Annotated in this window: 43 protein-coding genes and 4 tRNA genes; 25 read left to right on the top strand and 22 right to left on the bottom strand. The window is 45.9% G+C overall.

The features are described from left to right. Positions 1–256: 256 nt before the first annotated feature. The 3 genes from AAEY83_RS08555 to AAEY83_RS08545 all read right to left on the bottom strand — a co-directional run bounded on the left by AAEY83_RS08555 (position 257) and on the right by AAEY83_RS08545 (position 2789). Entirely contained in the window at positions 257–379 is a 123-nt protein-coding gene (locus AAEY83_RS08555) for a hypothetical protein (RefSeq protein ID WP_264673187.1), read from the bottom strand. A 176-nt stretch (positions 380–555) separates the two neighbouring features. Continuing rightward, positions 556–1656, bottom strand: a complete 1101-nt coding sequence (locus AAEY83_RS08550) for a lipase secretion chaperone (RefSeq protein WP_025646682.1) — start codon at positions 1654–1656, stop codon at positions 556–558. Between the two features lie 59 nt (positions 1657–1715). After that, on the bottom strand, positions 1716–2789 hold the full coding sequence (locus AAEY83_RS08545) for an esterase/lipase family protein (RefSeq protein ID WP_025646681.1): 1074 nt from the start codon (positions 2787–2789) through the stop codon (positions 1716–1718). 343 nt (positions 2790–3132) lie between these two features. Here AAEY83_RS08545 and map point away from each other — a divergent pair, with 343 nt between their 5' ends. Both map and glnD read left to right on the top strand, forming a co-directional pair. After that, entirely contained in the window at positions 3133–3924 is a 792-nt protein-coding gene (gene map / locus AAEY83_RS08540; RefSeq protein WP_025646680.1) for a type I methionyl aminopeptidase, read from the top strand. A 150-nt stretch (positions 3925–4074) separates the two neighbouring features. After that, a complete protein-coding gene (gene glnD, locus AAEY83_RS08535; protein ID WP_025646679.1) occupies positions 4075–6825 on the top strand; it encodes a [protein-PII] uridylyltransferase in 2751 nt (916 codons plus the stop codon). 135 nt (positions 6826–6960) lie between these two features. Here the strand turns inward: glnD and AAEY83_RS08530 are convergent, their stop codons facing one another. Next, complete coding sequence (locus tag AAEY83_RS08530; protein ID WP_025646678.1) at positions 6961–8037, bottom strand: RNA-guided endonuclease InsQ/TnpB family protein; 1077 nt, start codon at positions 8035–8037, stop codon at positions 6961–6963. 99 nt (positions 8038–8136) lie between these two features. Beyond that, positions 8137–8838 (bottom strand): hypothetical protein, encoded by a 702-nt coding sequence (locus AAEY83_RS08525; protein WP_025646677.1) that lies wholly within the window; start codon positions 8836–8838, stop codon positions 8137–8139. A gap of 263 nt (positions 8839–9101) precedes the next feature. On the opposite strand from AAEY83_RS08525, the gene dapC reads away from it, so the two are divergent. The 6 genes from dapC to AAEY83_RS08495 all read left to right on the top strand — a co-directional run bounded on the left by dapC (position 9102) and on the right by AAEY83_RS08495 (position 16586). Next, complete coding sequence (gene dapC, locus AAEY83_RS08520) at positions 9102–10352, top strand: succinyldiaminopimelate transaminase (protein WP_025646676.1); 1251 nt, start codon at positions 9102–9104, stop codon at positions 10350–10352. Positions 10353–10533: 181 nt separating this feature from the next. Next, entirely contained in the window at positions 10534–12459 is a 1926-nt protein-coding gene (locus AAEY83_RS08515; RefSeq protein WP_025646675.1) for a DUF294 nucleotidyltransferase-like domain-containing protein, read from the top strand. A 68-nt stretch (positions 12460–12527) separates the two neighbouring features. Continuing rightward, positions 12528–13133: a 3'-5' exonuclease gene (locus AAEY83_RS08510; protein ID WP_025646674.1), complete on the top strand. Its 606-nt coding sequence runs from the start codon at positions 12528–12530 to the stop codon at positions 13131–13133. A gap of 95 nt (positions 13134–13228) precedes the next feature. Continuing rightward, complete coding sequence (locus tag AAEY83_RS08505) at positions 13229–15265, top strand: D-alanyl-D-alanine carboxypeptidase/D-alanyl-D-alanine-endopeptidase (RefSeq protein WP_025646673.1); 2037 nt, start codon at positions 13229–13231, stop codon at positions 15263–15265. Positions 15266–15312: 47 nt separating this feature from the next. Continuing rightward, entirely contained in the window at positions 15313–15777 is a 465-nt protein-coding gene (locus AAEY83_RS08500; RefSeq protein WP_025646672.1) for an ABZJ_00895 family protein, read from the top strand. 263 nt (positions 15778–16040) lie between these two features. Then, a complete protein-coding gene (locus tag AAEY83_RS08495; RefSeq protein WP_025646671.1) occupies positions 16041–16586 on the top strand; it encodes a DUF421 domain-containing protein in 546 nt (181 codons plus the stop codon). A gap of 115 nt (positions 16587–16701) precedes the next feature. Here the strand turns inward: AAEY83_RS08495 and AAEY83_RS08490 are convergent, their stop codons facing one another. After that, on the bottom strand, positions 16702–17148 hold the full coding sequence (locus tag AAEY83_RS08490) for a DUF2147 domain-containing protein (RefSeq protein WP_025646670.1): 447 nt from the start codon (positions 17146–17148) through the stop codon (positions 16702–16704). Positions 17149–17346: 198 nt separating this feature from the next. Between AAEY83_RS08490 and rlmH the strand changes: the two genes are divergently transcribed. Then, positions 17347–17835, top strand: a complete 489-nt coding sequence (gene rlmH, locus AAEY83_RS08485) for a 23S rRNA (pseudouridine(1915)-N(3))-methyltransferase RlmH (RefSeq protein ID WP_025646669.1) — start codon at positions 17347–17349, stop codon at positions 17833–17835. A 65-nt stretch (positions 17836–17900) separates the two neighbouring features. Then, the gene (locus tag AAEY83_RS08480) at positions 17901–18791 is read left to right on the top strand and encodes a DODA-type extradiol aromatic ring-opening family dioxygenase (protein ID WP_084212654.1); all 891 of its coding nucleotides are present in this window, start codon (positions 17901–17903) and stop codon (positions 18789–18791) included. A gap of 15 nt (positions 18792–18806) precedes the next feature. On the opposite strand, the gene AAEY83_RS08475 is transcribed toward AAEY83_RS08480, so the two are convergent. Both AAEY83_RS08475 and AAEY83_RS08470 read right to left on the bottom strand, forming a co-directional pair. Continuing rightward, complete coding sequence (locus tag AAEY83_RS08475) at positions 18807–20300, bottom strand: amidase (RefSeq protein WP_025646667.1); 1494 nt, start codon at positions 20298–20300, stop codon at positions 18807–18809. Positions 20301–20442: 142 nt separating this feature from the next. Beyond that, positions 20443–23883 (bottom strand): DNA translocase FtsK, encoded by a 3441-nt coding sequence (locus tag AAEY83_RS08470; protein ID WP_037059604.1) that lies wholly within the window; start codon positions 23881–23883, stop codon positions 20443–20445. Between the two features lie 463 nt (positions 23884–24346). Between AAEY83_RS08470 and trxB the strand changes: the two genes are divergently transcribed. The 3 genes from trxB (at position 24347) to AAEY83_RS08455 (ending at position 26719) form a co-directional block, all read left to right on the top strand. Next, positions 24347–25360: a thioredoxin-disulfide reductase gene (trxB, locus tag AAEY83_RS08465; RefSeq protein ID WP_025646665.1), complete on the top strand. Its 1014-nt coding sequence runs from the start codon at positions 24347–24349 to the stop codon at positions 25358–25360. Between the two features lie 41 nt (positions 25361–25401). Further along, positions 25402–26208, top strand: a complete 807-nt coding sequence (aat, locus tag AAEY83_RS08460) for a leucyl/phenylalanyl-tRNA--protein transferase (RefSeq protein ID WP_025646664.1) — start codon at positions 25402–25404, stop codon at positions 26206–26208. A 67-nt stretch (positions 26209–26275) separates the two neighbouring features. Then, positions 26276–26719 (top strand): MerR family transcriptional regulator, encoded by a 444-nt coding sequence (locus AAEY83_RS08455; RefSeq protein ID WP_025646663.1) that lies wholly within the window; start codon positions 26276–26278, stop codon positions 26717–26719. A gap of 2 nt (positions 26720–26721) precedes the next feature. On the opposite strand, the gene rimI is transcribed toward AAEY83_RS08455, so the two are convergent. The 11 genes from rimI to AAEY83_RS08400 all read right to left on the bottom strand — a co-directional run bounded on the left by rimI (position 26722) and on the right by AAEY83_RS08400 (position 36557). Continuing rightward, a complete protein-coding gene (gene rimI, locus AAEY83_RS08450) occupies positions 26722–27216 on the bottom strand; it encodes a ribosomal protein S18-alanine N-acetyltransferase (protein ID WP_351058878.1) in 495 nt (164 codons plus the stop codon). A gap of 182 nt (positions 27217–27398) precedes the next feature. Next, entirely contained in the window at positions 27399–28589 is a 1191-nt protein-coding gene (gene tuf / locus AAEY83_RS08445) for an elongation factor Tu (protein WP_351058876.1), read from the bottom strand. Between the two features lie 472 nt (positions 28590–29061). After that, positions 29062–29136, bottom strand: a tRNA-Thr gene (locus tag AAEY83_RS08440). Positions 29137–29271: 135 nt separating this feature from the next. Continuing rightward, positions 29272–29345, bottom strand: a tRNA-Gly gene (locus tag AAEY83_RS08435). Positions 29346–29408: 63 nt separating this feature from the next. Continuing rightward, positions 29409–29492, bottom strand: a tRNA-Tyr gene (locus AAEY83_RS08430). 79 nt (positions 29493–29571) lie between these two features. Then, a tRNA-Thr gene (locus tag AAEY83_RS08425) sits at positions 29572–29647 on the bottom strand. A gap of 179 nt (positions 29648–29826) precedes the next feature. Beyond that, positions 29827–31323 (bottom strand): anthranilate synthase component I family protein, encoded by a 1497-nt coding sequence (locus AAEY83_RS08420; protein WP_025644529.1) that lies wholly within the window; start codon positions 31321–31323, stop codon positions 29827–29829. A 213-nt stretch (positions 31324–31536) separates the two neighbouring features. Then, entirely contained in the window at positions 31537–32694 is a 1158-nt protein-coding gene (locus AAEY83_RS08415; protein WP_025644528.1) for an FHA domain-containing protein, read from the bottom strand. Between the two features lie 77 nt (positions 32695–32771). Next, positions 32772–33617: a DUF3298 and DUF4163 domain-containing protein gene (locus AAEY83_RS08410; protein ID WP_025644527.1), complete on the bottom strand. Its 846-nt coding sequence runs from the start codon at positions 33615–33617 to the stop codon at positions 32772–32774. Positions 33618–33821: 204 nt separating this feature from the next. Beyond that, positions 33822–35417, bottom strand: a complete 1596-nt coding sequence (locus AAEY83_RS08405) for a peptide chain release factor 3 (RefSeq protein WP_025644526.1) — start codon at positions 35415–35417, stop codon at positions 33822–33824. A gap of 219 nt (positions 35418–35636) precedes the next feature. Next, entirely contained in the window at positions 35637–36557 is a 921-nt protein-coding gene (locus AAEY83_RS08400; RefSeq protein WP_156923941.1) for a hypothetical protein, read from the bottom strand. A 292-nt stretch (positions 36558–36849) separates the two neighbouring features. Between AAEY83_RS08400 and AAEY83_RS08395 the strand changes: the two genes are divergently transcribed. The 5 genes from AAEY83_RS08395 to AAEY83_RS08375 all read left to right on the top strand — a co-directional run bounded on the left by AAEY83_RS08395 (position 36850) and on the right by AAEY83_RS08375 (position 42837). After that, complete coding sequence (locus tag AAEY83_RS08395) at positions 36850–37263, top strand: Ohr family peroxiredoxin (protein ID WP_025644523.1); 414 nt, start codon at positions 36850–36852, stop codon at positions 37261–37263. A 319-nt stretch (positions 37264–37582) separates the two neighbouring features. Continuing rightward, positions 37583–40495 carry a DNA polymerase I gene (polA, locus tag AAEY83_RS08390; protein ID WP_413771569.1) on the top strand — a complete coding sequence of 971 codons (2913 nt, stop codon included), beginning with the start codon at positions 37583–37585 and terminating at the stop codon, positions 40493–40495. 316 nt (positions 40496–40811) lie between these two features. Next, positions 40812–41264 carry a hypothetical protein gene (locus tag AAEY83_RS08385; RefSeq protein ID WP_227501943.1) on the top strand — a complete coding sequence of 151 codons (453 nt, stop codon included), beginning with the start codon at positions 40812–40814 and terminating at the stop codon, positions 41262–41264. Between the two features lie 162 nt (positions 41265–41426). Then, positions 41427–42215, top strand: a complete 789-nt coding sequence (locus AAEY83_RS08380) for an SDR family oxidoreductase (RefSeq protein WP_025644517.1) — start codon at positions 41427–41429, stop codon at positions 42213–42215. Between the two features lie 283 nt (positions 42216–42498). Further along, positions 42499–42837, top strand: coding sequence for a hypothetical protein (locus AAEY83_RS08375; protein ID WP_025644515.1), 339 nt, complete (start codon positions 42499–42501; stop codon positions 42835–42837). Positions 42838–42939: 102 nt separating this feature from the next. Here the strand turns inward: AAEY83_RS08375 and hemH are convergent, their stop codons facing one another. Next, the gene (gene hemH, locus AAEY83_RS08370) at positions 42940–43959 is read right to left on the bottom strand and encodes a ferrochelatase (protein ID WP_025644513.1); all 1020 of its coding nucleotides are present in this window, start codon (positions 43957–43959) and stop codon (positions 42940–42942) included. A gap of 296 nt (positions 43960–44255) precedes the next feature. Between hemH and metX the strand changes: the two genes are divergently transcribed. The 5 genes from metX to trhO all read left to right on the top strand — a co-directional run bounded on the left by metX (position 44256) and on the right by trhO (position 49431). Next, positions 44256–45668 carry a homoserine O-acetyltransferase MetX gene (gene metX / locus AAEY83_RS08365; protein ID WP_025644511.1) on the top strand — a complete coding sequence of 471 codons (1413 nt, stop codon included), beginning with the start codon at positions 44256–44258 and terminating at the stop codon, positions 45666–45668. Then, on the top strand, positions 45665–46273 hold the full coding sequence (gene metW / locus AAEY83_RS08360) for a methionine biosynthesis protein MetW (RefSeq protein WP_025644509.1): 609 nt from the start codon (positions 45665–45667) through the stop codon (positions 46271–46273). The genes metX and metW overlap by 4 nt, the downstream gene beginning before the upstream one ends. A gap of 407 nt (positions 46274–46680) precedes the next feature. Continuing rightward, a complete protein-coding gene (locus AAEY83_RS08355) occupies positions 46681–47262 on the top strand; it encodes a tetratricopeptide repeat protein (protein WP_025644507.1) in 582 nt (193 codons plus the stop codon). Positions 47263–47491: 229 nt separating this feature from the next. Next, positions 47492–48025, top strand: a complete 534-nt coding sequence (locus tag AAEY83_RS08350) for a DUF2058 domain-containing protein (protein ID WP_025644505.1) — start codon at positions 47492–47494, stop codon at positions 48023–48025. A gap of 365 nt (positions 48026–48390) precedes the next feature. Continuing rightward, positions 48391–49431: an oxygen-dependent tRNA uridine(34) hydroxylase TrhO gene (gene trhO / locus AAEY83_RS08345; protein ID WP_025644503.1), complete on the top strand. Its 1041-nt coding sequence runs from the start codon at positions 48391–48393 to the stop codon at positions 49429–49431. Positions 49432–49548: 117 nt separating this feature from the next. On the opposite strand, the gene serA is transcribed toward trhO, so the two are convergent. After that, entirely contained in the window at positions 49549–50775 is a 1227-nt protein-coding gene (gene serA / locus AAEY83_RS08340) for a phosphoglycerate dehydrogenase (RefSeq protein ID WP_025644501.1), read from the bottom strand. A 507-nt stretch (positions 50776–51282) separates the two neighbouring features. On the opposite strand from serA, the gene AAEY83_RS08335 reads away from it, so the two are divergent. Next, positions 51283–52785, top strand: a complete 1503-nt coding sequence (locus tag AAEY83_RS08335; RefSeq protein ID WP_227501944.1) for a D-2-hydroxyglutarate dehydrogenase — start codon at positions 51283–51285, stop codon at positions 52783–52785. A 143-nt stretch (positions 52786–52928) separates the two neighbouring features. On the opposite strand, the gene AAEY83_RS08330 is transcribed toward AAEY83_RS08335, so the two are convergent. After that, complete coding sequence (locus AAEY83_RS08330) at positions 52929–53564, bottom strand: BLUF domain-containing protein (protein ID WP_025644497.1); 636 nt, start codon at positions 53562–53564, stop codon at positions 52929–52931. A gap of 403 nt (positions 53565–53967) precedes the next feature. Between AAEY83_RS08330 and AAEY83_RS08325 the strand changes: the two genes are divergently transcribed. Next, the gene (locus tag AAEY83_RS08325; RefSeq protein ID WP_025644495.1) at positions 53968–55605 is read left to right on the top strand and encodes a carbon-nitrogen hydrolase family protein; all 1638 of its coding nucleotides are present in this window, start codon (positions 53968–53970) and stop codon (positions 55603–55605) included. Positions 55606–55758 lie beyond the last annotated feature (153 nt).

The raw sequence follows: 55758 nt of genomic DNA, 5'->3' as shown, positions 1-55758 counted from the left end.
ATGTTTGGCATGGTTCTTAGACAACGATGAATGTTCTTCTTATTTTAATTCCCTCTGCTACTTTTGCAAGAGGTCTATTTGCTTGTTGATGTCTGAGCTGCTAACCACCTAACTGCTAACTTGTTACCATCTGATAGCTCGTAACAAGTTGCTCTAAGATAAATTTGACTCTAGAACTAGCCAAAAAAACCTCGCTAATTAGCAAGGTCTTAAAGGTTGAAAGAATAAAGTAGCTTCTACGCGCTGTAACCTCAGTTTAGATCACATCGGTACCAGTGATATTTGGCTCAGCGGTTGGCTGCGTGGCTAATGACTGGCAACCTGCTAAGACGCTAACTAAAGCTATGCTGGTCATTACTAATTTAATTGTGTTTTTCATGTGAACTCCTAAGTTAGTATTTAATAAATTTATTACTATAGTTCTCAAATAAGAGAAATATAACGATAAGAACGCTCTAGCTAATAAACTTAGCTCAATGAGCTACTATTAACTACTGTTTTTACCATTGCTGTAAGTTACTTAGTGTTAACAGCTAGATTTTAATGTAACAGGGACTATTCAAGCTCACTCTTTTGCAAGGCGGCATAACCGGTCAAACGCTTACGCTCCGCATTATTGAACAACTGTTTTTCTAACTGAGTGATTTGAGTTTGTGCTTTCGCCTTGTCAGTAGTTTGCGCCAGAATTTGCTGCTTTTGGCTTTGTAGCTGTTGAAAACGCTGATCGAAGTCGGCATCTTCTTGATCGACTTGCGCCAGTCTCTCGGCCGCTGGTACACCCACTAACTCTCGGCGCATGTTGTATAGCGCTTCAGGACTGGCACCTGCCGCTTTCATCCGCTCAGTACGGATCATAAGCTCATTAAGATTGGCTTGCTGCAGGATATTGGTTTTGATCGCACCATCTGGTAGACGGCTCACATAATCTTGTCTGGCAGCCTGTTTTTGTGCCTCGCTCATTTGCTCGTTTTGGTTGATTCTGACCATCTCTATACTATAGTCATCGTAGTTATCTTCTGCACCAAAGAAGGCTTCGATGGTGGTTTTGTCAAAATACTGCTGACGTAAACTCGCTACCTCTTGCTTTTGCTGAGCAATGGCATTCAAATCCAGCTCACCATTTTTGGTCGCTTGCAGTTGCAGATTGCCATAGCGTTTTTCTATATCAGGCAGTGCTTTGAGATACGCCACATAGTTGCCAAAGATAGCGACCGCTTGGCTGGCCGCAGGCTCTGGGGTATGGTGACGGATATAACTCTCGACACGCGCAAATATAACCGCTTCCTCCTCCTCTCCTATTGCGGACAAAAAATAATCGAACAACCGCCGTAAGCCTTCCGTAACGACCAATTGCTTGTGCTCATCAATGATAATCTCACCATCCACTTGCGTGCCTTTCAATGAGCGCGGCAAACGCTCCAATCCAGTGACAAATAAAGCATCGCTTTGAGCAAATGGTGCCTCAGCTTGAGTATTGCTTTGCGCCGTGGACAGTGTACTCTCAGACTTATCAGTGGGTGAAGCAGATAGCGACTGCTGAGTCGCCATCGGTTTATTATCTGGTTTAAACCACACAATCACCGCCGCCGCGATGACTATGATGACCACAGCGATTATAACAATCGGTAGATAAGCGGGGCGGCGATGTTTTGACATAGATACGAGTTCTTAGGCAATCATTAAATAGATCGTCATTAAATAGATGGTCATTGGGGTTAGAGATTGGCGTTTTTTAGGCGATTGACCTGAGTACGATAAATGGACTTGGGCTTAGACTCGCCCCATGCGGTCAAACCTAATACCTGATCGGCTGAATCCAAATGGTTCATGAGGTAGTTGTCACGAATCACATACCCAAGTCGGCTTGAGCAGGCAGAGACCAGACCATCATTGGCATCAAATAAAAACGGTACGCTTGTTGCTGCAAGCAGATAATCACTAGGGTCAAGGGCTCTCACGACTTGTCCGACACCACTAAATGAGTAATATTTGATACCGTTTGCAGAGGTACTGGTTGGCTGACCACAGTAACTTGTTGGCATTGCTGCGGGGAATTTGGCATTGAATTTGGCCGCACCATCGGTTGATAGCGCCATGAGTGATTGCCAGCCATCTTGCGCTTGTATCTCTTTAATACTGATGCCTGATCCCACATCTGTAAAGCCGCCAATCAAATTAAACACCCCTGATACCAGCTGTGTCGTGACGTTTGATGGCTCACCTGTGTCATTGTTTGGTTCAAGGACGTTTTTGACAAAATCGGCTGTTTTTGAGCCTTGCTCTGGGCTTGATACGGCGGTGACCGAGGCGACGTATTTTGGTGCAACGCCAGCGACATAGCGGATGTCTATACCGCCTTGACTGTGCCCAAACAAATTGACTTTTGGATCGCCTGAAATGGCAGTGATGGTTTTGACTTGCTGTAATAGCTGCTCGCCGCGGACTTCACTATTATTCACCGCTGATGTTTTGGTGGTGTACACCTCTGATCCACCTTTCATCAGCTCACTAGGAATCCCGTTGAAATAGTCTAAGACCCCAAACAGCTTGGTAAAACCGCCAAGCCCATGAGCCATGACCACTGGATACTGAGTCTTGGTATAACTGGAGGTAAAGTATTTGCTATCGACTAGCGTGCAGCCATTGGCGTTGGCACAATTATAGTACTGCCCTGCCGCTTGCGCTGAGGTCGCTGGCATAGTCATTAATAGCGCACTAGTACCTAAAGCACTGAGCACAGGCAGCAGTTTGTTTTTTGAGGTCGTGAGGAGAGTTGTATTAAATGTCATGAGCACTTCCTTGTCTTTACTGAGGTTAATTGGTCTTTTTATAAGCTCAATAACACAAACTACTTAATACAGCATATTTGATTGCAGTCAGTAGCAGCTCGCAAAAAACCTATGCCAATCCATTTGGCATTTCAATTACACTACTCATATAATTTGCAATAATCAATTGACAATTGGTTTTTTTAAAAACTGACAGGTCAATAGCCAACTTTTGATTGTTAAATAGATATTGTGATTTACGCACATTATCTCCATATAATGAACTATAACCTCTTCGATCCTCTAATAAAGCATTTATGCTATAATTAGAGCACTTCAAATCTATAACTGTAAGTATAAGAATATGATAAAGAAATCCCTCATTCAGTCTCCTGAAGCCATAGATAAAATGCGTGTAGCGGGCAAGCTCGCCAGCGACGTCCTAGTCATGTTAGATGAGCATGTCAAAGTTGGCGTCAGTACCGAAGCGCTAAATCAAATCGCTCATGATTATATCGTCAATGAGCAAGGCGCTATCCCAGCACCGCTGAACTATAACGGCTTCCCAAAATCTATCTGCACCTCTGTTAATCATGTGGTTTGTCACGGTATTCCTACCGAAAGCAAGCTGCTTAAAGACGGCGATATTATCAATATCGATGTAACGGTCATCAAAGATGGCTACTACGGTGATACCTCAAAGATGTGGATCGTTGGCGAAGGTTCTATCATGGCTAAGCGCATTTGTGATGTCGCGCAAAAGGCACTGTATGCGGGTATGAGCGTAGTCAAAGACGGCGCGCGTCTCGGTGATATTGGTGCGGCGATTCAAGAGGTGGTCGAGCCTGAGCGTTTTAGTATCGTACGTGAGTTCTGTGGTCATGGCATCAGTAACGAGTTTCACCACGAGCCGCAAGTGATGCATTATGGCAAAAAAGGTACAGGCTTTGAGCTTAAAACAGGCATGACTTTTACTATTGAGCCGATGATCAACCAAGGCACATGGCAGACCAAGATTTTGCCTGATGAATGGACGGCGATCACCAAAGATCGTAAGCTCTCAGCACAGTGGGAGCATACGATGGTGGTGACGGATAATGGCTGCGAGGTCTTTACCACGCGCCCTGAAGAAGATTTGAGTTTTTTGACCCAATAGTTACCTAAAAAAGATCGCTTACGCGGTCTTTTTTTTGCGGTTGATTTATACTTTATAGTATTAAAAAAAACATAGTATGACAACCTTCAGTATAGCTTTATAGCTCTCGGTTTTCTGCTTTCTAAGTATTTGATTTATGGAATAACAATCATGTTTACTTGCGATGTTGCCTCTGTTTATATCACGCCTCTACCTGCATTAGCTGCTCCTGATGAGTCAGCAGGCACGCCTTTATTGGTCGTCAATGACCCTAGCAAAAAGTCCTTGCTAGGCATTCCTGAGTGGCTAGCTCAGATCAATGAAGATATCAGCCGAGCGCTTGAGCGCGGGGTCAATATCAGACAATTAGTTGCGGCGCGCGCCTGCGCTATCGATGAGCTGTTAAGCAGTCTGTTTTTATGGTTTGAATTGGAGCAGACTGATCTGGCACTATTTGCTATCGGCGGCTATGGTCGCGGTGAGCTGTCTTTGTATTCAGACATCGATATTTTATTACTCTCTCCTGAAGATATCGGCACAGAAGTCAGCACAAAAATAGATCGCTTAGTTGCTATGCTTTGGGACGTTGGCTTGGAGCCTGCGCTTGCGGTACGTAGCGTTGACGAGTGCTTAGAGGCCGCTCATGATCATACCGTTGCCAGCTCCTTACTCGAAGCAAGACTACTCATCGGTAATAACGATCTAAAAGATACACCTATCGCCGTCGTTAATAAGCTGTGGTCGCAGCTCGATTTCTACGAGATCAAAATAGAGGAAGCCAAAAACCGGTACCTACACCACAATGCCACTGAATACAATCTTGAGCCGAATATAAAAACAGCCCCTGGCGGTCTACGTGATATCCATATTATTGGCTGGGTGACTAAGCGCTATTTTCGAGTTGGTAAGCTCTATGATTTAGTTCAGCAGAGCTTTTTGACCGAAAAAGAGTTCGATGAGCTCAGCTTTGCTGAGAGTTATATCTGGCAGATACGTCATCATTTGCATGAGCTGACTGGCCGCAATGAAAATAGGCTGTTGTTCGATTATCAGCGTGATATCGCGCAGCTCATGGGTTACGAGACTCAGCCTGATGACGAGCCCAACGCCGCAGTCGAGCGTTTTATGCGCGATTACTACCGCTGCGCTATGCAGATATCGACGTTATCTGAGATGCTGATCAATCATTATTTTGAAACTATCATAGAGCCGCACTTGCCTGAAGAGCAGCGCCCAAAAAAACGCCCTTTGAATGCGCGTTTCAATCAAATCGGCGATCAAATCGCTATCGCCCATCATCGTGTGTTTGCTCAGCATCCAGAAGCGATACTAGAGATGTTCTTACTGATGGGGCAGCAAGGCATAAAAAAAGTGCGCACCCATACGCTACGCGCGCTCAAAGTCGCAGCCCGCGGTATTGATCAGAACTACCGTGACACACCTGAGCATCAAGCGCTGTTTTTAGCCAATCTTAAAGAGCAAAACTATTTGTTCCACCGTCTGCGAACGATGAACCGTTATGGCGTCTTAGGTAATTACATCCCCTCTTTTGCACAAGTAACAGGACTCATGCAGTATGACTTGTTCCATCGCTATACGGTCGATGCGCATACGCTGTTTTTGATTCGTATTTTGCATCGCTTTACTGACGACAGGTTTCAGCAAGACTTTCCGCTGGTTAGCGCTATCTTTCAGCGTATCGAGCGAAAAGAGATCTTAGTGCTCGCGGCGATGTTTCATGATATCGCCAAAGGTCGCGGCGGTAATCATAGCGAGCTTGGGCAGACTGAGTCCATTGAGTTTTGTCTCAAGCATGGTATGAGTCTCGCAGATGCTAATCTGGTAGGCTGGCTGACGCGCTATCATTTACTAATGTCGATGACCGCGCAGAAAAAGGACATCTCAGATCCTGATGTGGTGACTGTATTTGCAGACCTTATCGGCAATGTCACCCATCTCAATCATCTATATGTACTGACTGTGGCGGATATGAATGCCACCAACCCGCAGCTTTGGAACAGCTGGCGCGCCAGTCTTATGAAGCAGCTATATTCGCAGACGCGGCGGATATTACGCGCAGATATTGACGCGCCGACTAATCGTCAAGATATGATCCGTGCCACGCGTCAGCAGGCTACGCAAATGCTGGATTCAGCAGATAATCAGCACATGGACCGTGAAGAGGTGCTAAGCCTGTGGGATGACTTAGGCGATGAATACTTTTTGCGGGAGATCGCTGAGGACATTCTTTGGCATACCGCAGCGATTTTGGCGCATCCGCCGATTGGCCGTGCTTCAAATGCTGATAGTGCACCTTTGGTCGTCTTGCGTGAGCATCGGGAGCTGGCGCTAGATGCGGTACAAGTATTTGTTTACACCCAAAATCAGGACAATCTATTTGCAGTAACGATGGCGGTCTTTGATCACATGAACTTGGATGTATTAGATGCTCGTATTATCACCGCCACACGCGATTTTGCTCTGGACTCTTATGTGTTACTTGACCGTAGCGGTACTTTATTGACGGAAACTGACGAGCAAGAAGAGTTAAAACAGCGCTTAATCAATGCGTTCAAAGATCCTAGCGCTCCTAAATTAACCAGCAAACGCATGCCTCGACAACTACTGTATTTCGATGTCCCAACGACGATTAGCTTTGAGTTCAATGAAGCGTCTAATCAGCATATTATGAGCTTACAGACGCTCGATCAGCCTGGGCTACTAGCACGTGTAGGTCAAGTGTTTTTGCAGCAAAGTATAGAAGTGCACGCCGCTCGTATTACGACTCTAGGCGAGCGCGCTGAAGATATGTTTTATATTAGCGATCAAAATGACGCGCCCTTATCTGACAGTAAGCTTGAAACCCTAAAAGAGGCCTTGATAGCCAGTCTAAGCGTTCGCCCTGATAATAGTCATAGCTAGTGGAAAACTGACTGAGTTACTTTAAAAGCATTCAGACTTAGTACTAAATAGCAGTCAATAGCTATAATTACAAATCACGGCGAGCAACAGTGCTTCTTTGACTTCCTCCCCGACCTAAAGGAACGGGGATTCCTACTAAAGACGGCCAAGCCCGACCGCGAGAATGTTTTTTGCTCCATTAACATCTCTGTTATGGGTCATTTTACAAGAACGACAAAACCACTCTCTTATACCAAGACCTGATCTACCTTTCGGACTGTCTTGGCGAGAGCCGCAACACGAGCAGGTTTGGGTGCTGTACGCTTCATTGACTTCGATATAGTGGCAACCTGCGTTCGCGCATTTGTAATCCAGTTGCCGCTTAATCTCAAACCAACCCGCGTCATAGACGGATTTGGCCAGTTTGGATGAAGTGAATGATGTTGATTTAATCTTTCCAACAACGATTAGGCTGTTGGCTTTAACAAGCTTTGATGTGAATTTATGGATCAGATCTTGGCGGGTGTTTTTGATCTTGGCGTGTATCGCACGGATCCGTTTTTTATTCTTGGCTCTTTGGGCAATGGCCAGTTTTTCAGCATATTGATGGGTGACTTTGGTTTGTAGCTGATCACCATCGCTACTGACTGCTGAATCCTTACAGCCTAAATCGATACCGACTTGGCCTGTGCCACACTTAGTCTTTGGAAATTCTTTGACGGTGATACAGGCATACCAGTAGCCGCGATTGTCTTGCACTAGCTCCATAGTATTGATGCTGTACAGGGCTAGGTTATAGCTGTCCCATAGATCAATAATCAGCTTTTCACCCTTAGCAAGGCTTAGCTGAATAGTAGATTTAAGGCTTTTCTTGCCTGATTGACGAGTTGATAGATGTTTTATGGCGGTCTTTTTAAACGGAATCCAGCCCAAGCTTCTTCTCTTGGCCTTTGGGTTGTTGGTGCGCCAGTTGAGTTTGGCTTTTTTAAACTGTTTACGGCTTTTGGTGTGAACCTCACTAATCGCTTGCAAGGTTTGACTGTGTAGATTTAGGTATTCACCCGCCCCTTTGGTGTAAGCGGCCAAGTCATAGGCTGAAAAGAATTTGCCAGTGCGCTGTAAATGTTTAAAACTTAGCTCATTGACGTAATTCCAGACAAAGTTGACTGCACCAGCCAAGATATTAAGCTGAGTGGCGTGTTTGTCTTTGATGCGTAGCTTGAGCGTTTTCATGGGATAATTATGATCTCAATGCAGCTGGGTATCAAGGGGTTCACCATACTGGGCGACAACGACTGATGCCTGATATCCACGCCCTAGAAGGACGTGGTTTTACGGCGCTGGATGATAAACAATGTCGTTAGCGACATCATTGAGCTCATCTTCAGCCAGATCTAAGGGTAAGACATCAGCATGAGTTTGCTGCTGTAAGATGAGTCTGCCCGCATCGATTTCATGGTTGAGCAATGCATGTAAGCTCACGAGCCGCAACTGGTGATGATTGTTCTCGTAGATGCGCTGTAGTGACAGCGGTGCCTCAGCATGTACATTAGGAAACAGACTATCTGAGGCAAGCACCATCATCTCATTAAAGGACTGCTCTCGCTTCAGCTGCGCTCTATGTATCTTATTTTGTAGCAGATTGGCCAGATTACCCTTAAAGACAAGCGCGGCGATAAAGACTAAAGTCTGTAAGGCGAATATCAGCACATATTGCTGGATAGACAGCGAGAAACTAAGCGTCTTGCTTGCCAGCATAAGCACAATCGCTACGACGACATAGCTGACTAACTGCCAAAGCAGCCACATCATTAGGCTATTATCACCGAACCAAAACATCTGCCGCTCTTTGAGATCTATGAGACGTTGACGCGCTTGCCACCACTGCTGCTCACGGCTCTTTAATTGTTCACATACTTTACACGCATGTGTTGAGTCGTACGCATGCTCTACTGCTGTACTTGCGCTATTATCCAGATCCGTACCGCTCATGTTCTTACTCTCAGGTTTAGAAGCTATGTAACTTTTAGTCATAATTATTAAGTCCTCTAAAGAGCACAATCCGTGTTGCTTGTCGCATTAGATGTTATCGGTTAAAAAGTAAGCGTTTGCCAATCGCTCTAAATAATGAGGGTGGGCTATTTCTGCTATCGACCTTGCTATATCAGTAGCGAATAACCACGATAAGAAAAAGACAAAAAATAAGAGAGGTGCTACACTGCGTTAATGTTATTTTTCTTTATTACTTTATTACTTTATTACTTTATTATTAATTGTCTATTATAGTTACTACGTCTATGAATCACAACTTACAAGCCCTGCACCCTTATCCTTTTGCCAAAATGAGCGACCTACTCGCTAACAGTAAGCCAAATCCAAGCTACAGCGAAATCAAGCTAGGTATTGGTGAGCCAAAACATGAGCCGCCTGCCTTTGTTTTGGACGTTCTACAGCAAAACTTGGACAGTTTAAGCCGTTATCCCACTACTAATGGGACTTTTGAGCTGCGGCAAACGATAGCGCACTGGTTAGAAAAGCGCTTTTTTTTGCATCATGTCGATGCTTATAAGCAAGTACTGCCCGTGATGGGTACTCGCGAGGCTATCTTTAGTTTTGTGCAAGCGGTTATCGATCATAGTGACAACTACAGTAATAATAGTGACAATCATAGCAAAGAGACGTCGCCGCCGATGGTGGTTATGCCCAATCCTTTTTATCAGATTTATGAGGGAGCGGCGCTACTGGCCGAGGCGACGCCTTATTTTGTTCCTTGTACCTTAGACAATAACTTTAAGGGTGATTATCGCTCGGTGCCGGTTGAGGTTTGGGAGCGCACTCAACTGCTATTTGTCTGTAGTCCAAACAATCCAACAGGCTCAGTGATGAGTTTGGACGATTGGGAATTTATCATGCGTTTATCTGATAAATACGGCTTTATCATTGCCAGCGACGAGTGTTATAGCGAGCTGTACTTTGACGAAGCCCCTATCGGCTTATTACAAGCGTGCACAGCGTTTGGTCGAGATGATTTTAGGCGCTGTATCGTTTTTCACTCCTTGTCCAAGCGCTCAAACTTGCCCGGTCTACGCTCAGGCTTTGTCGCAGGTGACGCAGCCCTGTTAAAGTCTTACTTGCAGTATCGCACTTATCAAGGCTGCGCTATGCCTATCCCGCATCAGCTCGCCTCTATCGCAGCTTGGCAAGATGAGAAGCATGTCGCTCATAATCGAGCGCTATATAAAGAAAAATTTGCCTTGTGGATGGCAGAGCTTGGCGATTTATTAGAGCTGCGGATGCCGGATGCTGGGTTTTACTTTTGGGTAAAAGTGCCGGAGCTATTTGCAGGCGACGATGAAGCGTTTGTAAAGGCGCTTTATGAGCAAGCAAATATCCATGCTCTAGCGGGGCGCTACTTATCCCGCGAGGTCAATGGTAAAAACCCTGGACAAGGATATGTGCGTATGGCACTGGTAGCAAGCGTTGAAGAGAGCCGCGAGGCGATTGAGCGTATTCGTCAATTACTGACTGGCGCGGCTGATAGCAAATAACTAGCAAATAACTAGCAAATAACTAGTAAATAACTGGCAAATAACGTTAGCGCCAATGTGGTCACTAATCCTTAATAACCCTAATATTATTAAGGATTATTTTTTATATAATGCTATAGTAATCAGACAACGACCCTATTTATTACTATAGCGGATTGATAACGCTATCACGGATGATGCCATGATCCCACTTGATTTCACCCAGCCGCCCTTTGATGTGTTGAGCTTAGCGGAACGCCAAAGTATCAGAAAACACACGCAGATACGTTATCTAGCTGCCGATGAGCGCTTAACGAGTGATGATTTACTCTACTTTTATGTGGTGATAAAAGGTCAAATCGAGCAGACCTACGCGGACGAGTTTGTCGCGGCCTACTTCGGTAGTAATCACTCCGACCACTTTCACAGTAACGACTGGTTCGATAGCCGCCGTACCCCTAAAAAAGCAACCAACACGCGCTCGCCTTCTTCCTCTTATGACTACCGCGCCGTTGAAGATACGCTACTGCTACAAATAGACGGTACGGCTATTGATAAGATTAGTGCCCAAAACCATCTAGTGCGTCAGCTGCTCTCGGATAAATTACCCGAAAAGCTCAAGGCCCTACAGCAGCGTCAAAGCACTAAGTCGCAAAAACTATCGCTGAGTCATAGTGGCTACACCGCCCAGCAAGAAGTACAGCAAATCATGCTGCAGCCAGTGACCGATGTGAGTTTATTACCGGTACATATCGTTGAGGCAGCTTCTAGCCTACAGCAAGCGGCACAGGTCATGACCGAAGCTAAGATGAAGCACGTGTTGGTGCGTCCACTAGCAGATAAAGCCAATAATATTAGCGACAGTTTGCTAGGGATTTTGACTGATACCGATGTTTGTAGGGCTGTCAGCGATAGACAAGACCCAGCAACTACCCCTTGCCAAGACTATGCCAGCTTCAACCTACGTACTATCAACGCTGATAGTGAGATTGGCGATGCACTACTGACTATGACTCGCTACCGTATTCATAGGCTACCCGTCCTCGATGATAGTGGCCAAGTCGCCGGTATCTTGGGGCAAAGCAATATGCTTGCCTATATTGGTCAGCACTCGCAGCTGATCAGTATTCAGATCGAGCAAGCCAAGGATTTTGCTAGTATTGATACCGCTGTCGAGCTGATTGGGCGCTATATTCGTGCTCAGCAGCAAAACGGTGTCAAGATTGGTAACGTCAGCCGCATGGTTCAGACGCTTAATGCGCAGGTATTTACTAAACTGTGGCAGCTTATCGTGCCAGAAGAGGTCTTTGACAACACTTGTGTGATCGTGATGGGCTCTGAGGGGCGCGGCGAGCAGATCATGCGTACCGATCAAGACAATGCGCTGATTATACGCGATGGCTTTAGTCATCCAAATCTCGCTGAATTCGCCGACTCTTTCAATCAGCAATTAGCGGCATTAGGCTATCCGCTGTGCGATGGTAATATTATGATGACTAACCCTATGTGGCGACAACCGCTACAGGAGTTTACCGCGCAGATCAGCCGGTGGTTTCAAAATACTGATCCGATGCAGGCGATCTATCTGTCCGCGATACTCGATGGCGAATATGTTTGCGGTGATGAGACGCTATTGACTCAAGTTCGTGAGCATCTCAAAGTTGCGCATCGCCACTCTGACCCTATGTTTGTGCGGCAATTCGCGCGCGCGGCTTTGCAGTTTGGCGATGTCAATCAGTGGTGGCAGCGCCTTGCGCCTTTGTTGGGTAAGACCAATGACGCCACTATCGATCTCAAAAAGTCTGGCCTGTTTCCGTTAGTGCATGGCATACGCAGTATGGCATTGGAATATGACATCCTACACGTGCCTAGTACTAGAGGTCGGCTCAGGGCACTCGTGCAAGCTGGAGTATTCAATCAAGAGCGAGCGACCACTTTAAACGAAGCATTGGAGTTCTTTATGGGTCAGCGCTTGGCAGTGGCGCTTGCGACTGATAATAAGTATGCTCGGCAAGTCGACCCTATGACCCTATCGGCGCTTGAGCGCGATGTATTAAAAGAGTGCTTATCGGTCGTGAAGAGCTTCAAAAACCAGCTACGCCAGCACTACCAGCTCGAGATCGGTTAAGGCAGAATTAAACGGTGTAAGCGCTATACTGCTTATTGACTACCACTATTATTGAGAAGCAAACACTTATGAGTTGGCTTAAGCAATTATCAAACCAATGGCAAAAAAGCAAGCTACAGCGTGCGGAGCTTGCCCCGATGTTTGAGCCGCCTATAAAAGATCAATGGGTGGCGATAGATTGTGAAATGACGGGTCTCAATCCTCGTAAGCATCACTTGCTCTCAGTCGCCGCCATTCATATCAATGGCGATACTATCGATACTGGTAATGGCCTACATCTAGTCTGTCGCCCGCCGGTCATGCCCAATCGCGATACTATCATCATTCATGGTCTACGGAGCGCCGATGTCGCTCAGGGTCTGAGCTATGATGAGATGCTGTCCATGCTACTGCCCTTTATCAGTAATCGTCCTATCGTTGGGTTTTGTCCGCAGCTAGACATCGCGTTTTTAAATCCCTTAATCAAGCAATATATGGGTACTACTTTGCCCAATGAAGTGCTTGATGTTAGACGCTTATACAGTCAACGTATGGGCGAGCGCGACCCGAATACGCCCAAAGCATCACAGCAACTCTCCAAAATACTCGCTCATTATAATATCCCTGAGTTTGGTAGCCATGATGCTTATAATGACGCCCTAATGACCGCTATGGCTTTTTTGCATGTGCGCTAAGAGGGCGATTTTAGTCTGTGTTTTATGCGCTTTTTGAGACTCGCGTAGCCACTCATGTTACTATAAGCCGTTTTACGATTTAAGCTCGATGCCTCATGACAATACTATCTAGATTCTCAAATCTGCTTACTATCTCTTGTGCTACTGACTCTGCTAGTCGCCATCGGCATGTCCAGCGCTCAAAGCTATTGACGGGCCTTATGCTGAGCGTAATGCCGCTCACCTCACAAGCGGCGCTACCCGCTTCTATCGAGGCGGCGTTAAACAAAGCCGAGCTCAGCCCTGATACTATAAGTATCCTCATTACTCCACTCGGCGATACAACCAAGAGTCGTTTACCCGCGATTATAGAAGTCATCGATAGCGATACTAATGATAACTCTAACAATGATTCTGAGGGCAGTGCTGAGCGTAATAGCGCGGATTCGACGACGGTATCCGTAGACAAAGTGGCAGCAAGCGCCAGTGATGCTCCTGTTAACGATCCTGCCGATGATAATGTTTCTGTTAATAGTAGCAAAGCCGCGAATGTAACCATTGCTGTCGACAAGCAAGCCATCGAGCAACAGAATCGTCAGCTGCAAGCTTATACCGACGACCCTTACACTTATCAAAGCTTAGAGAACCCGCCGCCGGTACTGACCATCGATGAAAGCCGCAGCGTCCGCCATAGCGAGAGCAAAGATACTGGCAAACGCCAACTTACACCCCTGATTAGCCATAATATCGATACCCCGCGCACCCCTGCCAGCACTATGAAGCTGATACCTAGCTTTGTGGCACTCGACACACTAGGCGCAGATTTTGTTTGGTTTACTCGGGTCTATCATACCGGCCTCATCCTTGGCGATAGACTGCAAGGCGACTTGATCATTCAGGGCAGCGGCGACCCCAAAATGACCCACGCGCGCTTAGAGCAGCTCCTTTATCAAGTACAAAAAACCGGCATTCGCCACATCGATGGCGATATCATTGTCGACAGCTCAATATTTAATAACGTCAGTAAAGATCCAGCCGCTTTCGATAACGCCCCTCTGCGCCCTTATAATGCCAGTCCAGATGGTTTTTTAGTGAACTTTAATAGCCTTGCTATTAGAACGTATCCTATGGCAAATGGACAAGCAAAGCTCACTTATACCCCGCAGTTAGCCAATTACCAGTTACCAAGTCACATAGGCACTCGCAGTGCCCGCTGCTCGCAGGCTCGTAATAGCTTAGCGCCGCGCTGGCAACAAGATAAACTCGCCCTCAATGCCAAGCTGCCAGAGAGCTGCGGTGAGCATGTCTTCTATGTAAACCACCCAGACGCCAAAGACTTTGCCGCTCGTGTCATCGCTAGTAAATGGCAGGCGCTTGGTAATACGCTTAGCGGAGAGGTACTCAGTCAAGAAAAGCCTTACGCGGCGTACCACTCAACTAATGGTTTATCTTCTCTCCCGTTATCGCCTTTACCGCTAGTCAGTTATCCTTCTTATAATTTGACGCGGCAAATATACGATATCAATCACTTCTCCAATAATGTAATGACTGAGCAAGTAGCGCTCTCCATTGGCAGTTATTATGATGCTAAGCGCCCAGATATTATTGATACAAATAACAGCGCCGCGAATAGCAGCGCTGTTAAGGGTCAGACTATAACTGACGTTAATAATACTAAACCAAACGCTACTAGCCTGTATCAATTTGGGCAAGCAACAACGACTGATTACCCGCAGGCATTAGCGCGCATCGATGACTGGTGGCAAACCAATCTGACCACTACCCCGCCGTATCTGACCAATGGTTCAGGACTATGTCGCGATTGCACGCTGACCGCCGCCAATCTTAATGAGCTACTGAGCTTTGCCTATCGCCATCCCAGCTTTGACGCTTATGTCAACTCATTAGGCATTGCCGGAGTTAGTGGCACAATTATGCATCATAGCGAACGCTTGCCAGAGTCAAAGGCTATAGGCCGAGCTTGGATAAAAACCGGCACTTTAAGCAATGTCACTGCCATGGCAGGTTATGTCAAAGGACAGTCCGGACAAGACTATGCGGTAGTCGGAATCATAAATACCGACAGCGCGCTAAATCCTTATTTGGCACGCCCGGTACTCGATGCTATGCTTGATTGGACTGCCGAAAAATAGTCTTAGCTGTATCGTTCAGCTCGTAATATGTTTATATAGGCAAAGTTATGTCGCGCAAATCTGCAAACTTAAGTAATTCTAAAGCTCAGTCAGTCAAACTCGCGCAGTATTTAGGGTTTTTTATGGTGGGTTATATTCTCGCCAGCGCTTTATTAATGCTGCTGCAAACGCAAATTGCGCTCAATCCGCAATTGGTGACGTTACTCTCTATCTTAGTCGGCGCTTTTATTGCCGTGCACAAATTTATCAAACATTACAGCCGTGCGTTACGTAAAGCTGAGATGGTCAGACTAGCTATTGGCGGTACGGGCATTGTTTGGTTGCTGAACGCGCTGTACTTTTTTACTATTTGGCTATGGCTATTTGATGAGGCCAATCGGCAAGTCTTTATAGAAATGAGCCTACAGCAGCCGCTGCCATTGTTGTTCGCTCTAATCGCGATTGTGCTGCTCACCTTTGTCAGCGCTGGCATCGGTATTTGGCTGTTTAATCGGCTACTAAGCCCAAAGTAGCTTTTGATCAACCTATCAATCTCTCCACACGTCAACCTACTAGCCTGTCAACGACTGGCCGCTACGCAAAATGTGATGAGTCAAAACAGTGCTATGAGCTGATTTTTATTAGTTTGTCTCTAAATTCTATGTAAATACAAAACTTATATCCTACTGCGCTATGACTACGCCACAAAATCCGTTAGGCTGAGCAAATTATGCACTGCGTTTAACGAACAGCGGTTTGCAATCAGTAGCTAGAAATATAAATAGAGGTGATCGTTATGGATATGCTGTTTTTTGACAATATAGAAAAGCTTTTACGTATTGTGCTGACTGCTGTGCTGGTCTACATCTTAATTGTCGTCACCACCAAAGTCTCAGGTAAGCGCTCAACCTCGCAGCTCAATAACTTTGACTGGATTGTGACGGTGATGATCGGCTCGTTGGGCGCTAGTACTATCTTGCTCAAGGAAATCCCGTTCATTGAAGGTAGTGCCTCTATTGTGACCCTATATCTATTACAGTATGCGGTGACCAAGTACGCTTCTTACTCGCCTTACTTTGGTCGTCTTATTCTCTCTGAGCCGCGTATTTTGTTTTATCAAGGAGAGTTTTTGACAACGGCGATGCTTGAGGAACGGCTCACTCGGCAAGAACTTGAAAGTGCGATGCGTAAAGAAGGTATCCATAATATAAATGATGTCGAAGCTATCGTCTTAGAGTCTGAAGCTGTGCTCAGCGTCATCCCTAGAAAGCACGATGGCCCTAATGACACCGACAACACTGATCCTAGTGACACTTTAGAGCCGCTTATAAGGCAGCCGTAATGCGCTGGTCATGAGAACTTCGTTATAGCTTTGTTGCTTATTCCAAAGAGTCAGCATAGAAAAGGAGGACTAATAATGATTAATCCTCCTTTTTATTTATATCTGTTTACGCCGATTATTTGATACGCTGCCAAGTCTGTGAGCGACCAAACAAAGGCGTACCCACGTAGCCGCGCAGATCTAAGCTCTGACCATTGTCGCTTAAGGTGATTTTTCCTGAGTAGACTTTGCCAGACTCCGGATCAACCAGCTTGCCATGGCTCCACTGATTATTACCGTCCGCTTTTAGACCTGTTAGAATCTGCAGCCCTTCGACTGGTTTGTTTTTTAGGCTGCCGGAACATTTAGTACAGACTGCCTTTGCTTTTTGTTTATCGAGTACCTTGATGATTTTGCCGGAGACTTTGCCACCTTTTTCATTTAACTGAATGATGGCTTTTTTTTCGCCGGTTTTGTCATCGACTGTTTGCCACTGAGTGCCATCTAGCGAGGCGGCAAACACAGAAGTAGACAGCAATGCTGCTGCAGTTAAGGTGAATGTGCTTAATATAGTACGGTTCATAAACGACTCTTTTCGTAAAAACTTTTAATTAACTCCATAAAAAAGATAACCCAGTGACAGGTTAGTGGCAAAACAAACTATTGTTTGTCGAATGCTAGTTAAGCATAAAAAAAGGCAGGTAAAAGGCTTGTTTGTTACATTAACTTAAGCGTAGACTTCTTTTGTTATTTTTACTCAATTATTGGAGTGCTAACTGTCATGAAAATAAGAATACTGAGCGTCGGCAATAAGATGCCTAAATGGATACAGACCGGGTTTGATGAATACTTCAAACGTATCCAGCCTATGATTAGCACAGACATTGTGGAGATTGCGGCGGCAAAACGCGCAAAAAACCCCTCGACCGCTAATCTCGCTCAGTACCGTGAGCAAGAAGGACAGGCGATACTGGCGGCGCATAACGCTTCAGGTCATGAGCAGTTATGGGTGCTCGATGTTAAAGGCAAGATGCTCTCAACTGAGAAGTTGGCAGATAAGCTTGCCGATGTAATGCCGCAAGGCATGGATGTGGCGCTCGTGATAGGCGGCGCTGATGGCGTCTCACCTGCTGTACTGGCAAAGGCTGATATGATCTGGTCATTATCCGCGCTCACGTTACCGCACCCGCTAGTGCGCGTCGTGCTGATGGAGCAGCTGTATCGCGCGATGAGTATCAATAACAATCATCCTTATCACCGCGGCAACTAGCACCAGAGCTAAGCGAAAACAGCCAAGCGGATTGAAAAACGCGAATCTGCCCTAATAAAGCTGACATGAATCAATCAAAGTCAGCTACAGCCACAAGCCCGCTAAATCACAGCTTGCATCATGAAAGCCTGAATGCCACTGCGCCTATCAGTGGTGCGGCGGCTTGGTCAGATGCGCCTATAGGCTTGACTAACGCGGCCAAACTGCCTGCTTTATTTATCTCACATGGCGCGCCGACCTTAGCTATCGAGCAGTCAGCGACGACCAGTGCGCTTGCACGTATCGGACAAAACCTACCTAAGCCGCGCGCCATTATCATTATGTCAGCGCACTGGGTATCTACTCAGCTTGAGATTAGCAGTAACCCGCAGCCCAAGACTTGGCACGACTTTTCAGGTTTTAATCAACAGTTACACGAACTACAATACCCAGCTTTAGGACATGCCGCTCTTGCTGAGTCTTTAGCGCAGCAGCTCAGCACGCGCGGTATCAATACTGCAGCGAATCCGCTACGAGCCAGCGATCATGGCGTTTGGTCACCGCTTCGTCATCTCTATCCTAATGCCGATGTACCTGTGGTACAAATATCGCTACCACAGCATTATGACAGCATAGCATGCTATCAATTGGGCGCGCAGCTTGCTCGTCTGCGCGAGCAGCAAATTCTAATCATCGGCTCGGGCAACATTACTCATAATCTACAAGCAATGCGCTGGGAAGCTGATAGCATTGATAAGACGGCAAAGGATTTTAAGCTCTGGTTATTGCAGCAGCTCAAAACTGATATCCCTACCGCCTTAAATTGGCAGCGATATCCCAATTACAAAGATATCCATCCAAGCGATGAGCACCTATTGCCGCTGTTTTTTGCTTTAGGTGCGGGTCAACGCGTCAGTGTCGTGCATCAAAGCATGGCGCATCATAGCTTAGGAATGGATATTTACCGCTTCGATTAGCGTCTTCTTATCTACCTATTTTGCAAACGCTGGTTTAGTAAACATGCCAGCGCGTTCCATCTCTCCTGCCACACTAAATAGTGTCGTCTCATCATTCATACGCCCGATCAGCTGCATGCCAATAGGTAAGCCTTTTTTGCTCATGCCGACGGGTACAGAAACTGCAGGCAAGCCTGTGACATTACCTAATAAGGTAAAGGCCATTTTACTGAGTACCGGATGGCTAAGCTTCTCTATCATGCCAGAGCTAAAGGCATACTTGCCCATATCGATACCTTTATTAAGCAGCTCAGCGCTGCGCATCAGCATCTCATCCATCACGCTTGGTGGCAGTACACCGTGTTTGACCGCTGGCGTCGGTACGGTCGGACACAAAATCATGTCATAAGTTTCTAATAACAATCCGGTCTGATATTGGCTATTGTGCCAGCCTTGCTTAGCGTGCGCTAAATCAACTGCGGATAGCGAGCGTCCTAGTAGCGCCATGTTTTGAGTTTGAGGTTCTAGCTTTTTGACGTGATGAGCACCATAGTGGCGCTCAATATTATCGATAGTAAAGGCGGTATGAGTACAGACGACCACCATAAAATCATGCCAAAACTGCTCTATGTTGATATTCGGCTCGGCAGGTACCACGCGATGCCCCATGGCCTCTAACTGCTTAGCCGTTTGCTCGAGTACCGCTAGCACCTCTTTATCCACTACTGTACCAGCAATCAGCGGCTGCTGATGCAGCGCAATGGTCAGCGGCTTAGGTGCGCGCATCGCCGCCTCTAAAAAGCTACCTTCGGGCGGTGCAATCACGAACGGCGCACCAACCTCGGCCCCGCTCGTGGCATCAAGCATCGCAGCACTATCACGCACACTGCGGGTAATCACGTGATCAGCAACCGCGCCTTCCCAACCTTCTCCTACTTTAGGACCCATTGGGTTACGACCGCGGCTAGGTTTGAGACCAAACGCGCCGCACCAAGCCGCTGGGAAACGAATAGAGCCGCCGCCGTCACCCGCGCCTGCCATGGGTACGATACCACTTGCTACGGCTGCCGCGCTACCACCCGATGAGCCGCCCGAGCTATAGCCTTTTTTAAACGGATTATGAGTGGCACCATGCGCTTTGGGCTCAGTGGTAATAATCAGTCCAAACTCAGGCGTATTGGTCTTGCCAAAGGTATTGACTCCTGTGGCCTTCATACGTTTGACAATTTCACTATCATAATCTGACTGAATATTAACGCTACGGCTACCCATGGTCAAAGGCTCGCCCTCGAAGCTGTATGATAAGTCTTTGAGTAAATAAGGCACGCCTGTAAACGCACCAGATGGTAGCCCTGCTTGCGCCTGATCGTAAGCGCGCTCATCGAAACGGTGAATTATGGCATTGAGTTTGGGGTTGAGCTTGTTGGCGCGTGCAACGGCACTATCAAGCAATTCTTTGGCGCTGACTTCGCCTTTGCTGACGAGATCTGCTAAGCCTAGCGCGTCATATTGGGTGTATTCTTTAAACATAAAGCATCCTTGCATAGCTGTTGGTTGTAAAACCTATCAGCAAACACTATAGCCCAGAATTAGGCGAGAACACAATGTACAACAAAAAAACGAGCCACTCTCGTGACTCGTTTTTTGCTAGATAAACCCAATCTAATTGCAGCTACATCAGCAGCTCACGCTTACCGCTTTTACCCATAGAGCTGACCAGACCGGCCTCCTCCATTGAGTCTACGATACGCGCCGCGCGGTTATAACCGATACTAAATTTGCGCTGAATGGACGAGGCGGAGACTTTGCGCGTCTCCATAATAAAGGCCACTGCTTCATCATAAAGATCGTCATCTTCGCCCGACGCGCTGCCACCAGAGCTACCACCGCCAGAGCTTGATAACTCAAAGTTGTCCGCCATATTATCGATATAATCTGGAGCGCCGCGCTCACGCCAGGCATCACAGACACGGTTGACTTCCTCATCACTAACATAAGCGCCATGCACGCGGTCTGGCTCAATTTGACCTGGCCCTAAGAACAGCATATCGCCATTACCGAGCATGTCTTCAGCGCCGCCACTATCTAGTATCGTACGCGAATCGACTTTTGAGTTGACGCGTAGAGCCGCACGTACGGGAATATTGGCTTTGATCAGACCGGTAATCACATCAACTGAAGGACGCTGAGTCGCTAGCATTAAGTGAATACCAGAAGCCCGTGATTTTTGCGCTAAGCGGGTGATTAACTCTTCGGCTTGTTTGCCGACTTGCATAATCATATCAGCAAACTCATCGGCGACGATGACGATCATCGGTAATGTTTTAAGCTTAGGCGCTTGATCGATACTGACATTATCATTGGGCCGCCATAAGGGATCGAGCATTGGCTTACCTGCTTTTTCAGCGGCGAGGACTTTCTTATTAAACTCATTAAGTTTACGCACCTTTAGCAGGCTCATCAGCTGATAGCGGCGCTCCATCTCTGCCACACACCAAGACAAGCTACTGGCCGCCTCTGTCATATCAGTCACCACAGGCGTCAGCAAATGAGGAATCTCATTATAATTGGCCAGCTCAAGCTGCTTAGGATCAATGAGGATCAGTCTGAGCTCATTAGGGGTGTATTTCAGTAGCATAGAGAGCAGCATAGAGTTCACCAGTACCGACTTACCAGAGCCTGTGGTACCGGCGACTAACATATGCGGCGCGCGTGCCAGATCAGTAATGATAGGCTTGCCGCCGATGTCTTTACCCATCGCCATGCTGATTTGCGCGCTAGGGTCTTTATACTTATCGGTATTTAATAACTCAATCAAACGTACCATCTCGCGCTGCTTATTAGGTACTTCGATGCCGATATAAGGCTTACCTGGGATGACCTCGACCACGCGTAATGATGCCATAGATAACGAACGAGCCAAATCGCGCGCGATACCGGTGACTTTACTGGCTTTGATACCGGCAGCAAGATCAACTTCGAAGCGGGTGACGACTGGTCCTGGAATTGCTTGGACAACCTCGGCTTTGACATTGAACTCTTGCAGCTTGATCTCTAGTAGCTCTGATAATTGCTCAAGCTCGGCTTCGGTATAGCTCGGCTTGCGATCAGGATCAGGCTCATCGAGAATGGACAGCTCTGGGATTTTACTGAGACTACTGCGGTACTGAGCGGTTTGCATTGATCTTGAGCGCTTAGTGAAAGCGTCATCATCATGAATATCCGGCATGACTGGCTCATCCAAGTCCTCATTACTTGCCGGACTATTGTCTTCCGGCATCATATCAGTAATGAGATTACTCGCATCGTCATCAGGTACCGCAAAGCTTACCGTAGGTTTTGTCACTGGTGCTGACTCTTCCGGTAATTCCTCAGTCGTTTCCTGCGCTTTAGGCGCTTCTTTTGGATTGGACGGCGGCGTATTGGTTGGGGTCATATCTGTAAGCGAGGAGGCACTGGCTGTCGGCACTGGCTCACCAGCAGGGCTAGCTATTGATGTCGCTTTCGTAGCTGCGCTTTCTGTTACCGGTGCGGTTGCAACTGTAGGTTTCGTTATAGGATTCGCAGCCACAGCTGATTCAATCGCATTATTTTCGCTAGCTGCTGTCTGTCTGTTATTTGTCTCGATGTTATTTATTTCGGCTTTAGTTATTTCAGTGTCAGTGGTTTCAGTACCAGTGGTTTGCATGGGCTCTAACTCAGCATCAGCCTGCTGAGTAGTTGAAGCTTGAGGAGCGCTTACGGTTTGTTCAGCAGTGTTAGGTTTAGCGATACTAGGTTTAGCGATACTAGCTTCGACAGTGCTATGCTCAGCCAACCAAGCATCAGCTAGATCATCAACCTGAGCTGACATTGCTGGTACTGCTTTGCTTTCTAATACCTCATCATGAGTATCAGTATTGGCTGATTCATCATGACCTTCATTATTGATGGTAGCGTTTGCTCGATGCATTTCTGCATCATTAGCATCGCTAGCAGCAGTCTCAGTTATCTCTTTTGGCTCATCAAGCGTTGTTTGCTTAGATTCTGAATGAGTCATGTGCTCGATTGGACCGCCCTGCTCTGCTTGCTCGATAGCGGCATCACGCGCGAGCAAGTCAGCTACCGTTTCGTCATCATTCCAAGCAAAGCTTGGCTCAACTTTGCGTAGCGGCGCAGTAGCGGCGCTAGTGTTTTGTTGGCGCGGATGAGCCAGCTCATGAGCGTTCTGCGTATTCGCGGTAGCAGTAGCGGGCTGTAGATGATCGCTCGCAGCTTTATTAGTCGCCGCTTCAGCATTTGCTATCGCCTCTTTGACGCTAGCGCCCAGTCCTGACTTAGCTAAAAAGTCAGTCAACACATGGCTAAAGCGGCCGCTATCTTGGGCAGCGGTGCTAGACTCTTGTTGCAGCTCAAGTGGTAGCTGTTCATAGTCTGCAGCTGGCGTAGGGGCAGCGCTGCTTTGATCGGTCACATCAATGCCATCATCGCGGGTCAAGGCACCGCTATCCAAAGCTTGGTCAGTATCAGAGACTGTACTAGCTGTACTGCCTATGCCAGAACCGAGCCAATGCAGATCAGTCAATTTACGATATAACGATAACCAATGAATGTTAAAAGCAAAAGTGGCCGTCACTACTACAAAAACACTCAAAAATAACAGGCTACCCCATTTCGTTAATAACAGCGCTAAGCGTGCCTGTAGCTCAAGCCCGATGATACCACCAGCGACGCCCTTGAGACCTGATGTCACCGGGTCTGCCACTTGCTGGATTAATGCTATTAATTGCGCGAATAAAGCGCTAGCGCTCAGCAGCAAAAAGACATAAGCCACCAAACGTAATATCCAAAAGGTAGGTTTGTTATTCCACCAAATCAGGATAGACTCATAAACCATAAATACCAGCAGCCACCACGCGCTATAGCCAAAAAAGCTATAAAGCAAGTCAGACAACCACGCACCTGTCGCGCCGCCCATATTATTGATGGTTGTCATATCGCTACTGATATGTGACCAGCTAGGATCATTCCCGGTATACGTCACCAAGATAATGAACAGATAGACTGCTAGCATTAGCCCAAGAATGGTAAATATCCCTTTTTTTAAATAGTCTATAACTGCTGCTGATATCACGTAGGATCTGCCTTTATCAATATATTGATACTAAATAAATGGTAATACACGATTGCTGACAATCGTGCTTAGGTGTTTTTATGCTTAATTTCTAAATTTTTAACTTTCCAGCTCACTGTCAGTAAAGCTCAATCCATATGACTTTATATTTACAAGTCGCTGTTTCTATAGCTTTTACTGCGGCTTTTACTGCTTTTGCTATCACTGCTTATGATAACAAATACCTAGCCAAAGTGGTGACTGTGTATTAAGAAAGCGGGCTTTAATTTTGAGGTGTCGTTTAGTTCTAATCATAGCGATGTTTGTTTTAGCAAACTTGCACTTTTTGCCCGCTGCCCTTATGTTATTATCACATCGCACTTTAACAAACTACTTTAGTCGCAATTTTTTATTTTTCATTTTAATAACTTATAACGCTTTATATCTATAACTAGATCATTAAACCATTAGTAAGGAATATGTTATGGCAACTGACACTACAGCGCCGCGTCACGAAAAACTCATTATCTTAGGCTCAGGCCCCGCAGGTTATGCCGCTGCTGTCTATGCTGCGCGTGCTAACCTCAAGCCGGTCATGATTACCGGTCTCGAAGTCGGTGGACAGCTGACGACCACCACTGAAGTCGACAACTGGCCAGGTGATGCTCACGATTTAACAGGTCCGGCGCTGATGGATCGCATGAAAGCGCATGCCGAACGTTTCGGTACCGAGCTGGTCTATGATCATATTAATGAAGTACAACTAACGGAGCGCCCTTTTACTTTGATTGGTAATAATGGCAGCTACACTTGCGATGCGCTCATTATCTCAACTGGTGCCTCAGCGCAGTATCTCGGCTTAGAGTCAGAAGAGAAGTTCAAAGGCTTGGGCGTATCTGCTTGTGCCACTTGTGATGGTTTCTTTTATAAAGATCAAAAAGTCGCGGTCATTGGCGGTGGTAATACGGCGGTTGAAGAAGCGCTATATCTATCCAATATTGCCTCAGAAGTGACTTTAGTGCATCGCCGCGATAGCCTACGCTCTGAGAAGATCTTGCAAGACAAGCTGTTTGAAAAAGCCAAAAATGGCAATGTCAAAATCGAGTGGAATCATACCGTTCGCGAAGTCGTTGGTGATGATATGGGCGTCAATGGCGTCGTTATCGAATCCACCGAAGATGGCACAACCAAACAGCTAGATATCCATGGTATATTCATCGCTATTGGTCATAAGCCCAACACTGACATGTTCAAAGGCCAGCTTGAGATGAATGATGGTTATATTATCGTCAATAGCGGTATCAATGGTAACGCTACCCAAACTAGTATTGAAGGCGTATATGCCGCAGGCGACGTTGCTGATCATGTTTATCGTCAAGCCATTACCTCAGCAGGAACTGGCTGTATGGCTGCTCTCGATGCTGAGAAATATCTGGACGCTATGGGTGAAACAGTTGCTGCTGATCACACTTACGCCTCGACTTTGACGATAGATTAGACAAAGCAATCGCCAAAAGACTGAGTGAAATAATAACCTATATGCTCAATAAGCTTAATATACACAACATGACGCCTGAGACTTTTTATAAAACCATTAAAAGTCTTGGGCGTTATGACTTTCCCAATCCCAACGCGGTCGATCCTGATGGCTATGGCGTAGTAGCGCTAGGCGGTGATCTGGCGCCTGAGACGCTGATATCGGCGTATGCGCAAGGGCTCTTTCCTTGGTTTAATGAAGATGAGCCTATTGCTTGGTGGTGCCCGGAGCCGCGCTGTGTCATTGTGCCAAGCGACTATCAGCCCAGCAAATCGCTACGTAAGCAAGCTCGGCGCTCGCGTTGGCAGTTGACGGTCAATCAAGCGTTCGATGAAGTCATCCATGCTTGTAGTTTGCCACGTAGTAATGGACTGCCTGAGGGTGAGCACACTTGGATTCATCAGGAGATGATCGAGGCTTATACCGAGCTCCATCGCTATGGTTTCGCTCATAGCGTCGAGGTGTGGGATGAGAATGGACAGCTGATAGGCGGGCTCTATGGACTAAAGATTGGCCACATCTACTTTGGTGAGTCGATGTTTCATCGCGCCTCTAACGCCTCAAAATTAGCGTTTTGGGGTTTGATGCAGCTCTGCATTGATAGCGGCGTAGCGTTAGTCGATTGTCAGCTGACTAATGACCATCTACTAAGCTTAGGCGCGACTACTCTTGGCCGCCATCAGTTTTTAGCGCAGCTGGAGCGTTTATTACACAAAGGCGCTATTAGCTGGCCCATTCAACCCCATCAGCCAATGCCTGTGGCTCAGCTTGATAGCTCTAATGGGTATTCAAAATTTTGGCCACTCTAAACTGCTACTAATAGCTCAAAATGGACGACATTTAATCGATAAGATTGACAAACACAAAGAGACTGCGATGCCAGATACTGCGTTTTTACTCATAGGAGCTTTGGCCAAAAGAGCCAATACCACCAAAGATACCGTGCGTCATTATGACGAGCTAGGTCTGCTGAGGTCTCGTAAGCGGCAAGCAGGTTCGCGGCTTTATACTGAGTTTCATCCTGAATGTATTGAACGTATTGAGCTGATCAAAAGCGCGCAGGCTATCGGCTTTACCCTAACGGAGATAAAAAATAGCTTGGATGACTATTACGATGGTAATCTAAACCTTGATGAGCAACTGCTAGTCACTCAGCAAAAACTAGAACAAGTCAAAAAACAACAAGCCAATATCAACCTGATGGTGGAGATGCTAACTCAGCGTATTACTCTGCTGACGCGTATGCAAGAAGATGAGAATTATGTACCTTCTATAGAGGACTGCAAGAATAACAGCTCTAAGCTGCCTTATCATCGATAACCTTATCCACTCCTATCTGCTTTGTTTTTATAATTAAGCTGCATAATCAACGCATCGACAGCAGGCTTGTGTGCCGTTTTATAATAGCCTTTGCGCTGATGGATCGTCTCAAAGCCTTGCTGCTCATACAGAGCTATCGCTGGCAAATTATCTGCCCGCACTTCTAATAATAAACTCTCAACAGTTAACGCTTGTAGCTGCTGATTTAACCTAGCGAATAGTTTTGAAGCGATACCTTGGCGCTGATAATTAGGGTGCGTGCCTATACGCAAGATTTCTGCCTGCTCGAACATCATTCGATAAAGACAGTAGCCAACGACTGCATCGCTTTGATAAACGACTAATAAATCAATGCTATCTTGCTCAAGTAAGTCTACTAGAGTCTGATAACTCCAAGCATCTTGCGGTTGTATAAGAGCTTCGATATCGGCAACAGCTTGGATAATGCTTTGGGCTTTAAATAAGTGTTTATTGAGTAACTCTATGGTTAGCACCACTCCCTCTCCTACCTTTAATCATTATTAATAAATACAACTATTAGTATAGCCGTGTAAAGACTATCTTAACTCTTGTTACTACCTATAAAAAATATAGCCACCCACAAAAAAAGCCACCCTCAACAAAGAGAGCGGCTTTCATGTTTTAGTAATCTTAAAACTGATTACTAAAGCATTGGCTATTAGTTGCTTACGCTTGCAACCACACCAGCACCTACAGTACGGCCACCTTCACGGATAGCGAAACGTAGGCCTTTGTCCATAGCGATTGGGTGGATAAGCTCAACGCTCATCTCAACGTTGTCACCAGGCATAACCATTTCAGTACCGTCTTGTAATTGGATTGCGCCAGTTACGTCAGTAGTACGGAAGTAGAACTGTGGACGATAGCCGTTTAGGAATGGCGTGTGACGACCACCTTCTTCTTTTGATAGTACGTATACTTCAGCATCGAAGTTGGTGTGCGGGGTGATTGAACCTGGCTTAGCTAGTACTTGGCCACGTTGTACGTCTTCACGCTTGGTACCACGGAGTAGTACACCACAGTTCTCACCAGCACGGCCTTCGTCTAGTAGCTTACGGAACATCTCAACACCAGTACAGGTGGTTTTTTGGGTGTCACGGATACCGACGATTTCGATTTCGTCGCCAACTTTTACGATACCAGATTCAACACGGCCAGTTACTACGGTACCACGACCTGAGATTGAGAAGACGTCTTCGATTGGCATTAGGAATGCTTTGTCGATGTCACGCTCAGGCTCTGGGATGTAGCTGTCTAGGGTGTTTAGTAGTTCTACGACAGCTGGTTCGCCGTATTTGCCGTCGTCGCCTTTTAGGGCTTGGGTGGCTGAGCCTTTCATGATTGGGGTGTCGTCGCCTGGGAAGTCGTAGTCGTTAAGAAGTTCACGAACTTCCATTTCTACAAGCTCTAGCAATTCTTCGTCGTCTACTAGGTCACATTTGTTCATGAAGACGATGATGTATGGTACGCCTACCTGACGTGATAGCAAGATGTGCTCACGAGTTTGTGGCATTGGGCCGTCAGTTGCTGATACGACTAGGATTGCGCCGTCCATTTGAGCGGCACCGGTGATCATGTTTTTGACATAATCGGCGTGGCCTGGGCAATCAACGTGGGCGTAGTGACGAGTTTCGGTGTCATATTCTACGTGTGAGGTGTTGATGGTGATGCCACGTGCTTTTTCTTCTGGGGCTGAGTCAATTGACGCGTAGTCTTTGGCTTCGCCGCCTGAGGTTTTTGCTGCTACGGTTGCGATAGCGGCAGTTAGTGTGGTTTTACCGTGGTCAACGTGTCCGATGGTGCCGACGTTGACGTGGGGCTTGTTGCGTTCAAACTTGGCCTTTGCCATGAGTGTATCCTTTTTTATTGGTGAATCTTTATGCTTAGAAAATGATAAACAAATAAGATCGGTAAATAGATATTTGACGGTTCAAGATGCCTATTCATTCTGCTGACACGACCATCAAACCGTTGACGCTATGCTATTAACACTGCATTATTATCAATAATTATAGAAGCTACATTCTACGGACTATTGGTAATCATAGACCAGTAACCATATATCAGTAATTATAAACTATAATGCTTAATTTTAGCTACTTTATAACAGTATCACATTAGCAATATCGAGCTACTGACAGCACTAAAAGGCAACACCTCAGTGTCACCCTAAAATCATCATTTTACTGAGTAGGCTTTATATTTTTTAATATTCGCATAACTCTTATAATGCTATTGAATATCTCGATAGTATTTTTTATACCATCTGGCTTTTTATATACTAACAATTAACAAGCAGCATTAGCAAATAGAATAATAAATGGAGCTCATATCGAGAATTGAACTCGAGACCTCTCCCTTACCAAGGGAGTGCTCTACCGCTGAGCTATATGAGCCTATCTTAAATAACCAAAAACCTATCGGTTATATAAAAAAATATCACGAAACAGCTATAATAAATGACTGTCGTGATGTATGGGTACTGGCTATTTGCATTGCTATGAATGCTTGATCAATGGATGCCGCGTATATGGAGCGGGTGGCGGGAATCGAACCCGCGTCATTAGCTTGGAAGGCTAAGGTGTTACCATTATACCACACCCGCAATAGCTCTATTTATAACCAAAATATAATTGGTATTAGAGTGCTTTTGGTGCTGTAAAAAATATGGTGGTGGGAGAAGGATTCGAACCTTCGAAGCTTTCGCGACAGATTTACAGTCTGTTGGGTTTGACCGCTCCCCAATCCCACCTTAGTTTGCTTTTAATAAACGCTATTATTACTGTAAAAATAATATAAAGCAATTCTAAAAAAAGCGACTTTGAAAGAGATGGTGCCGACTGCCGGGATCGAACTGGCGACCTACTGATTACAAGTCAGTTGCTCTACCAACTGAGCTAAGTCGGCTTGTTCTCTCAAAGTGGTGGCTATTCTATCAAATATTTGCTGGAACGCAAGTCCTTTTTTTATTTTTTCCTAACTTTTTAAAATTAAATTTTAATGCTTTGATTATATTGATATTTTTTATGCGCTATAAATAGCCGCTGTGAGTCTCGGTTTCTTATCGCCAGAGCCGTCGTGCAATCTTAACGAATTCTAAGACCATCACAAGCCATTTTTACCGCTTTAACCAGTGCTAAGGCTTTTTTGTTGGTTTCCTCCCACTCCGCCTCAGCCACTGAGTCGGCGACGACCCCTGCCCCAGCTTGAATATGGATCTTACCGCGGCGCATAACTGCAGTGCGAATTGCAATCGCGGTATCCATGTTGCCATGCCAGCCTAGATAACCGACTGAACCGCCAAATACTGTGCGGCGCACCGGCTCTACTTCATCAATGATCTGCATCGCTCGTATTTTGGGGGCGCCAGACAGCGTCCCTGCAGGAAAAGTGGCACAAAACACATCTAAAGCATCTTTATTAGGTAAGACAGTGCCCTCAACGTTAGAGGCGATATGCATGACTTGTGAGTAGCGCTCAATGAACATCTTGTCGGTGACTTTAACACTGCCATACTCGCAGACGCGGCCGATGTCATTACGGCCCAAGTCTATCAGCATCAAGTGCTCAGCGATCTCTTTGGTATCTGAGAGTAGCTCTTGCTCTAATGCCAAGTCCTCGCTCTCATCCTGACCACGTTTGCGAGTACCCGCTAAAGGGCGCACCGTGACTTTACCATCTTCAATGCGCGATAGAATCTCAGGGGAGGCGCCAATGATGTCAAAGCGCTTGTGATCGTCCAACGTATATCCGTGTACTAAGAATAAATAAGGCGATGGATTAAGGAATCTTAATGCCCGGTATACAGCCAGCGAATCGCCACTATAGTCAGCGGTTAAGCGCTGTGCTGGGACGACTTGCATGACATCGCCTGCAAAGATATAGTCCTTTATTTTATTGACGTCTGAGCAGTATTTATCTTGCCCGGTTTGCGAGACGAACTTCGGCGTTGGCATAATAGGCGCACTCAAATCTGGCATCTCGGCAAGCTTGTCCTCTATTCTTTCAAGCTCGCGAATCGCTGCGCCATAGCCATCCTCATCACTACAATCAGCGTAAACAATGATAGATAAGGTGTTTTCTAGATTATCAAAGACAATGACGCTCATCGATAGCATCAGCCACATATCAGGCAAAGTCATCGGATTAGGTGCGTCTGACAAGCCCACACTAGGCTCGATGACTCGTACCATGTCATAACCAAAATAGCCGACTAAACCGCCGCTAAAACTTGGCAACGAGGGAATATCGTCCACTGTTGGCATGTTATAATCGGCCATAAGCTTACGTATATAAGCAAATGGATCATCGACGGCATCGACATTTATCTGATCGTCTTGCTTGATAGTCATATTGCCATCAGCATACTGCAGTATCAGATCGCTGCCGAGGCCAATCATCGAAAACCGTGCCCAACGCTCGCCGCCGACTACTGACTCAAACAAATAAGCAGAACCACTCAAGTCACGCACTTTTGAAAACACAGATACGGGTGTCTGCGCGTCCATCAAACGCTTTTTGACAAGAGGAGCATGGCTAAAGCCTTTGGTTTTTAGGGTATTGTATTCTTCGAAGGTCATCATAAGACGTCTCTGAGCACGGTATTAATTAACAAGGATAAAGTAAACCACAGTGATAATCGAGAAAACTCGTAAGTTTCAGTGATAGTTAAGTAAAGGGTTAAAACGAGGGCTAAACAAAAGCGAGCCAACATTAGGCTCGCTATTATAACAAAATAGGATAGTAAAGTTGCTCATATCATAGGACTTCGAATACCAGCCCGTCAGCGAATCGAATTACGCGCCGCCCATGTTAAATAACCACAGCGCGATACCGATAATAATAAGAGCGATAAATACCCAGATAAACCAACCGCCGCTCGGCTTTTTCTCACTAGCGGCAGTATTGGCTGGGTTGTTTACCGCTTGATCCATAGCATTATTACCCGTCGTTCCTAGGTCGCGGGACTGACCTAGATTTGCCGTTCCTGAGAACTGCGCTGTAGCCGCTTGCTTAGCGCGTAAGACCTCTGGATCGGCTTCTTCTTGTAGAGACGTGGTCGTGGTTTTGTCATGCTCAGGACTTTGACGTTCGGCTACGGGTGCTTCGGCTTTTGGCTCTTTTGCTATTGGTTCTTCAACGACTGGATCTTTAGTAGCCGGCTCTTTAACGACTGGATCTTCGACTACTGGCGTTGCAGCCACTTGTTCTTTGGCTACTGGCTCTGCCGCAACAGTTTCTTGAGGTTCATTTTGAGCTGGCGTAGAGGCGATAATATCTTCTTCTACAGGGGCGGCGGACATAGCGGCCTCGCCTGCACTAGCCGCGAGCACCTCCTCGACGATCGTTTCTTTTACCACTGGCTCTGGCGTCGCTTCTACTGAAACTGTCTCACTAGGTGATGCAGGTCTTGCTGCGATCGTTTCTTCAACAGCGGCAGGTGGTAGTGATGACTCTGTTGCCGACTGCTTCGATGGCGTGCTAGTGCTCTCTAGATCTTCTTGCACTGAGCCTACTATCTCTTCTGGCTCTTTTTCTTTCGGCTCTTTGATGGCTGGATCAATGGCGCTTGACTCTATATCCTCGGTAGCTAAAGCCATGACTTGAAACTCAAAGCTAGCAAAGCCAAGCTTATCGTCGGCGTTCAGCTGAACCGTTTTATTCGCCTCAATACGCTTATTATTAACAAAGGTCCCGTTAGAAGAGTCTAAGTCTTTGACATAAAGCTCAGCATTTAACACGCTTAGTACTGCGTGGTTGCGCGACACCGCTTTACTGCCTAGCACCACATCATTATCGCTGCCACGGCCTACTGATAGGCTGTCACTAACGCTCAGCTGCAAGTCACCAAGTGCAGCAGTCAATGCGGTCAGCTGCCAAGTCGTAGTAGAGCTAGATAACTCAGATGTAGCATCTGGGGTTACTGGGTTCGATTGGTTGGTATTGTCTGTCATGTGGTTCTTCCTTATTATTGGTAAGTGTTATTATTGATAAAATAAAATTTAAAACAATGAACGCTTATAAGCGATGTTTAGATGCTAGGCAAAAAACGCGGTTTAAGAATACCAGTAAGGTTATCATACGCAATCGTTAGTACTGGCATACCATAAGCGTAAGGGCCAATAGCATAAGGCTGATAACGAATATCAACGCCTTTATCAGTCAGAGTTATGTTGTGACTCAAAGTAAAAGGCCAGCTCTGCTCATAACTTTTGACATCCTCATCCATTGACTGAACCCAAGATTGATACGCGTCATAGGCCAAAGCGTTAAAACGCGCCTGCTGATTCGGCTTTAGCATATCCTCGAGAGTGATTTGCTGTTTGCTTGCCGGATCAAATACCAGATACTCCCTAGAAGGCATACCATGAGCGCCGCCTGTAAAGACGTAGGAGCTGATTTCAAATAGCTCTAAATCCTCTCCTTGTCCAAGCTTAACGTGGCCCAAATATTCAGGGGTGACGATTAGACTATAGGACCATTGCACCTCATCTGGTAGGTCAATCATTTGCGACTGAGCAAAGTCGTCGATAGCGAGCTTGACCGCCTTATCATCAGTAGCGTTACTCACTGGCGACTCACTCATCTTGCTATTAATAACAATATTATTCACGCGTTTATTGAGGATATCATTCAGCCAGTCTTGGTTGGTTTTTAGATATTTAACCTTAATCTCTGGGCAGTTGTTTTTCTCATAACATTGCTCTTGTACGCTGTCTGGAAACTCGTAGTCTATGTATTCAGTACTACTGATTAAAGTACTGGCGTTTGCTGCTAGGCTAGCGAAGAATAAGCCACCGGTGACAAATGTGAGTGAAAAAAGCCGAACAACGTCTCTTTTCGCTTTATTGGCAGTGTTTAAGAAGGCAGATACCATAGTAGACCTCAGTCTGTTATGAATAAAAATTATTATGCTTAATTTTTATAATCATAGCGTATCTGCTGATAATCATTGTTTAAAATGTGTTGAAGGTTATGCGCTACTCTAGATTGAATGACCCGCTACTTCTCTCAGATGTTATCTAAAGTGGCATAAAAAAAGACACGCTAAGCGTGCCTCTTTAAAAATAAAAACTAAAAATCAATGCTCACGGGTATTACTAAACGTCACTTCCGGATAGCGCTCTTGCATCAGCTGTAGATTCACCCGTGACGGTGCTAGATAAGTCAAATAACCGCCACCATCAATCGATAACTGGTCATGTGCTTTTTTCTTAAACTTCGCCAATGCTGCCTCATCATCACAGTGAATCCAGCGTACGGTAGCGATAGAGACCGGCTCAAAGCTGCACTGTACTTTGTACTCTTCTTTGAGACGATGAGCGACAACTTCGAACTGCAGCACCCCGACCGCGCCTAAGATTAAGTCGTTATTAATCTGCGGCATAAACACCTGCGTGGCACCTTCCTCGGAGAGCTGCTGTAAGCCCTTTTGTAGCGCTTTGGACTTCAGTGGATCCTTGAGCACCACTCGGCGAAACAGCTCAGGCGCAAAGTGCGGAATACCAGTGAAATTCAGCGCTTCGCCTTCAGTGAAACTATCGCCAATCGAGATAGTGCCGTGATTATGTAGGCCAATGATATCGCCGGGATAAGCTTCCTCTAGTGCCTCGCGGTCACCTGCCAAAAAGGTCAAAGCATCAGCAATCCGCACGTCTTTACCTAGACGCACTTGCCGCATCTTCATACCTTTTTCGTACTTACCAGAGCACACCCGCAAAAACGCAATACGGTCACGGTGACGCGGATCCATATTGGCTTGAATCTTAAACACAAAGCCAGAAAACTTAGGCTCTGTTGCCGAGACAATACGCTGCTCTGTCGGATGCGCCTTGGGCGGCGGCGAGTATTTAACTAACGTATCTAGCACCATATTGACACCAAAGTTACCTAACGCGGTACCGAACAATACCGGCGTCATCTCCCCTTTTAAGAACTCCTCAGTATTGAAGTCCTCAAGCGCCATCTGTACTAGCTCAAGCGACTCCTCAAAAGCGTCAAACATCAACTTGCCTAAACGCTCGCGAATATCTGGATAATCATAACCTTCGCGGGTCTCGGACACTGTGATCTCGCCGCCATGACCTTTTTCATAAAGATAGGTTTTGTCTTCAGTCAGATGATAGACGCCCACGAAATCCTGCCCCATACCGATGGGCCAAGTCAGCGGAATACATTTGATTTTTAGTACAGATTCAATCTCGCTGAGCAAATCAAGCGGCTCACGAATCTGTCTATCAAGCTTATTGACAAAAGAGATAATCGGCGTGTCACGCATGCGGCAGACTTCCATCAGCTTGATGGTTCGCTCTTCCACACCTTTAGCGCCATCGACCATCATTAGCGCACTATCGACAGCAGTCAGAGTACGGTAAGTATCCTCACTAAAGTCAGCGTGACCTGGAGTATCAAGCAGATTGACCATGTGCTCCTTATAAGGAAACTGCATGACGGAGGTAGTGATAGAGATACCGCGCTCTTGCTCCATGCTCATCCAGTCAGAGGTGGCATGGCGATCAGTCTTGCGGCCTTTGACCTCGCCTGCCACCTGAATCGCTTGACCCCATAAGAGTAGCTTTTCGGTCATGGTGGTCTTACCGGCATCAGGATGCGAGATGATAGCGAAGGTACGACGTTTGGCGACTTCTTTGTTTAAAACTTTTGGATCTACGCTCATAATTTTGACTTCGATAATGTTGATTTAGAATATTGCTTTAAAATGTATTCTAAAAATAAAATAGTGCGCGTATTGTAGCCGATTTCGTCTTAAGGTGCCCAACTTGCGCAAAAAAAACACGCCTTAGACGATTGCTAAAGCGTGTCAAATTTGAAAACCAGTATCTTCACTCAGCCCTATAGGCTAATTATTATCGGCTAATTGCGATGGCTATCACTATCAATAGTAGCGACGAATACTATCTTCAATAAAATCAGCGGCGACTTCATTGACTACCGTGCAGTCTACGACACCGCGAACGCTGTCCTCATTCGGGCGTATAGCGTTTTTATCGACAAAGTCAGTTTCATAAATGTCGTTATCATAATTGACGCCGTTAAATAGGTACTCAGGATCATTATTGGTCGCAAAAAAGGTCACTTGCGCTGCTGGGTTATCATTATTTGCACCAATAGAGCGCTCAGAGGTTCTAAAGTTCCTATTGTCGTTGAAGCGATCTTCTGCCGCGTCTATCCAGTCATCAAGATCTGAATAATTGGTCTTGTCTTTATTATTAAAAACAAAAAATGAGCGATCACTAGTGGTCACTGGAATATAGCAAACCGAGCCGTTCGGGAAACTAAGCGTGCTAGGCGCATTACTGCCAACACTAGGATAAGTATTTAAGGCTGTAAAGATACCCCGAGCGGCATTAGCGCCGTTCCCTGCTCGATAACCAAAGACATTTACCCCTGCTAGATTCAGCGTTCTATAAACCGTCTGATAATCAAATTTATTATTATTGTTTTTTTCATATATAGGACGTTTTACTGTTCGACCATTCACCTCGATATAACGATCTTCTAAGCTTCCCTCGAAGTCATCTGCTAATACTATCGAGTTATCCAAGTCATCGATATTTTGGCTATTAAAGTTGCCTACGATGTTAGTGACATCGATATCGCGCTCACCATCGCTATATTCAGTCTCAATACGAGCAATCGCCTCTCTACCCGTTTGCCGATCGATACTTTTATCAAACTGAGTCACTGTCAGCTCGTTGCTGTTCCCTGAACCATAAATCGAATCGTCATCATCGCCGCAGCCGCTGATAACTGCGGCCACAAGCATCATGCTCGTAGGAATCATTATTTTTTTCATAGCAAAATATCCTGTTGTCAAAATAGTCTTATATCGGGCTGATTTATAGCGCTGACATCGTTTATTCTTTTTTGGAATTTTACAGTACTGTTATGACTATTCATAGATGCCGCTTGTATGTCTCCTGTTCATTGTGCAGTTGTGCTTACAAATTCACAGTATAGCTTTACGACCTTTATATAACCTTTTGTGCAAACCTTGCTATGCTCAATAAGTGCTAAACAGGTAATACAGGTTACTCATACTAGTAGCCTTAAAAAAGCCATTAATAAAAACTTAAAAAGGACAAAGTATGAAAACTCTATACTCAACCAAAGCCACAGTCACTGGTGGCCGCACTGGTAATGCGTCACTCAATGACAGCGATCTAAAAATCAATATGGCGCCTCCAGGCGGTAACATGGAAGGCAATAACCCTGAGCAATTATTAGCAATGGGTTATGCGGCTTGCTTTGATAGCGCCTTAGGCGTGGTCAAAAAGATGGAAAAAGCCAGCTTTGGCTCTACCACTGAGACCACTGTCGATCTTAAGCAAGGCGATAACCATGACTATAAACTAGCAGTAAAAATTCACGTTATTGCCGATAGTACGGATATCTCAAGCGATGAGTTTCAAAAACTCGTAGAAAAAGCCAATGAGGTCTGCCCTTATTCAAAAGCGACTAAAGGCAATATCGAGATGGAAGTAACTTCTGAAGTCAAATAAAGCAAGCCGCTACTTTATGTTATGACATATCTTAGAGTATAAAAGTCAGAGCATGTCAGAGCATAGAAGCACAGAACGTTATCAGCATTTATCGTGCTCATAGCGTTCTTTTTTTAGGTTTTTAGGTATAGACCTGATAACTTTTACACCATTCGGCACGCGCTCATTTTATCGTTATAATATGGTCATACTATATTTTAATACCTGCTAAATTTTGCTACCTGCTAATAAGTGACCTCTTATGACTGCTCATACCAAAGACAACGATCACAACTCCCATTCGCCTATCGACCCGAACACCTTGCCTAACTTTGACACTATGCCAAACGTGGCCACTATGGACACCAGTCAGGTCAATAAAGATCAGCCGCCTTTTATCTTGGTTGACGGCTCATATTATCTGTTTCGCACTTATCATGCGCTGCCCAAAACCATGCAAAACACCCAAGGGTTAACCACTAACGCCATACGCGGCACGTTGAACGCGCTGCTCAAGCTGATGCGCCGCTATCACCCGACTCATATGGCGGTGTGTTTTGATACTAAATCGCCTACTTTTCGCCATAAAATGTCAGAAGAATACAAAGCCGGACGTCCGCCAATCGATGCTGAGCTGGTGGAACAAATCCCTTATATCCATCGTTTGGTCACCGCATTAGGTATTCCTTTGCTGCGTATTGAAGGCGCAGAAGCCGATGATATTATCGGAACGATGGCCTATCGCGCTGTCGCACAAGGTCATCATGTGGTCATCTCCACTGGGGATAAAGACATGATGCAGCTGGTCAATGATGCGGTGATATTAGAAGACAGCTTCACGGGCAAGATTACTGACACCCAAGGGGTCATCGATAAGCTCGGTATCAAGCCTCGCCAGATGATTGATTATTTAACACTGATGGGTGATACCTCTGATGGTATCAAAGGCGTGCCTGGTATCGGTAAAAAAACCGCTAAGGATTTGCTCGTTGAATACGGCGATATCGATAATATGCTTAAGCACATTGGCTTTATTAAAGGTCGCGGTGCTAAAGGCTTAATCGAGCACGCCGATGAGATTCCGTTGAACGCACAGCTTGCCACTATCATCACCGACTTAGATATCGGTCATGACTGGAATGATCTAAAAATCAACACTGATCCTTGTGCCCATATCGATGAGCTACGCGATCTGTACACTGAGCTTGAATTTAAAAATGAGCTGGCATCCTTAGACCACCCCAATCATCCGGCCAATGCTAATGGGCAAGGCGCGCAAAGCGTTGCCGAGACGCAGGCCAATAGCGAATCGCAAGCGCAAGTGGCTAAATCATTACAATCGACTGCCCTTGGGAACATCAAAGATAGCAAAAGCCATGACAAGGCTTGGCATACTATCCTCGACATGCCCGCCTTTGACAGCTTAGTTGCGCAGCTAGAGGCAGCGCCGCATTTCGTCCTTGATACTGAAACGACTAGTATCTACTGGCGCGAGGCGGAGATTGTCGGTCTATCCTTTGCTGTGCAAGCCCATGAAGCTTATTACGTCCCGCTGACACATCGCTTAGAGGGTGATGAGCTAACCGCTAAGCAGCTCGATCGCGATACCGTACTAGCGCGTCTTAAGCCAATATTAGAAAACCCCAAAATCGGTAAGATCGGTCAGCACTTAAAGTACGATACCCATATTCTCAGTCATTATGATATCGACCTCATTGGCGCAATACACTCTGATGATAAGCAGGCGCAGAACAACTGGGCGATGGATACTATGCTTGCCAGCTACGTAATCAATGCGGCGATTACTCGTCACGGTATGGACGATCTAGCGCGGCATTATCTGCAGACGCAAACCATCAGCTATGAAGATATCGCCGGTAAAGGCGCTAAGCAAGTCACCTTTGATCAAGTGGCTATCGATATCGCAAGCGACTATGCTTGTGAAGATGCGGACATTACTTATCAGCTGTTTGAGGTATTCAGCAAAACCCTTGCCGATGACGACAATAACCTGCGCCTACTTAATGAGCTTGAGATTCCAACCGCTGAGATTCTTTGTCAAATGGAAGCTAACGGTATCTTAATCAAACGCTCGTTCTTAAATGAGCTATCCAAGCGTTTTGACGAAGAAATTATTGCGCTAGAAAAGCAGGCCTATGACATCGCTGGCGAGGAGTTTAATCTAGGCTCACCAAAGCAGTTAGGCGAGGTGCTATTTGAGAAGCTGGGCGTGGTAGGCGGTAAAAAAACCAAATCTGGTCAGTACTCTACTGGCGAAGCAATACTATCCAAGATTGATCATCCGCTTGCGGAGATTACTCTAGAGTACCGCGGCTTGTCAAAACTAAAAAACACCTATACCGACTCCCTTGATGCAGTAGCAGATAAGGACACCGATCGCGTGCATACGAGCTACCATCAAGCTTTGACCAGTACCGGGCGCTTGTCTTCAACGGATCCTAATCTACAAAACATCCCGATCCGTACTAAAACCGGACGTCTGATTCGTCAAGCCTTTATCGCGCCAGAGGGCCGCGTACTCCTTGCAGCCGATTACTCACAAATTGAGCTGCGATTGATGGCGCATTTCTCAGGCGATGCCAACTTAACTCGCGCCTTTAATGAAGGCTTAGATATTCATACTGCTACCGCAGCTGAAGTGTTAGGCAAAGCGGTTGACGATGTCACGCCAACAGAGCGCCGTAATGCCAAGGCCATTAACTTTGGCCTACTATACGGCATGAGTGCTTTTGGTCTAGCCAAGCAATTACAGATGAGCCGAGGCGAGGCGCAAGATTATATCGATATGTACTTCGATCGCTATCCTAGCGTCAAGCAATACATGATAGACACGCGCGCAAGCGCCTATGAGCGCGGCTATATCGAGACCATCCTTGGCCGTAAGCTCTATACCCCTGATATCAATAACAGCAACCGCATGGTCAAACAAGCCGCTGAACGGGCGGCTATCAACGCGCCGCTACAAGGCTCAGCCGCTGACTTGATTAAGCTTGCGATGATAGCGGTCGATAAGGTGCTGCCAAAAGAGCAAGCCAAAATGTTACTCCAAGTCCATGATGAGCTGGTGTTCGAAGTGGATAGCGACAAGGTTGATGACATTGCGCAGCTGATTACTGTTGCGATGCAAGATGTGCTGCAAGATACAGCTAAAGGTATGGGCTGGGAGGTTGATTTTGCTGTGCCGTTGTTGGTTGAAACCGGAGTTGGTGAGAACTGGGATGAGGCGCATTGATATCATTACTAGGTATATTAATATAGGTTAATATTAAAAATATTAATATAAATAATTGATGAATTAGTCATAATTATCAATAGCATATCATATTAGCACGTATTATAATGACGCTTTACGTTGGTTATACCAACCATCTAACTGGGTTGATATGAGTTAATATACTTAAAAAAGTGAGCTTTTGAGCTCGCTTTTTTCATTTCTACTATTATTTATCATCGCTTAGGAGCCGCTCATTTTTACTGAAAACGGTATCATAGAAATCGCTAGTGTTATCCTGCTGATGCTGTGTTTACTGCGCTGCATACAACACACTATGCAAAGCCATCTTAAGCAAGGCGTTTATTTTTGGATAGCCGCTGTTTTAGTGTTTTTTACTGTTATTCGCCGCGAATTAAATCATCTTCCTGATTTGTTTATCGATATGCAGGCGCTTTGGTTAGGCCATAACTACGACTGGTGGGAGGATCGCCTCTTGCTAGTCATTTATATAGTAGCACTAGGATTGTTGGTTTACGCTTGGCGTTACTGCTGGGCGGTATTAAAAACTACTCCGCTGTGGTTATATCTAAGCGTCGCAGCTTTGGCATTACTGCAGTATATAGGCGAGAACGCTATTGGCTTCTCCCATAGCTTAGGTATAGTGGTGGAAGAGTTATCTGAGGCGGTTATTTATCTACTGGCTCTTGGTTACTTGTGGTCGTTTAAAGTGGCAGGATTTGAAGAGCGTCTGGAGCGCAGATTAGAGCTCAAGGAAGTGACTTATTAAGCCCCTATCAAGCCAATCGAGACCTTAGTTACCGATACCCTCTAGCATTCGATAGTGGGCTTTAGGTATGCTAGCTTATTGATAGTTATGACTCTTTTATTATTATTAAGACACGCACTCCCCACACTCACTTTTACTGTCACTCTAAGAATAGGATAGGTTATGAATGTACTCATCACTGGCGCATCACGCGGTATTGGTCTTGCGACAGCTAAGCGTTTGGCTGCCAAAGGTCACTGCGTTGGACTCTTCGATATCGATACGCATGAGCTATCGCACGCTATCAAGCAAAAGGCATTCAAAAAAGCCAATAAAAACCAGCGCGTGATTACAGGCGATTTAGATGTCACTCAAACCGACTCTTGGGATAACGCCATCGAGCAGATGGTCAATAACTTCGGCGGTATCGATGTGCTTATCAATAACGCTGGGGTGCTGGTCAGCGGTGTGTTGCCAACGACTGATTTGGACAAGCAATTATCCCTAGTCGATATCAACTGTAAAGGTGTGTTGATCGGCTGTCATAAAGCTGCGCCGTATCTTACTGATAGCACCAATGGTAAGATTATTAACCTATCTTCTGCCTCTGCGATTTACGGACAGTCTGAGGTCGCCACTTACTCCGCCAGTAAGTTCTTTGTACGCGGTCTGACCGAAGCGCTCAATGTCGAGTACGCAGACATGGGCATCAAGGTGATAGATGTGATGCCACTTTGGGTCAAATCCGATATGACCAAAGACATCGAAGTGACCAGTATTGATCGCTTAGGTATCAACCTGACGGTCGATGATGTCGCCAAAAAACTATGTAAGCTCAGCGGCTGCGCGAATCGAAAGATCTCAAAAACCCACTATCCTATTGGTTTACCGGCCAAGATATTGCATAGCACCTCGCAGGTAACGCCAGACTCAGTCATTCGCTTTATTAATAAAAAGATTGGCGCTAAGTAGTTTTTAGCATTGCCACTGTTCATTACTGTTACTATTCCTACTACTCATCTCAAGCGGCTACCTAATTTGGTAGTCGTTTTTTATTGCAATTGAGGCCGTACTCAATATTTTAGAGTAATAGCCAACGTCTTACATTTTTTGACATGCTGTGACAGCTTGCTACTAGCGCGGCGCGACTTAAACCGTCAAAATACTAGCATCAATACTTGATAGCGCTTATAAGATAGCTATCAACACAAACTTTAATACCCATAATCTTAATAATGACAATAAGGAAGCTGCTATGGACAATTCAAAATCACCACTACCAGAAGAGATGGACAGCATTCATAGTAATAAAAGCACTGATATGGACCGTGATAATCAACTTGTCGATCTAGACAACGATATGCTGCGCACTATTGATAATGATGATGTGATTGACAATAGTGCCGGATTCGATAATTCAGAAGTCGGTACCAATGCCACTCAGGGCTTAACGCCTATGCATCGACAAAATGTCGATGAAGCTACTGTCGAGAACGTGTTAGTACAAGATAACTTAGACGATGACACGTATCCTAGTATAGTCGACATCGCTGATAAGGAAGCTGCCGAGCGCAGTAATGATGATGATTTTTAATAGAATAATTATTTGATTACTCAGGCTAAGTTGTAAACAGCCACAAAAAAACACGCTCAATTCAAATTGAGCGTGTTTTTTTGTTTTAAAAGCAGTAATCACCTACACCCAGCCCTCAAGCGTGCCCGCCCAGCCTTTAACCAGCGGCGCACTCATTGCTTCTAACAAGTCGATATGCGCCTCATCCATATTCAGCGCTGGGATATAATGATACTCCTCACCGCCCGCCTCAATGAAGTTATCGCGGTTCTCAATCGCCAGCTCCTCTAGTGTCTCCAGACAATCTGCCGAAAACGCCGGGCTGATGATCTGTACCGACTTGACGCCAGACTTCGCCCAGTCATCTAGCACCACATCGGTATAAGGCTTGACCCACTCTTGCTTGCCAAAGCGCGATTGAAAGCTGATAATCCACTCATCCGCGCTCAGACCTAGCTCCTGCGCGACTTGCGCGGCGGTACATTTGCAGCGGCTTGGATAAGGGTCACCTTTATCGGCGTAGGGCTGCGGGATACCATGAAAGCTAAACATCAGCTTTTCAGGCTTGCCGTGTTTGGCTTGGAAGCGGCGAATGCTATCAGCCAAGGCCTTGATATATAGCGGATGCGCGAAGTAGTCTTTGACAATGGTGTAATTGGGCAGATTGCGCTGCTTGAGCGCCCACTTATTGATCGCATCATAGACCGCGCCACTTGAGGTCGCTGAATACTGCGGAAACACGGGCAGCAAGACAAAATGATCGACGCCCTCAGAGCGCAGTTTATCCATGACATCAGGCAGGCCCGGATTACCATAGCTCATCGCTGGATGTACGGTGACTCGAAACGGCGCATTTGCCGCGGCCAAACGCGGCTCTAGCTGCTCAGCTTGAGCGTTTAAGATATTGCGCATCGGTGAGTCGCCATCCCAAATACTTGCGTAAGCTTCCGCCACGCGCTTAGGGCGGCTAGGTAATACAAACAGATTGAGAATAATCGCCCACAGGAATCTTGGAATCTCAATCACACGCGGATCGGACAAAAACTGACGCAAATAGCGACGTACCGCAGGCGCGGTCGGTGCGTCTGGTGTACCTAGATTGATCAATAACACAGCAATACGCGGAGGCAGTTTAGGTTTCATAGCAGCCCATTATTTGAATAAAGTTTATGAAGGGTTTGATAAGGTTCTCGCTACCTTTTCTTAAACATCTTAAGCTATACTTAAAGATACTAAGCTGTTTTTGTGTTGCTTAGTGTAGCATTTTATCGTCTATATACGCAGGAGAAATGCCGCTCGTTTGCCCTTTGCCGCTTTGCGTCTTTAAACCCTGCTAATCTAGGTTGTACTCGCAGGCGCATCGCCATACAATAGACAGCATCGGCAATGAGCATAGCGCTGTATTTGCCCCTATAAAAACGTCATCTTGCGAGGTAGCTTTGAGCGTACGTTCTGATACTAATAACACTTCGACTAACCATTCTTCGACCGATAACGACTTTGAGGCGTCCTCCAACGAACAGCCCCAAAAAAGCGCAAAAGGCCCAAAAGGATCAGTAGGCTTAATCACGCCTAAGACGATGCACTTCTCCGAGCCGCTGACTTTGGAGTGTAATCGCACTTTGCCATCCTTTGATCTGGTCTATGAGACTTATGGCACCTTGAATGCAGACAAGTCGAATGCGATTTTGATCTGTCATGCCTTATCTGGCAGTCATCATGCTGCTGGCTACTATAATGAGGACGATAAAAAAGCCGGCTGGTGGGATAATATGATCGGCCCTAATAAAGCCATCAATACCAATCAGTTCTATGTGGTGTGCGTTAACAATATCGGTAGCTGTTTTGGCTCTACTGGCCCGACCACTGTCAATCCTGAGAGCGATGACGGACAAGTCTATGGCCCTGACTTTCCGCTGATCACCATCAAAGATTGGGTCAAAACCCAAGCCATGCTCTCTGATCGCTTAGGCATCGATATCTGGCATGCTATCGTTGGCGGCTCGATGGGCGGTATGCAAGCCATGCAGTGGTCCGTGGACTATCCTGATCGCCTTAAACGCTGTGTGGTCATCGCTTGTACGCCGAAGCTATCCGCGCAAAACATCGCCTTTAACGAAGTGGCGCGGCAGTCTATCTTGTCAGATCCTGACTTTATGGACGGACGCTATCTACAAGCAGGCACGTACCCTAAGCGCGGCTTGATACTGGCGCGGATGGTCGGTCATATCACTTATCTAACCGATGATGCGATGAAAGCTAAGTTCGGCCGCGACCTAAAGTCCGGCAAGTTTATGTACGGCTACGATGTCGAGTTTCAGGTTGAGAGCTACCTGCGTTATCAAGGCGAGCGCTTTAGCAAAAACTTCGATGCCAATACTTATCTTTTGATGACCAAAGCCTTAGACTATTTTGATCCAACGCGTGGCTATCAAGCACAGATTGAGCAGCAAGCGCTAAGTGATAATGAGGACAAGCAGCAAAGTATCGATCAGGTGATAGCAGACGCTGAACAAGAGGTCGAAGAAGCCGCTGTGGTAGAAGGCTCTATTGAGCTTAATGATTTAAAGACTGCCTTTGCTCATGCGCAGTGCCAGTATCTGATTGTATCGTTTACCACCGATTGGCGCTTCGCTCCTGAGCGCTCACAAGAGATTGTCGACGCGCTAATGGCGACAGGTAAACCGGTCAGCTATACCAATATCGACGCACCGCATGGTCATGATTCTTTTCTTTTCGATATCCCGCGCTATATGGGGGCTATCAAAGGCTTTTTGACGGCGCCGTTTATCAGCGATCATAACACTACAGACAAGCAACAGCCCAATCAGCTAACAGGAGCGCGCTCATGAGAATGGATTATCAACTCGCTGAGCGCTGGATTGCGCCGCGCTCGCACATCTTAGACTTAGGCTGCGGCAACGGCGAGCTACTCGCGCATTTGCAGCAGCAGCTCGGCGTTAGCGGCTATGGCATTGAGATCGATGAGCACAAAATAAACGAGGCCATCGGCAAAGGCTTATCTATCGTCGAACAAGATCTCAATGACGGCCTTGAGCGCTTCGCAGATGACAGCTTCGATACCGTGGTGATGGCGCGAGCGCTACAAGCGGTCAAAAACCCTGACGAGCTGCTCCTCGATATGCTGCGCGTCGGCCGTGAAGCAGTGATTACCTTTCCCAACTTCGCCCACTGGCAAAACCGGATTCATTTAGGACTCAAAGGCATGATGCCGGTCTCAGAAGCCCTGCCCTATGAATGGTACAACACCCCGAATATTCATCTATGTACCTTCAAGGACTTTGAGCAGCTGTGCGCTAAGCATAATATTCGTATTCTTAACCGTTTTGCGGTGAGCGACTCTGAAAAAGGCTATGCGCCGCTTATGTCAACCTTGGTGCGTCAAGCGCCAAACTTGCTAGCGGATGTGGCTATTTACCGAGTAACTAAAGCCTAGAGCGTTTAATGAGTTTAAAGATAGTGGTAATAACTAAGCGCCGTAACTCTCATAAAATAGGAATAAATAAGGTTACAAAGTAGGTTATAGACTTGTGGCAATAAGTCACGCTAATGTAACTCTATGATTTTATTGGCTTCCTGCGGCGCTGAACTGTGGTAAAAGTAGGTAATTAGTATTTGAGTTTCGTAACTTTGAGTGTTAAGCTTACAAAATATTGTCAATGACAACCCATTTTCGACCGTTTATCTGGCGCTTTAGTATAAGCAATATGGCTAAAAAGGACTTTACCCCAGCCGCTACCCTAAGATAAGCTCAAGCATATTTATTACTTATTCAACAACGATATTACTCAAACGAAGATATTGTTTGTTCACTCATTACTCACTGCCTATTTTGGAGCCGCTATGAAACTCTTAAAAGCTGCCTTATTCACCGCTCTATTTTCTTGTGCTGGCCTAGCCAATGCTGAGCTAATCTCAAACGTACCGCTTGATACCTCACGTTTTGAGCTAATGTCAGTTAGTGATTTATCTGCTCGCGCTGCCCAAGGTAGCGATCACGCGCAGTTCTATCTTGCCAAGCGTCTACAAAAAGGCCAAGGCGTCAAGCAAAACACGCAGCAAGCGATCCAGTGGTACACCCGCGCCGCCGAGCAAGGCGTTGCTCCTGCGCAGCTCAATCTAGCGATTATGTATCTTCGCGGTGAAGGCGTTCAGCCAAACATCCAGCAGGCGCGTAAATGGTTAGAAAAAGCAGCCATGCGCGGCGACAACCGTGCCAGCTACACGCTTGCGCTACTCGATGAGAAGCAAAAAAACCTAGTCGACGCTTATAAGTGGTATGACCTAGCGGCTCGTGATGGCATGCTAGATGAAAAGGTACGTAATAAAGCGCGTGGTAAAATCGGTCAGTTAGCGCTTAACTTATCCTCTTCTGATATCGCAAGCGCTCGTAGCAAAGCGGATACTTGGTTTCAGAGTAAATAAATCGGCGTCAATAAAGCAAGTAAGCTTTAGCGCAGATGTCGTTTACCAATAGATCCAGCCTTTGTGCTGGATTTTTTATGGCTATAAAATAAGCGCTCAGCATCACTTAAGGACTGACGCCAATAGATGAAATTTGCTACTATCTATCCTATTATTAGCGAATCTTTTGCTAACACATATTTTGTTAGCCCATACTTTATTCAAATACCGTTATGCAGGTGATCCCATTATGGCCAAAAATGCCTTACAAGCGCAGCTCCTAAAAGCAGGTCTAGTAGACGATAAAAAAGCCAAAAAAATAAGCAAACAAGCTCAGCACGCCAAGCGAACTGGCGACGCTGCGGCTACTGAAAGCAAAAAAGCCCTAGCCGCCGCGCAAGCTGAAAAGGCTGAAAAGGATCTCAAGCTCAATCAGCAAAAGCAGCAGCAGTTAGAAGAAAAAACCCTACGCGCCAATATCATTCAGATGATAAAGCAGCATCAAATCACCGAGACCGATGGCGAGGTCAGCTATCAGTTCGTCGATGACTCTAAGATTAAGAAGATTTACACCACGCAGAAGCTCTACGAGCAAATCGTCGCAGGTTTTGTGGTCATCGCGCGTTTAGAAGACGACTACGCACTACTGCCACGACCGCTTGCTGATCGTATCAATGCTAAGTTAGAGGGCTTCATCGTAGTGTCGAATGATAAGTCCGAGAATGAGATGGAAGAAGATGATCCATACGCGGCGTATGTGATTCCAGATGATTTGATGTGGTAGGAACTTAATTCAAAACAGAGAATCCAGCTTAGATGCTGGATTTTTTATTCTTAAGCCTTATTTAGAACTTGAGTCATAGTATAGTCGATACCCTTCAAAAATGACGTAGCGCTGCTGCGATGTTTCTTTTGAATAACAGTTATGCAGCGTCGAACAATAACAGCACGCAAGCAAAATTTATAACTAATAGTTTTACTGCAAACTGACTATATCAGCAATAAAATATTCAAAACTTGAGCCAAATTTGCTACACTACGCCCGCGCTAACCAATTCCACAATCAGGTTAGTGTTATTGCTAGTATTAGATAGCTATCCTAAATGAATCAATGCACTAGGTTTACGTCCTAGCCCGCAGGAGACCCGTATGAGCACCAACAACCCCACTGCAACATCAGCACCCGCCTACGATAGCGAAACCAACAATATCGTTGTCGCGGCGCTTTATAAGTTTACTCGCTTCGATAATTATGAAGACTATCGCCAGCCCATCTTAGATACCATGCTGAGTAACGATGTCAAAGGCACATTGTTGATTGCTAGCGAAGGCATCAACGGGACGATTTCAGGCACACGCTCGGGCATCGATAATGTCTTAGATTACTTGCGTAGTATCGAAGCCGTTGGCAGCTTTACCTTTAAAGAGTCTTATACCAACGAGCAGCCGTTTTATCGCACCAAAGTGAAGCTCAAAAAAGAGATCGTCACGATGGGCGTCGAAGATATCGACCCTTTGCAGTCGGTTGGGCGCTACGTCAAGCCAAAAGACTGGAACGCGCTGATCTCTGATCCAGAAGTCATCCTCATCGATACCCGTAACGATTATGAAGTGCAAATCGGCACCTTTGAAAATGCCATTAACCCTAATACTGAAACCTTTCGCGAGTTTCCAGAATACGTGGCAAAAGAGCTCGATCCTGCCAAGCATAAAAAGGTGGCGATGTTCTGCACTGGCGGTATCCGCTGCGAAAAATCCACCGCTTATATGCGCGAGCAAGGCTTTGAAGAGGTCTATCACTTAGAGGGCGGCATCCTCAAATATCTAGAAGAAGTGCAAAAAGAAGACTCTATGTGGCAAGGCGACTGCTTCGTCTTTGATAATCGCGTCTCGGTCAATCACGACCTAGAAAAAGGCGATTATGAGCAATGCTTTGCTTGCCGGATGCCGATCACTCAAGAGGATATGCAAAGCCCCGCCTATAGTAAAGGTGAGTCTTGCCCGCATTGTATCGGTAAAGCGACCGACGAGCAAAAAGCGCGTTTTCGCGAGCGTGAGCGGCAGATGCAATTAGCTAAGGCTCGCGGTGAAGCGCACATCGGTAGCGAAGTCAAAGAGGTGATGGAAAAACGTAAAATGGCAAAAGAGGAAGCACGTCGTCAGGCAGATGAAGCCAATAACGCAAAGTAGTTATATTGTATAGAAGATCGCCTTAGCCCAGCAGCGACCCTATAAAACTTTAATCGGCAATATAAAAAAGAGACTCACTTAGGAGTCTCTTTTTTGTCTTAAGCTATAGCTAGTAACTTAGAACAAGATACGCACACGGATCGTTTCTTCGACATCTTTGAGTTGATCAAGCGCTGCAGTTGAGTCGTTATAATCGACATCCATCACTAGATAACCGACATCGTCTTCGGTCATAAGGCTTTGCGCTAAGATATTGATACCCGCTTCGGCGAACAGGCGGTTGATTTGCGAGAGGACGCCTGGTACGTTTTTGTGGATGTGTAATAGACGATGCGAGCCTTCTTTGAATGGTATCGACACTTCTGGGAAGTTGACTGCGGTCGCCGTATCGCCTTGGTCTGAGTATTTTACAAACTTCTCAGCCACTTCTAGACCGATATTCTCTTGCGCCTCTTGCGTTGAGCCGCCGATATGCGGCGTCAAGATGACATTGTCGAACTTACGTAGTGGCGACTCGAACTCTTGATCGGCAGATTTTGGCTCTTTAGGGAACACATCAATCGCCGCGCCGAGCACTTTACCCGACTCGATAACTGCGGCTAGATCATCAATCTCCACACAAGTACCGCGAGCGGCATTGATAAAGTAGCTGCCCTCTTTCATCTGCGCGAACTGCTCAGCGCCCATCATATAGCGCGTGCTTGGTACGTCTGGCACATGCAAAGTGACGATATCAGCGGTAGAGAGTAGCTCCTCTAGGCTGCCAACTTGTACCGCGTTACCTAATGGCAGCTTAGTCACCACGTCATGATAAATGACTTTCATGCCGAAGCTTTCGGCTAGTACGGATAGCTGCGAGCCGATAGAGCCGTAGCCGACGATACCGATGGTCTTACCACGCACTTCGTGCGAGTTTTTGGCAGACTTGCCCCAGCCGCCGCGATGGACGGTCGCATTCTTCTCTGGAATACCGCGATACAGCATGATAGCTTCGGCTAATACCAGCTCAGCCACTGAGCGCGTATTGGAATAAGGGGCGTTGAAGACCGGAATACCCATCTCGCGTGCCGCTTCAAGATCGACTTGGTTGGTACCAATACAAAAACAGCCAATACCGATGAGTTTCTCGGCTTTTTCTAATACTTGACGCGTGAGCTGCGTACGCGAGCGAATACCGATGAAATGCGCATCTTTGATTTTTTCGATCAGCTCCTCTTCATCAAGCGCGTGGCTTAAGTATTCGATATTGCTATAACCCGCTCCTTCTAATACTTTTAAAGCGTTTTCATGCAAGCCTTCTAGTAATAGAAAACGAATTTTATCTTTTTGTAATGATAATGCCATACGAGATCTTTCCTATGATTTGTTAAGTGAGCAGTTGATTGATAAGTAGGGTGTGAGCCGTGTATCTGCTCGACTCTGTTTAAAGATAATACTACGCTACTGATATGCTTTTTTTAGCGTACTGCTTTTACAGACGCTGCCAAAACTCATGCCAGTAGTTTGCCCTAACTCTAGTATCGGTTTAAAACTATCGCTTTTAAAACCATCGCTTTTAAAACCATCACTTTTAACACCATCACCGTTCAAACAAGTATGACCATTAAAAAAGTGAAAGCGACGCCCTCTTGTATTATCACTCACTTATGATGAATAAAAACAATGCGTTTATATTACACAAAATTGCCCAAGGATGTTAGGGAATAACAGGAATAAGTCGTCATCGTTTTGGTTAATAATGACTATTTGAGCCTTGCATCTGCTTAGATATAGCACCGTGATGTGCTAATATTAGACTTATCTAATCTCTTCCCCTTTATCTATTGCTACTGCTAAATCGCCGAGACTATTATGAATGATATCGTTACCGAAAACCAACCGGCCCATGAGCGCACTCACGCCGCAAAGCAAGCAGACATTAATGAGCCAAGCTTGCAGTCTGCTACTGATACTGCAGCAGTGCAAGCTATTTTACAAGCTCTGCTTCATAGCCATCAGTTTGAAGAGAGCCAAATCAAAACCGATAGCGAGAGCCTAGAGCATTGGGGTAAAGATTGGACCAAACATTTTGCGCCGGCCGCCTCTGCCATCGTCTTCCCAAAATCGACCGAGCAAGTGCAAGCGATTGTATTATTAGCCAATGAGCATGACGTCGTCTTAACCCCAAGCGGTGGTCGTACTGGTCTCTCGGCGGGCGCAGTAGCCGCGAATGGCGAGATCGTCGTCAGCATGGATAAGATGAATCAGATTGGCACTTTTTATCCCGCTGATCGTATGGTTGAGATCGAAGCGGGCGTGGTCACCGAGCAGCTCCAGCAGTTCGCTGAATCCAAAGACTTATACTACCCCGTTGACTTTGCTTCGGCAGGCTCGAGCCAAATGGGCGGTAATATCGGCACCAATGCCGGCGGTATCAAGGTGATCCGCTACGGCATGACGCGTCAATGGATTATGGGCTTAACGGTAGTGACAGGCAAAGGCGATATCTTGCATCTCAATCGCGGGATGATCAAAAACGCCACCGGTTATGACTTGCGTCAACTCTTTATTGGTTCTGAGGGTACGTTGGGTCTAGTCACTCAGGCGCAGATTAAGCTCGATCGTCTGCCTCAAGACTTAAGCGTCATGGTGCTGGGTATGGATAGCTTCAATGACGTTATGAACGTACTCTCCGCCTTTCAAGCGAAGATTGATCTAACCGCCTTTGAGTTCTTTGATGATACCGCTATCGATAAGCTGATGGCGCACGGTCAAGTACAAGAGCCATTTGAATCGCGCACTAAGTTTTATACGCTACTTGAGTTCGAAGCACCTTATGAGCCCATTATGGATAAGGCGATGGCGATCTTTGAAGACTGTATGAATGAGGGCTGGGTCGTCGATGGGGTCATGAGTCAGAGCCTGGCGCAAGCGGCAGAGCTATGGAAGCTACGCGAGTATATCTCTGAGACCATCTCAGTATTCACCCCGTATAAGAACGATGTGTCAGTGCTGATCAGCTACGTGCCTGAGTTTATTGAAGAGATCGATGCGATCGTCAGCAGCAATTATCCTGACTTTGAAGTGTGCTGGTTTGGCCATATTGGCGATGGCAACTTACATCTTAATATCTTAAAGCCTGAGAATATGAGCAAGGACGATTTCTTTGATGAGTGTCAAATCGTCAATAAATATGTGTTTGAAACCGTAGAAAAATATGGCGGCTCGGTATCAGCAGAGCATGGCGTGGGTATGACTAAGAAGCCTTATCTCAACTATAGTCGCAGTGATACTGAGATTGATTATCTACGCGAAGTCAAAAAAGTCTTTGATCCCAATAATATTATGAATCGCGGTAAGATTTTTGATATGTAATAAGGCTATTGATTTCAAAATCGCAGTAAAAAACGACGCTAAACATTTAGTCTAGCGTCGTTTTTAGTTTTATGATTGAGGTGCTGACTTAAAAAGCTAAAAGGCTTAGCAGATAATCGCTGATTGGCTCGCCAGGTTTGTAATCAGTAATTGAGCAGCAGTAAGCCGACCACTAATAATACCGCCAAAAACCCTTGCACGACTAAGAAAGCTTGGTGCGGCGCGGCCACGTGCTTGATCATATTACCCATGGCATTATAAGTGATACCCGCAGCTTTGATGTGCGGCGGCGTCTGAAAATCTTTAATCACTTGCAAAAACTGCTCAGTACGCTGGCTACTCCAACCATGCGGCGCAAAAGGTAGGAATGGGGAGAGTTGCATCGCCTGCTGTTTGGTCGCAGGGGACCACAGCCAGCGCTCCAAAAACAGTAAGCGCATACGCCAATCTGAAAAGATACGCTGATCAATGGTTTCGAGTAAGAGTATCTTGATGTTTTTATGACGATTATCCGCAAATATTCGCTGTTGTAGCGCTAGTACTTTCGCTTTTTCGCCTTCTAAACATTGCAAAAAATGGCTATTGCCATAACATAGCGTACCAGTAATACCTTGCTGCTCATTATAATCACGCGCATGCGCTTCTACTTCATCAAATATCGAAGCTTTTAGGCGCGAATGGAGCGTCAAACTACTCACATAAACCAAACGAATCAAAGCGGTTTCTGCTGTTTTATCTAAAGCTTTAACCGTATCGGTATGGTTTAGAAGTAAGGTCATATGCAATCCTAATAGTGGTTTACCTGACTAGTAGACCAAATAAATAAACTAAACTAGCGGTGACTGTCACGCTTACTAGGATTAACTAGTAACCTGTTGCGCAAATGTTATGATGACAAACACAGATTTTCGAGAGACAAAATAAAGGATAGATTCTAAATAGAAACTGGCAAGTAATTGTTATTATTAATTATTGTATCATTCGTACTACGGATTTAATACTTTTTTTTATAAACCAAGAAAAACAGAAAACTGACTGATAAACAAGCCTAGTTAAAGGCGTAGCTTATGCATTTAAGCGAACAAATAGTTGTTTAAAAACCCATCAAACCATAGCAAATAAAGAAAGTTAATCACAGCCAACCTACGTTCAATGGCTAACACTACCAAAATAGGAACACCGATGAGCAAGATAGAAAAACTAGACGACTTTCATTTAACGATTGCCGAGATTAAGAAAAAAGACTATCCACAAGTCAAAGAGCTGATGGATCGCGTCTACGTCAACTTAGGCGGCGCTTGGTCAAAGACCACGATTCACACTCTAATCGATGCCTTTCCTGAAGGCCAAATTGCCTTATTTGACCATGATAAGCTGATCGGGATGGTGCTATCGATGCGCGTCGATTATGCCAAATTCTCAAACCCGCATACTTATGACGATCTTATCGGTCATAGAGAGATCATAAAAGACAATCCTAAGGGCGACGCTATCTACGGGTTGGATGCGCTTATCGATCCTGAGTATCGCGGTTATCGTTTGGGCCGACGCCTCTATGATGCGCGTAAAGAGCTGTGCCGGCAGATGAACTTTCGCTCTATCTTAGCTGGTGGCCGTATTCCTAAATATTATAACCATCAGGACTTGACGCCAGGCGAGTATATCGACGCTGTTGAATCACGTGAGATTCATGATCCGGCGCTCTCTTTTCAGCTGTCTAACGGCTTTATCGTCAAGCGTATTTTGACCGGCTACCTGCCTGATGATAAGCAGTCCAAAGGCTTTGCAACGCTCCTTGAGTGGGCTAATATCTACTATGAGCCCAAAGACTACAAGCCGAACACTCGCAAGTCTGAGGTGCGTATCGGCGGTATTCAATGGCAGATGCGTGAGGTCGAGTCGCCTGAGGAGCTACTACAACAAGTCGAGTTCTTCGTTGATATCATGGCCGATTATAATTCTGACTTTGCTTGCCTGCCAGAATTCTTTAACGCGCCCTTGATGGGACTATGCGAGTCGACGGATCAAAACGTTGCCATTCGCTTTTTGGCAGATTATACCGAATGGTTTAAGAATGAAATCTCGCATTTAGCCGTCAGCTATAACGTCAACGTCATTACCGGCTCTATGCCGCTACTCGATGAAAACGATACCCTCTATAACGTCAGTTACTTATGTCGCCGTGATGGCACCGTTGAGGAGCAGCGCAAAATTCATATCACCCCCCACGAGCGTAGCGCTTGGGTGATTGAGGGCGGCGATGAGGTAAAAGTATTCGATACGGATGCCGGCCGCGTTGGTATTTTAGTCTGTTATGACGTTGAGTTCCCAGAGCTTGCGCGTCTCATGGCACTCGATGATATGGATATCTTATTTGTGCCGTTTTGGACAGACACTCAAAATGGCTACTTGCGCGTACGCCACTGCGCCCAAGCCCGCGCGATTGAAAACGAGTGCTATGTGATGATTTGCGGCTCAGTCGGTAACCTGCCACAAGTTGAGAGCTTAGATATTCAGTATGCGCAGTCGTCTATCTTCTCGCCCTCTGACTTTGCTTTTCCGCATGATGCGATTATGGCGGAGACCACGGCTAATACGGAGATGGTATTCTTCTCCGATTTAAATTTAGACAAGCTCATTCATGTGCGTAATGAAGGCTCTGTACATAATTTACTCGATCGCCGTGACGACTTATTTAGCCTAAAGTGGAAGCGTAAATCTAAAGTTTCTGCTAGTAAGTTAAGCGATGAAGAGCGCCGCGAAAACTCAGGCAGCGTACTATTAGGCGATCCGCTACAAAACCGCGCGCAAAAATCTTAAATGTTGATCTATTAAACGCTCAAGTAAACACTTAACTTTTTATAAACGGCTGACCTTTCAGCCGTTTATTTTTATCCTTAGATTAACACACCAAGTGCAACGCTAATTAATATTATAGAACGCCTGCATAGGCGTCTTAAACCCTAATCGTTT

Source organism: Psychrobacter sp. TB20-MNA-CIBAN-0197, from assembly GCF_040309765.1.
In the GTDB taxonomy this organism is placed as follows: domain Bacteria; phylum Pseudomonadota; class Gammaproteobacteria; order Pseudomonadales; family Moraxellaceae; genus Psychrobacter; species Psychrobacter submarinus.
Note: the sequence above shows the minus strand (reverse complement) of the source record. Positions and strands in the feature narration are given on the sequence as shown.

Bases quoted from the DNA above. Each gene is read 5' to 3' on its own strand.
- AAEY83_RS08375 (WP_025644515.1), top strand. From the start codon at position 42,499: ATGGACAATTCAAAATCACCACTACCAGAAGAGATGGACAGCATTCAT.
- AAEY83_RS08415 (WP_025644528.1), bottom strand. From the start codon at position 32,694: ATGACAGACAATACCAACCAATCGAACCCAGTAACCCCAGATGCTACA.
- AAEY83_RS08420 (WP_025644529.1), bottom strand. From the start codon at position 31,323: ATGATGACCTTCGAAGAATACAATACCCTAAAAACCAAAGGCTTTAGC.
- AAEY83_RS08475 (WP_025646667.1), bottom strand. From the start codon at position 20,300: ATGTTTAAAGAATACACCCAATATGACGCGCTAGGCTTAGCAGATCTC.
- AAEY83_RS08350 (WP_025644505.1), top strand. From the start codon at position 47,492: ATGGCCAAAAATGCCTTACAAGCGCAGCTCCTAAAAGCAGGTCTAGTA.
- serA (WP_025644501.1), bottom strand. From the start codon at position 50,775: ATGGCATTATCATTACAAAAAGATAAAATTCGTTTTCTATTACTAGAA.
- AAEY83_RS08355 (WP_025644507.1), top strand. From the start codon at position 46,681: ATGAAACTCTTAAAAGCTGCCTTATTCACCGCTCTATTTTCTTGTGCT.
- polA (WP_413771569.1), top strand. From the start codon at position 37,583: ATGCCAAACGTGGCCACTATGGACACCAGTCAGGTCAATAAAGATCAG.
- AAEY83_RS08330 (WP_025644497.1), bottom strand. From the start codon at position 53,564: ATGACCTTACTTCTAAACCATACCGATACGGTTAAAGCTTTAGATAAA.
- tuf (WP_351058876.1), bottom strand. From the start codon at position 28,589: ATGGCAAAGGCCAAGTTTGAACGCAACAAGCCCCACGTCAACGTCGGC.
- AAEY83_RS08515 (WP_025646675.1), top strand. From the start codon at position 10,534: ATGATCCCACTTGATTTCACCCAGCCGCCCTTTGATGTGTTGAGCTTA.
- glnD (WP_025646679.1), top strand. From the start codon at position 4,075: ATGTTTACTTGCGATGTTGCCTCTGTTTATATCACGCCTCTACCTGCA.
- AAEY83_RS08505 (WP_025646673.1), top strand. From the start codon at position 13,229: ATGACAATACTATCTAGATTCTCAAATCTGCTTACTATCTCTTGTGCT.
- AAEY83_RS08500 (WP_025646672.1), top strand. From the start codon at position 15,313: ATGTCGCGCAAATCTGCAAACTTAAGTAATTCTAAAGCTCAGTCAGTC.
- dapC (WP_025646676.1), top strand. From the start codon at position 9,102: ATGAATCACAACTTACAAGCCCTGCACCCTTATCCTTTTGCCAAAATG.
- AAEY83_RS08325 (WP_025644495.1), top strand. From the start codon at position 53,968: ATGAGCAAGATAGAAAAACTAGACGACTTTCATTTAACGATTGCCGAG.
- AAEY83_RS08545 (WP_025646681.1), bottom strand. From the start codon at position 2,789: ATGACATTTAATACAACTCTCCTCACGACCTCAAAAAACAAACTGCTG.
- rlmH (WP_025646669.1), top strand. From the start codon at position 17,347: ATGAAAATAAGAATACTGAGCGTCGGCAATAAGATGCCTAAATGGATA.
- AAEY83_RS08510 (WP_025646674.1), top strand. From the start codon at position 12,528: ATGAGTTGGCTTAAGCAATTATCAAACCAATGGCAAAAAAGCAAGCTA.
- trhO (WP_025644503.1), top strand. From the start codon at position 48,391: ATGAGCACCAACAACCCCACTGCAACATCAGCACCCGCCTACGATAGC.
- AAEY83_RS08380 (WP_025644517.1), top strand. From the start codon at position 41,427: ATGAATGTACTCATCACTGGCGCATCACGCGGTATTGGTCTTGCGACA.
- AAEY83_RS08335 (WP_227501944.1), top strand. From the start codon at position 51,283: ATGAATGATATCGTTACCGAAAACCAACCGGCCCATGAGCGCACTCAC.
- AAEY83_RS08550 (WP_025646682.1), bottom strand. From the start codon at position 1,656: ATGTCAAAACATCGCCGCCCCGCTTATCTACCGATTGTTATAATCGCT.
- AAEY83_RS08525 (WP_025646677.1), bottom strand. From the start codon at position 8,838: ATGACTAAAAGTTACATAGCTTCTAAACCTGAGAGTAAGAACATGAGC.
- hemH (WP_025644513.1), bottom strand. From the start codon at position 43,959: ATGAAACCTAAACTGCCTCCGCGTATTGCTGTGTTATTGATCAATCTA.
- AAEY83_RS08405 (WP_025644526.1), bottom strand. From the start codon at position 35,417: ATGAGCGTAGATCCAAAAGTTTTAAACAAAGAAGTCGCCAAACGTCGT.
- AAEY83_RS08530 (WP_025646678.1), bottom strand. From the start codon at position 8,037: ATGAAAACGCTCAAGCTACGCATCAAAGACAAACACGCCACTCAGCTT.
- AAEY83_RS08490 (WP_025646670.1), bottom strand. From the start codon at position 17,148: ATGAACCGTACTATATTAAGCACATTCACCTTAACTGCAGCAGCATTG.
- AAEY83_RS08555 (WP_264673187.1), bottom strand. From the start codon at position 379: ATGAAAAACACAATTAAATTAGTAATGACCAGCATAGCTTTAGTTAGC.
- AAEY83_RS08400 (WP_156923941.1), bottom strand. From the start codon at position 36,557: ATGAAAAAAATAATGATTCCTACGAGCATGATGCTTGTGGCCGCAGTT.
- map (WP_025646680.1), top strand. From the start codon at position 3,133: ATGATAAAGAAATCCCTCATTCAGTCTCCTGAAGCCATAGATAAAATG.
- AAEY83_RS08410 (WP_025644527.1), bottom strand. From the start codon at position 33,617: ATGGTATCTGCCTTCTTAAACACTGCCAATAAAGCGAAAAGAGACGTT.
- AAEY83_RS08455 (WP_025646663.1), top strand. From the start codon at position 26,276: ATGCCAGATACTGCGTTTTTACTCATAGGAGCTTTGGCCAAAAGAGCC.
- trxB (WP_025646665.1), top strand. From the start codon at position 24,347: ATGGCAACTGACACTACAGCGCCGCGTCACGAAAAACTCATTATCTTA.
- AAEY83_RS08385 (WP_227501943.1), top strand. From the start codon at position 40,812: ATGCAAAGCCATCTTAAGCAAGGCGTTTATTTTTGGATAGCCGCTGTT.
- metW (WP_025644509.1), top strand. From the start codon at position 45,665: ATGAGAATGGATTATCAACTCGCTGAGCGCTGGATTGCGCCGCGCTCG.
- AAEY83_RS08495 (WP_025646671.1), top strand. From the start codon at position 16,041: ATGGATATGCTGTTTTTTGACAATATAGAAAAGCTTTTACGTATTGTG.
- aat (WP_025646664.1), top strand. From the start codon at position 25,402: ATGCTCAATAAGCTTAATATACACAACATGACGCCTGAGACTTTTTAT.
- AAEY83_RS08395 (WP_025644523.1), top strand. From the start codon at position 36,850: ATGAAAACTCTATACTCAACCAAAGCCACAGTCACTGGTGGCCGCACT.
- AAEY83_RS08480 (WP_084212654.1), top strand. From the start codon at position 17,901: ATGAATCAATCAAAGTCAGCTACAGCCACAAGCCCGCTAAATCACAGC.